At 65.3% G+C, this 57,671-nt stretch carries 49 protein-coding genes and 2 pseudogenes (1 of these 51 running past the window's edge); 23 read left to right on the forward strand and 28 right to left on the reverse strand.

Translation table 11 applies throughout. The features are described from left to right. On the reverse strand, positions 1-7,413 hold a 7,413-nt coding region (locus J7024_RS04195; RefSeq protein ID WP_234744813.1), incomplete at its 3' end, for a GH36-type glycosyl hydrolase domain-containing protein. 60 nt (positions 7,414-7,473) lie between these two features. After that, positions 7,474-7,962 (reverse strand): type II toxin-antitoxin system HicB family antitoxin, encoded by a 489-nt coding sequence (locus tag J7024_RS04200; RefSeq protein WP_233409997.1) that lies wholly within the window; start codon positions 7,960-7,962, stop codon positions 7,474-7,476. 291 nt (positions 7,963-8,253) lie between these two features. Between J7024_RS04200 and J7024_RS04205 the strand changes: the two genes are divergently transcribed. Next, positions 8,254-9,126: a slipin family protein gene (locus J7024_RS04205; protein WP_124830765.1), complete on the forward strand. Its 873-nt coding sequence runs from the start codon at positions 8,254-8,256 to the stop codon at positions 9,124-9,126. A 409-nt stretch (positions 9,127-9,535) separates the two neighbouring features. Continuing rightward, complete coding sequence (locus J7024_RS04210) at positions 9,536-9,823, forward strand: integrase core domain-containing protein (protein WP_124830764.1); 288 nt, start codon at positions 9,536-9,538, stop codon at positions 9,821-9,823. A 98-nt stretch (positions 9,824-9,921) separates the two neighbouring features. Here J7024_RS04210 and J7024_RS04215 read toward each other — a convergent pair whose 3' ends face one another. The 3 genes from J7024_RS04215 to J7024_RS04225 are packed head-to-tail and all read right to left on the reverse strand — an operon-like array spanning position 9,922 to position 12,331. Beyond that, positions 9,922-10,212, reverse strand: a complete 291-nt coding sequence (locus tag J7024_RS04215; RefSeq protein WP_124830763.1) for a DUF6587 family protein — start codon at positions 10,210-10,212, stop codon at positions 9,922-9,924. After that, the gene (gene feoB, locus J7024_RS04220; protein WP_124830762.1) at positions 10,209-12,083 is read right to left on the reverse strand and encodes a ferrous iron transporter B; all 1,875 of its coding nucleotides are present in this window, start codon (positions 12,081-12,083) and stop codon (positions 10,209-10,211) included. Before feoB ends, J7024_RS04215 begins: the two co-directional genes overlap by 4 nt. Then, positions 12,080-12,331 (reverse strand): FeoA family protein, encoded by a 252-nt coding sequence (locus J7024_RS04225; protein WP_124830761.1) that lies wholly within the window; start codon positions 12,329-12,331, stop codon positions 12,080-12,082. The genes feoB and J7024_RS04225 overlap by 4 nt, the downstream gene beginning before the upstream one ends. A 307-nt stretch (positions 12,332-12,638) precedes the next feature. Here J7024_RS04225 and J7024_RS37430 point away from each other — a divergent pair, with 307 nt between their 5' ends. From J7024_RS37430 to J7024_RS04245, 5 genes are all read left to right on the forward strand, one after another. Then, entirely contained in the window at positions 12,639-13,049 is a 411-nt protein-coding gene (locus J7024_RS37430; protein WP_409333482.1) for a DUF2182 domain-containing protein, read from the forward strand. A gap of 198 nt (positions 13,050-13,247) precedes the next feature. Then, entirely contained in the window at positions 13,248-13,613 is a 366-nt protein-coding gene (locus J7024_RS04230; protein ID WP_124830759.1) for a DUF2946 domain-containing protein, read from the forward strand. Positions 13,614-13,692: 79 nt separating this feature from the next. After that, a complete protein-coding gene (locus tag J7024_RS04235; RefSeq protein WP_233409998.1) occupies positions 13,693-16,122 on the forward strand; it encodes a TonB-dependent receptor in 2,430 nt (809 codons plus the stop codon). A gap of 13 nt (positions 16,123-16,135) precedes the next feature. Next, a complete protein-coding gene (locus J7024_RS04240; protein WP_124830758.1) occupies positions 16,136-16,837 on the forward strand; it encodes an SCO family protein in 702 nt (233 codons plus the stop codon). A gap of 67 nt (positions 16,838-16,904) precedes the next feature. Next, on the forward strand, positions 16,905-17,396 hold the full coding sequence (locus J7024_RS04245) for a copper chaperone PCu(A)C (protein ID WP_234744814.1): 492 nt from the start codon (positions 16,905-16,907) through the stop codon (positions 17,394-17,396). Positions 17,397-17,541: 145 nt separating this feature from the next. On the opposite strand, the pseudogene J7024_RS04250 reads toward J7024_RS04245, so the two are convergent. Further along, positions 17,542-17,967: pseudogene (locus tag J7024_RS04250) on the reverse strand (SNF2-related protein); the annotation flags it as partial. Positions 17,968-18,263: 296 nt separating this feature from the next. On the opposite strand from J7024_RS04250, the gene J7024_RS04260 reads away from it, so the two are divergent. The 3 genes and pseudogenes from J7024_RS04260 to J7024_RS04270 all read left to right on the forward strand — a co-directional run bounded on the left by J7024_RS04260 (position 18,264) and on the right by J7024_RS04270 (position 19,978). Continuing rightward, a complete protein-coding gene (locus J7024_RS04260; protein WP_124830757.1) occupies positions 18,264-18,749 on the forward strand; it encodes a hypothetical protein in 486 nt (161 codons plus the stop codon). A 313-nt stretch (positions 18,750-19,062) separates the two neighbouring features. Further along, positions 19,063-19,581, forward strand: a pseudogene (locus J7024_RS04265) (PepSY domain-containing protein); the annotation flags it as partial. Further along, positions 19,559-19,978, forward strand: a complete 420-nt coding sequence (locus J7024_RS04270) for a DUF2946 family protein (RefSeq protein ID WP_124830756.1) — start codon at positions 19,559-19,561, stop codon at positions 19,976-19,978. The pseudogene J7024_RS04265 and the gene J7024_RS04270, both read left to right, overlap by 23 nt. Positions 19,979-20,107: 129 nt before the next feature. Here the strand turns inward: J7024_RS04270 and J7024_RS04275 are convergent, their stop codons facing one another. Continuing rightward, complete coding sequence (locus tag J7024_RS04275; RefSeq protein ID WP_233410000.1) at positions 20,108-20,296, reverse strand: hypothetical protein; 189 nt, start codon at positions 20,294-20,296, stop codon at positions 20,108-20,110. Here J7024_RS04275 and J7024_RS04280 point away from each other — a divergent pair. The 4 genes from J7024_RS04280 (at position 20,295) to J7024_RS04295 (ending at position 25,703) form a co-directional block, all read left to right on the forward strand. Next, positions 20,295-22,247, forward strand: coding sequence for a TonB-dependent receptor family protein (locus J7024_RS04280; protein WP_233410001.1), 1,953 nt, complete (start codon positions 20,295-20,297; stop codon positions 22,245-22,247). The genes J7024_RS04275 and J7024_RS04280 overlap by 2 nt on opposite strands. 300 nt (positions 22,248-22,547) lie before the next feature. After that, the gene (locus tag J7024_RS04285) at positions 22,548-23,015 is read left to right on the forward strand and encodes a copper uptake system-associated protein (protein WP_124830754.1); all 468 of its coding nucleotides are present in this window, start codon (positions 22,548-22,550) and stop codon (positions 23,013-23,015) included. 76 nt (positions 23,016-23,091) lie between these two features. Continuing rightward, on the forward strand, positions 23,092-25,212 hold the full coding sequence (locus J7024_RS04290) for a TonB-dependent receptor (RefSeq protein WP_234744815.1): 2,121 nt from the start codon (positions 23,092-23,094) through the stop codon (positions 25,210-25,212). Between the two features lie 41 nt (positions 25,213-25,253). Further along, positions 25,254-25,703, forward strand: a complete 450-nt coding sequence (locus J7024_RS04295; RefSeq protein ID WP_124830752.1) for a hypothetical protein — start codon at positions 25,254-25,256, stop codon at positions 25,701-25,703. Between the two features lie 45 nt (positions 25,704-25,748). On the opposite strand, the gene J7024_RS04300 is transcribed toward J7024_RS04295, so the two are convergent. The 5 genes from J7024_RS04300 to J7024_RS04320 all read right to left on the reverse strand — a co-directional run bounded on the left by J7024_RS04300 (position 25,749) and on the right by J7024_RS04320 (position 29,129). Beyond that, positions 25,749-26,207, reverse strand: a complete 459-nt coding sequence (locus J7024_RS04300; RefSeq protein WP_124830751.1) for a copper chaperone PCu(A)C — start codon at positions 26,205-26,207, stop codon at positions 25,749-25,751. 76 nt (positions 26,208-26,283) lie between these two features. Beyond that, entirely contained in the window at positions 26,284-27,201 is a 918-nt protein-coding gene (locus J7024_RS37245; RefSeq protein ID WP_124830750.1) for a CopD family protein, read from the reverse strand. A gap of 2 nt (positions 27,202-27,203) precedes the next feature. After that, the gene (locus J7024_RS04310) at positions 27,204-27,569 is read right to left on the reverse strand and encodes a copper resistance CopC family protein (RefSeq protein ID WP_124830749.1); all 366 of its coding nucleotides are present in this window, start codon (positions 27,567-27,569) and stop codon (positions 27,204-27,206) included. Positions 27,570-27,585: 16 nt separating this feature from the next. After that, a complete protein-coding gene (locus J7024_RS04315) occupies positions 27,586-28,503 on the reverse strand; it encodes a hypothetical protein (RefSeq protein WP_124830748.1) in 918 nt (305 codons plus the stop codon). Between the two features lie 107 nt (positions 28,504-28,610). Beyond that, entirely contained in the window at positions 28,611-29,129 is a 519-nt protein-coding gene (locus tag J7024_RS04320) for a DUF2946 domain-containing protein (RefSeq protein ID WP_233410106.1), read from the reverse strand. Between the two features lie 209 nt (positions 29,130-29,338). Here J7024_RS04320 and J7024_RS04325 point away from each other — a divergent pair, with 209 nt between their 5' ends. Beyond that, entirely contained in the window at positions 29,339-30,400 is a 1,062-nt protein-coding gene (locus J7024_RS04325; RefSeq protein WP_124830746.1) for a HoxN/HupN/NixA family nickel/cobalt transporter, read from the forward strand. 414 nt (positions 30,401-30,814) lie between these two features. Next, positions 30,815-31,192, forward strand: coding sequence for a hypothetical protein (locus J7024_RS04330; RefSeq protein WP_175752122.1), 378 nt, complete (start codon positions 30,815-30,817; stop codon positions 31,190-31,192). Positions 31,193-31,359: 167 nt separating this feature from the next. Here the strand turns inward: J7024_RS04330 and J7024_RS04335 are convergent, their stop codons facing one another. The 3 genes from J7024_RS04335 to J7024_RS04345 are packed head-to-tail and all read right to left on the reverse strand — an operon-like array spanning position 31,360 to position 34,385. After that, positions 31,360-31,764: a BspC domain-containing protein gene (locus J7024_RS04335; protein ID WP_124830744.1), complete on the reverse strand. Its 405-nt coding sequence runs from the start codon at positions 31,762-31,764 to the stop codon at positions 31,360-31,362. 56 nt (positions 31,765-31,820) lie between these two features. Then, complete coding sequence (locus tag J7024_RS04340) at positions 31,821-33,140, reverse strand: chloride channel protein (RefSeq protein ID WP_124830743.1); 1,320 nt, start codon at positions 33,138-33,140, stop codon at positions 31,821-31,823. Between the two features lie 57 nt (positions 33,141-33,197). Next, positions 33,198-34,385 carry an MFS transporter gene (locus tag J7024_RS04345; RefSeq protein ID WP_320206220.1) on the reverse strand — a complete coding sequence of 396 codons (1,188 nt, stop codon included), beginning with the start codon at positions 34,383-34,385 and terminating at the stop codon, positions 33,198-33,200. 405 nt (positions 34,386-34,790) lie between these two features. Here J7024_RS04345 and J7024_RS04350 point away from each other — a divergent pair, with 405 nt between their 5' ends. Continuing rightward, entirely contained in the window at positions 34,791-35,027 is a 237-nt protein-coding gene (locus J7024_RS04350; protein WP_233410002.1) for a hypothetical protein, read from the forward strand. Here J7024_RS04350 and J7024_RS04355 read toward each other — a convergent pair. The 5 genes from J7024_RS04355 to J7024_RS04380 all read right to left on the reverse strand — a co-directional run bounded on the left by J7024_RS04355 (position 35,014) and on the right by J7024_RS04380 (position 40,990). After that, positions 35,014-35,268, reverse strand: coding sequence for a hypothetical protein (locus J7024_RS04355; RefSeq protein WP_124830948.1), 255 nt, complete (start codon positions 35,266-35,268; stop codon positions 35,014-35,016). The two genes, J7024_RS04350 and J7024_RS04355, sit on opposite strands and share 14 nt — an antisense overlap. Further along, complete coding sequence (locus tag J7024_RS04360) at positions 35,252-37,231, reverse strand: chloride channel protein (protein ID WP_175769947.1); 1,980 nt, start codon at positions 37,229-37,231, stop codon at positions 35,252-35,254. The genes J7024_RS04355 and J7024_RS04360 overlap by 17 nt, the downstream gene beginning before the upstream one ends. 24 nt (positions 37,232-37,255) lie before the next feature. After that, positions 37,256-38,857, reverse strand: a complete 1,602-nt coding sequence (locus J7024_RS04365) for an APC family permease (RefSeq protein ID WP_124830946.1) — start codon at positions 38,855-38,857, stop codon at positions 37,256-37,258. A 124-nt stretch (positions 38,858-38,981) separates the two neighbouring features. Beyond that, positions 38,982-39,407, reverse strand: coding sequence for a MarR family winged helix-turn-helix transcriptional regulator (locus J7024_RS04370; RefSeq protein WP_096506098.1), 426 nt, complete (start codon positions 39,405-39,407; stop codon positions 38,982-38,984). A gap of 632 nt (positions 39,408-40,039) precedes the next feature. After that, a complete protein-coding gene (locus J7024_RS04380; RefSeq protein ID WP_124830945.1) occupies positions 40,040-40,990 on the reverse strand; it encodes a LysR family transcriptional regulator in 951 nt (316 codons plus the stop codon). Between the two features lie 116 nt (positions 40,991-41,106). On the opposite strand from J7024_RS04380, the gene J7024_RS04385 reads away from it, so the two are divergent. Then, positions 41,107-42,627, forward strand: coding sequence for a CoA-acylating methylmalonate-semialdehyde dehydrogenase (locus J7024_RS04385; protein WP_234744816.1), 1,521 nt, complete (start codon positions 41,107-41,109; stop codon positions 42,625-42,627). A gap of 370 nt (positions 42,628-42,997) precedes the next feature. Here J7024_RS04385 and J7024_RS04390 read toward each other — a convergent pair whose 3' ends face one another. Next, on the reverse strand, positions 42,998-43,702 hold the full coding sequence (locus J7024_RS04390) for an SDR family oxidoreductase (RefSeq protein ID WP_124829772.1): 705 nt from the start codon (positions 43,700-43,702) through the stop codon (positions 42,998-43,000). Positions 43,703-43,832: 130 nt separating this feature from the next. Here J7024_RS04390 and gcvA point away from each other — a divergent pair, with 130 nt between their 5' ends. Continuing rightward, entirely contained in the window at positions 43,833-44,735 is a 903-nt protein-coding gene (gene gcvA / locus J7024_RS04395) for a transcriptional regulator GcvA (RefSeq protein ID WP_124829773.1), read from the forward strand. A 94-nt stretch (positions 44,736-44,829) separates the two neighbouring features. On the opposite strand, the gene J7024_RS04400 is transcribed toward gcvA, so the two are convergent. From J7024_RS04400 to hflK, 4 genes are all read right to left on the reverse strand, one after another. Continuing rightward, complete coding sequence (locus J7024_RS04400) at positions 44,830-46,815, reverse strand: heavy metal translocating P-type ATPase (protein WP_175786629.1); 1,986 nt, start codon at positions 46,813-46,815, stop codon at positions 44,830-44,832. Beyond that, positions 46,812-47,660: an SPFH domain-containing protein gene (locus J7024_RS04405; RefSeq protein WP_234744817.1), complete on the reverse strand. Its 849-nt coding sequence runs from the start codon at positions 47,658-47,660 to the stop codon at positions 46,812-46,814. Before J7024_RS04405 ends, J7024_RS04400 begins: the two co-directional genes overlap by 4 nt. Continuing rightward, positions 47,657-48,694 carry a protease modulator HflC gene (hflC, locus tag J7024_RS04410; RefSeq protein WP_234744818.1) on the reverse strand — a complete coding sequence of 346 codons (1,038 nt, stop codon included), beginning with the start codon at positions 48,692-48,694 and terminating at the stop codon, positions 47,657-47,659. The genes J7024_RS04405 and hflC overlap by 4 nt, the downstream gene beginning before the upstream one ends. A gap of 93 nt (positions 48,695-48,787) precedes the next feature. Further along, on the reverse strand, positions 48,788-50,683 hold the full coding sequence (gene hflK, locus J7024_RS04415; protein WP_175760035.1) for a protease modulator HflK: 1,896 nt from the start codon (positions 50,681-50,683) through the stop codon (positions 48,788-48,790). Between the two features lie 330 nt (positions 50,684-51,013). Here hflK and J7024_RS04420 point away from each other — a divergent pair, with 330 nt between their 5' ends. The 4 genes from J7024_RS04420 to pal all read left to right on the forward strand — a co-directional run bounded on the left by J7024_RS04420 (position 51,014) and on the right by pal (position 54,723). Beyond that, entirely contained in the window at positions 51,014-51,610 is a 597-nt protein-coding gene (locus tag J7024_RS04420; RefSeq protein WP_175750502.1) for a hypothetical protein, read from the forward strand. 204 nt (positions 51,611-51,814) lie between these two features. Further along, positions 51,815-53,068, forward strand: coding sequence for a porin (locus J7024_RS04425; RefSeq protein ID WP_199568785.1), 1,254 nt, complete (start codon positions 51,815-51,817; stop codon positions 53,066-53,068). A 232-nt stretch (positions 53,069-53,300) separates the two neighbouring features. Then, a complete protein-coding gene (gene petA, locus J7024_RS04430) occupies positions 53,301-53,927 on the forward strand; it encodes a ubiquinol-cytochrome c reductase iron-sulfur subunit (RefSeq protein ID WP_124829780.1) in 627 nt (208 codons plus the stop codon). A 304-nt stretch (positions 53,928-54,231) separates the two neighbouring features. After that, positions 54,232-54,723 (forward strand): peptidoglycan-associated lipoprotein Pal, encoded by a 492-nt coding sequence (gene pal, locus J7024_RS04435; RefSeq protein ID WP_124829781.1) that lies wholly within the window; start codon positions 54,232-54,234, stop codon positions 54,721-54,723. A gap of 321 nt (positions 54,724-55,044) precedes the next feature. On the opposite strand, the gene J7024_RS04440 is transcribed toward pal, so the two are convergent. From J7024_RS04440 to J7024_RS04450, 3 genes are all read right to left on the reverse strand, one after another. Further along, positions 55,045-55,557, reverse strand: a complete 513-nt coding sequence (locus J7024_RS04440) for a hypothetical protein (RefSeq protein WP_124829782.1) — start codon at positions 55,555-55,557, stop codon at positions 55,045-55,047. A 437-nt stretch (positions 55,558-55,994) separates the two neighbouring features. Beyond that, on the reverse strand, positions 55,995-57,254 hold the full coding sequence (locus tag J7024_RS04445) for a cytochrome c (RefSeq protein WP_124829783.1): 1,260 nt from the start codon (positions 57,252-57,254) through the stop codon (positions 55,995-55,997). After that, positions 57,251-57,671: the 3' portion of a (2Fe-2S)-binding protein gene (locus tag J7024_RS04450; RefSeq protein ID WP_175750500.1), read on the reverse strand. The gene runs 266 nt beyond the window's last position; the window shows 421 of its 687 coding nt (coding positions 267-687); the start codon falls outside the window, past its right edge; its stop codon occupies positions 57,251-57,253. The genes J7024_RS04445 and J7024_RS04450 overlap by 4 nt, the downstream gene beginning before the upstream one ends.

The following is a 57,671-nucleotide window of genomic DNA, read 5'->3' on the forward strand; positions in this document are numbered from 1 at the left end:
GGCAAGCCAGACGCGGTCGTCGGAGATCCGCGTGCGTACGCCGCTGCCGCTTTCGGGCAGCCACCAGTGCTGCATGTCGCCCTCGGGAAACTGGCGCGCCGCCGCCCGCAGCAGATGCTCGCGCGTCAGGGCCGGGCGAGCGACCGCGAGCGCCATGCCATCCTGCAGCTGGTCGCGAAAACCGTACGCGCCGCTCGCCTGATAGAAGCCCGCACGCGCCCAGATCCGGCACGACAGCGTCTGGTACAGCAGCCAGCGATTCAGCATCAGATCCATCGCGCGATCAGGTGTTTCGACCTGAACAGCGCCGAGCGTCTCGTCCCAGAACGCCGTCACGGCGGCGAATATCGCGTCGAGATCCGCCTGACGGTATTGCGCGATCAACTGTCGCGCCGTTGCCGCATCGGCGCCTTCGCCGAGCAGCAAGACGATTTCGACGCTGCCGCCGGGTTCGAGATCGACCGTGGTCTGCAACGCGGCACACGGGTCGAGCCCGGCGCCGACGCGGCCCGACAACGGCGACGCGCCGGCCCTGCCCGGAAAACCGGCGGGATCGCTCAGGACGCCATTGCGGCCGATGAACTCGCGCCGGTCCGCGCTCCACGAGGTTTGCAGGCCGCATAAATCGGCGAACGCAACTCTGCCGCGATACGCCTGACTCCAGTCGTTGCGGGCAAACAGCGCGCCGGTCGGGGGATCAATCTCGCTCGCGGTGTGTGGCGCCGCGACGCTGCGCGACGCCCCCAGCGCCCACTCCGCATAGGTGGCGACGGACAGCCGGCGGCGCCGACTCGACAGGTTGCGCAACGTCAGGCGGGAAATCTTGACAGGATCGGCCAGCGGCACGAACTGCAGCAACTCGACGGCGACGTCGGCGGCGGAATGCGCAAACCGGCTGTAGCCCTGGCCATGACTCGCCACGAAAGCGCTCGCGCCCGGCGCCTCGTCGCCGATCGAACCCGCCTGCGGTCCCCAGCGCACGCCAGTCTCGTCGTCGCGGATGTAGAACACTTCGCTCGGCGGATCGGTGACCGGGTCGTTCGACCACTGCGTCAGCGGATGCTCGCGGCTGTTCGTCACCCAGGTATAGCCGCCCCCCTCCGCAGATGTCAGGAAGCCGCACGACGGATTCGCGACGACATTGACCCACGGCATCGGCGTGCATTGCCCGGGCTGCAGGATCACGACGTATTCGCGGCCGCCGCGCGCGAAACCGCCGATGCCGTTGAAGTACTCGAGACCGACGCCGGCCTGTGCGCCCTTCGGTGGCAGAATCGCAGGCGGTAGCAGCGGCGGGCTCGCGGCATCCGGGCGCGCGGGCAGCGGCGAAGCCCCGAGGCGCCGCAATTGATCCACCAGCCGGCCGTTGCGCGCGGCGAGCACGGCCCGCGCAGCGGCCGGAAACAGGGCGCGCGCCGCCACCGTCATCAGGTCTTCACGCAGCACGAAAATACTGCCACGTCCGGCTTCGCCCGGCGGCTGCCGGGGTCGCACCAGCCCCTCGAGCGCCGCCTGCAAATCCTGCACATACGACGCCGCGCGCTCGTTGATAACGACCAGATCGACCTCGAGCCGCTTCATCCGCCAGTACTCGTGCGCGCGAATCAACTGTCGCACCATGGCGATGTGCTCGATGTCGTCGATCCGGACAAGCAGTATCGGCAGATCCCCCGATACGCCATGCGTCCATAACGGCGACGCGCCCACGCCGCCCGACGCCGATACCGCCGCCGCATGGCGCAGCAGCGTGGCGGAGCCCGGCCGCATCGACGCATCGCTGTAGAGCATGTATCCAGCCAGTTGCTGGAACAACGCGGCCTCGTCGAGGCTCACCGCGCTGTGCCGCAGTTGCACCTGCGCCTGGGTCCACGCGAGCATCGCCGCACGCGCGAACGATTCACCGTCGCGATGCTTGTCGACCAGATCGAGCAACTGCGCGCGCGAATCCGCGACGATGGTCCAGTAGACGATGCTCGCCTTCGCGCCCGGCTCGATGCGCATCTGCCGCCGCAACGTGAACGCAGCGTCCAGCACCGCGCCTTCGGAAGCACTCAGCGCACGCCGTTCGGTCAGCACAAGCGGCAAGTGAACGCTGCGCCCGCGTCCGATGACACGCAATCGATCGGTATCGAATTCTTCCGCGCCGACGGTTTCGCCGGCAGTCACCGCCAGATGAGCGGCCCAAACCTCCGCCTCGTTCGGCGCGCGCTTGCGGCGTGTCGCCAGAATTGCGCCGGACGCCGGCATGTACTCGGTCTCGATGAACAGCTTCGAGAATGCGGGATGCGCGTGATCGGCGGCGGCTGGCGCCAGCACGATTTCCGCGTACGACGTAAATTCGATCACCCGCGGCCGGGCGCCCGTGTTGGCCACCGACACCCGACGCACCTCTGCGTCGTCCTCGGCGGATACCACCACCTCGAGCGACGTTGTCAAGGTGCCGTCGCGACGCACGAACTCGGCGCGATCCTCGGTGAACGTCACGTCGTAGCTGTCCGGTGCCACGCCAGTGGGCTGCCACGTGGCCGACCAGACGTCGCCGTTCTCGGCGTCTCGCAGATACAGATAGCTGCCCCAATCGTCGCGCGTCGCGTCCTCCCGCCAGCGCGTAACGGCCAGATCGTCGCGACGGCTGTAGCCGGACCCTGCGGCCGTGAGCATCACGGCATAGCGGCCGTTGGACAGCAGATGCGTGACCGGGGCGGGATCGTTCGCGGACAGCAGGCGTCGCGCGACGCCTGCATCGATTCCATGCATCCTGCCGGCGGGGCGCGTGTCGACCCGCGGCCGCCCTGCCGCGACCCGGCCCGGCACCCGCTCCTGCAACAGCAGCTCGGTGGCTCGAACGGCCGGTTCCGCATGGAAGAAGGTGCGAATGCGCCCGCCCAGCAACGCATTGGCGATCGACACAATCGACATGCCCTGGTGATGCGCCATGAACGCCTGCACGATGGCAACCGGCACGCCTTCCGGCACGCGCGCGGGCGTATAGTCGAGCGCTTCGTAGAAGCCGAAGCGCCCGCACGCGCCGGCCGTGCGCAGCCGTTCGAAGTTGCACGCGGCGGCATGCGGCGCGACCATCGCCGCAAGCGCGGTCGCATAGGGCGCGACCACCAGATTCTGGTCGAGATCGCGCTTGAGCCCCAGCTCCGGCACGCCGAAGCTCGAATACTGATAGGTCAGCTCGATGTCGCGCGTGTTGTATGCCGACTCGGACATGCCCCACGGTAGCCGCAGCCCGTCGCCATAGGCGATCTGCCGACGCACCACCAGATGGTTGGTCCGCGCGAGCAGGCTGCTGTCCGGCGCGCGCATCACGAGCGACGGCATCAGGTATTCGAACATCGATCCCGACCACGAGACCAGCGCAGCGCCGTGCCCGATCGGCGTTGCCAGGCGGCCTAGCCGGAACCAGTGGCGCGTCGGGACATCCCCTTTCGCGATCGCGACGAAACTCGCCAGGCGAGCCTCCGACGCCAGCAGGTCGTAGTTGCCCGGATCGCGCTGCCCGTCGGCCACGGCGTAGCCGATCGAAAGCAGGTTCCGCACCGGGTCGAGCAGAAAGCCGAACTCCATCGCATAGGCCATCTGCAACGCGGAATCGGCCAGCATCTGAAGGCGCTTGTTCAGCACGTCCGCTTCGTCCGGCGTGCGCGTCGCGTCACGACAATGCCCTTGCACCACGTGCTCCAGCGCCTGCGCCCAGAACAGCACGTCGTCGACGTCGCCACCCCGCACCCGGCCGACTTCGTCCATCAGCGCGCGCGCGACGTCGGCGACTGTCGCAGCGAGGATCGTGATCGCGTTCCATTCCGTCGCGGCGCGGCCATCCGTCGCGGCGAGCGTGTCCTCCAGTTCAGTCGCGGCCCGCTCGAATTCGCAGTGCAAGGTCGTCCGGGCGTCGCCATTTCGGCACACAGCCTTGCGCAACAGCGCCAGCGTATCGCCGATCCCTTCATGCGCGGCCTGCCGTCCCACCCCAGTGGGCTGATTCGCCCACGCCCGGCAACCGTTGCCGAGCGCGATCAGGTGCCCGGCGAGATTGCCGCTGTCGACCGACGACACATACCGCGGTTCGAGAGGCCGCAGGTCGCGAGTGTCGTACCAGTTGTAGAAATGGCCACGATAGCGCGACATCAGCCGCATCGTCGCGAGAGTCGCCTCCAGCCGCGACACCGCGTCCAGCGTGCCAAGCCAGCCGAACTCGCGGGCGCTGACGACGGACAACAGGTACAGCCCGATGTTGGTGGGCGAAGTGCGGTGCGCGCAAACGGGCTTCGGGTCCTCCTGGAAATTGTCCAGCGGCAGCATCTGATCGTCCGTCGTCACGAACGTCTCGAAATAACGCCAGGTCCGGCGCGCGTCGCGCCGCAGTTGACGCGCATCGTGCGGAGTCACCGCCAACTCGCCCGCCGGCCGCGGTGCACGGCTCAACCAGTAGGCGATCGCGGGCGCCGCGAGCCAGACGAGTGCAAACGGCACGGCCAGCCAGCCCGTATGACGATCGAAGCGCCACCCCGCCGTCAGGCTGGCAGCCGTGGCAAGCAGCGCTAGCGTCACGCCGCCGCGCATTTGCAGATAGGTGGACGCGAGGGTTCGCCGGTCGCGCGCGCCCGCTGCGGCCGCTGTCGTCCATTCGAGCAGATGGCGACGGCTGATCGCCACGCGAAACAGCGTGCGCGCGATCGCGTCACCCATCGACCACGCCTGCTGCGGCAGCATGACGATCGACAGGCCAAACCGTGTCAAAGCAAAGCGCAGCTCCATCGACCACGCATGGAGCATGCTGCGCGTCGTCATCCTGACATGCGTGCGCCGCCAGCGCGGCACCAGCCCGCTCAATACGGGCAACAGGAACGGCAGCGCGATCGTTACCAGCACAAAGGCGATCCAGCCGAGCGACACGGGGAGCGGCTGCATCCATCCGACCAGTAGCGCAATGAGCATGGCGGGCGCCGTGAGCGTGCGGCGCAGATTGTCCAGCATCTTCCAGCGGCCGACCGCCGTCAGCGGTTCGTGGCCGAAAATCAACCATGGCAGAAGCTGCCAGTCCCCGCGCGCCCATCGGTGCAGGCGTCCCGCCGCGACGTCGTAGCGGGACGGCGACGCTTCGACGACCTCGACATCCGATGCCAGCCCGGCCCGCGCGAAAATGCCTTCGAACAGATCGTGACTGAGCACCGTGTTCTCCGGCACGCGGCCGGCGAGCACTGCCTCGAACGCATCGACGTCGTAGATGCCCTTACCCGCATAGGAGCCTTCGTCGAACAGATCCTGATAGACATCCGATACGGCCGATACGTATGGATCGATGCCGTGCGCGCTCGACGACACACGCTGGAACAGCGACCCCTCGTCGCCGCTCGCGAGTGACGACGTGACACGCGGCTGAAGGACGCCGTAGCCTTCGACGATGCGCCGGCTCGCCGAATCGAATATCGGCCGGTTGAGCGGGTGCGCCATCTTGCCGATCAGACGGCGCACGGTATCGCGCAGCAGCCGCGTATCGGCATCGAGCGTAATCACGTAGCGCACGTCAGACGGCACGCTCGGCGGCCTGCCTGCCTGCGAGATGAACGTCGTGTCCGATGCGCCGCGCAACAACCGGTTCAGTTCGTGCAGCTTGCCGCGCTTGCGCTCCCAGCCCATCCAGCATCGTTCGCCGTCGTTCCACACGCGCTTGCGGTGCAGCAGCAGGAAGCGCCTGCCTTCGCCCGGCGCCGCCGGATAAAGGCGATTCAACCGGTCGATGCCCGACGTCGCGGATGCCAGCAGTTCGTCATCGCTGTCCGCGTGCGGCGTGGGCGCGTCCACCCAGTCGGAGAGCAATGCGAAGTAAAGCGCGCCGTTGGGGCTCGCCAGATGATGAATTTCCAGTTGCTCGATCTGCTCGCCGAGCGCCGCTTCCGTCGTCAGCAGCACCGGCACGGCGACCATCGTGCGCAGGCCCGGTGGAATGCCGTCGAGCAATGCAAGGCCGGGCAGGATCTTCGCGCCGACATCGCGCATCACGCTGCGATTGACGAGCGCGACCGCGGCGTCGAGCGCGGGCAGCAGGCCAGCGAGGCCGAGCCAGATCATCCAGTGGCCGGGCGGTTCGACATGCATGAGCGATGCCAGCATGCCCGTCAGCAGCAGTGCGACAATCAACCCGATGCGGCCGAGATAACCGCCAAGACCAGCTTGGCGAGTCAGGCGCCGCAACCACAACGCAACGGGTGGCCGATAGCCGATTTCCGCTTCGAATGCGGCGCGGCCGTCTGCCAGCAGGTAGTAACCGGGATCCGTCTCGCGGCCCGGCATCGCACCGGCGGCCGGCGCGCGGCTCGCCCCCTGCGCCGCGGCATCGGCGACGACACGGCGGGCAATCTCGATCTCGCTGACGGGCGCCCCACGGGCAAGCGCTTCCACCGCGTCGCGATACAGGTTGCGCGTGGGGAAATCCATCTCCGCGAAGCCCGGGTGGCTGCGCAGCACCTGATCGACCAGGCTGATGCGCTCAAACAGATCGGTCCAGTCCACCTCCGAAATCAGCCGCATGCTGGTGATCACATTGCGCACGGTCAGGCTGGCGGCACCTTGCTGGTGGTTGACGGAGGCGACGATCTGGTCCGGCGTCGTGCCGCGCGCTGCCAGGTGCCGGTGCAGCCACGCCAGTGCCGGCGCGACGGCCGGATCGGGATCGTGTAGCCGCTGGATCAGTTGCACCGCGAACGCATCGTGCGATACGGCCTGCTCGTAACGGGCGACGAGCGGCCCCGTCTCCACCCGTGCCTGGCCGCGTTCGCCGAGCAGGCGATCCGCGAGCGCGTCGGCGTCGAGCCGCGCGCACCGGTCGTCGATGATCTGATCCGCGAGCCGCCGCAGGTTTTCGATCAGCACAATCCGCAGCGTGATCGCCACCGCCCACAGTTCGCCGATCGTCAGCGGCTCTACTGCCTGGTAAGCCAGCATGAAACGGCACAGCGCATCGGGATCGAAACGGCTGTCGGTATGGGCGACGAACGACCAGTTGATTCCGAACACGCGCGGATAACCGACGAACGGGCCGTTGCCGAGCTTGGGCAGTTGCCGGTAATAGCGCGGGGAAAGGTCGTCGCGGATCTGCCGCACCTGCTCCGCGACGAGATAGTAGTTGTCGAGCAGCCACTCCGCTGCCGGCGTGATTTCCTCGCCGCGCGCGTCTGCGGCCACCGTGTTTCGGTACGCCTTCAGCAGATGATCCGCGTTGTCCTTCAGCCGCGTCGCCAGAGACGGGCCAGAGGCCGCCCCGGGAAATACCTTCTGCGCACGCGCCAGACTGCCCGCATGCTGAGCAAGCCGTTCATCGCCGAAGAACTCCTCGCGAATCGGCCGTGCATTGCTCCATGGCGACGTCCGGCGTCGCGAAACACGCGCAACGTGAATCTTCAAGGCACCTTCTCCCCAATGATCGCACCATCCGTCCGGCTTCGCACCCGGTGCGCCGCACCGTTACCCCACTTCCGACAGCGATTTCGCGATTGGTTCGAGACGCACGCTGCCCTGCTGCGCGAATCGGTCGGCGGCGTTCGCGCACGCCATTGACACGAACGCATCGCGAGTCGTGCGCTGCGCGCTCGCCGTCATGTCGATGTCGCGCACGATGCGCTTCGGCAGGCACAGCTCGATCCGCACGGAACTCGAGGTCACTCCGGTCAGGTCGATATCGAAGAACCGCCAGATTCCGTCACCCAGGTCGACATCCGACGCCTGCAATATCGCCATGTCCGTGGTCGCCGGCGGCACGAGACGCGCGGAGCGGTCATAGCAGTCCATGACCTGTCGCGCCGCAGCCGCCTGCAACTCGCCATATGAGTCACCCTCCACCTCGATTTCCGGAAAATCCGGAAGCGCGCCGCGATAGCGGGGATTCCCTTGATGCGTGATATAGACCGGATATTTCATGAACCGCTCCCGACAGAAAATGGCGACGAACGTCATCGTGTGTCGAGGCGGCCCGACGAGTCGGTACGCTGAAGAACAGTCTGCGGGTCACGTTTCGTGGTGACTTGCCCGCCGTTCACGCACCGGATCGCCCGATGCCTCGCTATCCGGTCAGTCAAGCACGACGCGCTCGATCGAGGTACGGCACCGTACCGATTGGCACTGCAATGGAGCGCACGCTCACGTCAGGGGCCTCTGTCTCTGTTGCCAGAATACCCAAGACGACCTGGATGCGGCGTGCTTCATCGCTCATTCGGCAGGTCGTTGTCACCAAATCGGAACCTCGCCATGAATCCCATCACACTCGTTTTATCTGCTGCGTTCGTCCTCGCGGCATTCGTCATCGGCGCGTTGGGCTACCTGTATCTCGCGGTCCCCATTTTCATCGTCGCGGTCCTGATCGCGTTATCCGTGCGGGTCGCCAACGTCTGGGAAAAGTTCGTTATCCTTCGGATTGGCAAGTTGCAAAGCGTCAAGGGTGCAGGTTTCTTCATGATAATTCCAATCCTGGACAATGTTGTCGCGATCATCGACGAACGTATTCAAACCACCGCCTTCAACGCCGAACAAGCGCTGACCAAAGATACCGTTCCTGTCAATGTCGACGCCGTGATTTTCTGGCATGTCCATGACGCGCAGAAAGCCGCGCTCGCCATCACCGACTATCGCCAAGCAATTGACCGCGTTGCGCAAACCTCACTGCGGGAAATGATCGGGGCATCGATGCTGGCTGCATTGTTGTCGGATCGCAAGGCGGCCGACATGCACTTGCGCGACGAGATTGGCAGAAAGACCGTGGATTGGGGCGTGACCGTCCGCTCGGTCGAGACCCGCGATGTCGCGATCCCGGTCGCGCTGCAGGATTCGATGTCGCGCCAGGCGCAAGCCGAGCGCGAAAAGCAGGCACGGGTGATCCTCGGCTCCGCGGAGGCCGAAATCGCGACCAAGTTCGTCGAAGCGGCGCAGGTCTACGAAAATCATCCTGGTGCGCTTCAGTTGCGGGCGATGAACATCATCTACGAAACGACGAAGGAACGCGGAGCGACGATCCTGATTCCCAGTGCGATGGTGGACAGCCTGAATCCGGTGCTCGCGCTTGCGATTGCCGGATATGACGCGGCGGGCGCCGCGCCCGTGCCTGCGCTCAAGACAGCAGCGTAATCGCTAGCTGGTATTCACTCTCCGGCGACGCCTTGCGCAGATCGCCCGGACATGTCCGGAACGGGGGCACACCCACAATTTGATGACGAGACTGTTGCGAATACGCCTACATGGGCAGGAGGCGGAAATCGCTTCACCGCGTTGCAGCGCGGGGATGGTCGCGGCGAAGGTGGGGGTTACTCGCATTCCGGGGCGGTCGTCGATCCTGATACAGCGCCGATCGATGAACCAGCGTGACCGTGTCATTGCATGAAGATAGTGGCCGCGTTCGTGTCACAACGGCTGATCCTCGAATTGCATCTGGTTCGTCACCGAGACGATGCGGCCGACGCGCCACGCGACGGCTACTACTACGAGGTTCGCATGATTCGCGTCGGCAACGGGCCGGAGTTCGCTGGCAAGGTGTTGGATGCTGGGCCTAGAAGCCGGTGTCGCGCTGTCGTTTATTCGGCCTGGCAAGCCGGTGGAAAATGCCTATATCGAGAGCTTCAACGGGCGGTTCCGAGATGAATGCCTGAACGAGCGCTCGTTCGTCTCAATGCGCCACGCCAAACGGCTCATTGAGGAATGGCGTATCGAGTACAACACCGAGCGACCTCATAGTTCGCTCGGTTATCTGACACCCGTGCAGTTCGCCCGGGCGCACGATGCAAAGCAGCAGTTTTTAACCTCGGACTCTAACTGCAGTCCGGACTAAAACCGGGGGCAGGTCAAAAGCTCTACCGCACGTCGCGACGAACCGCTCATCTGCGTCGACGCGGCGAGCGGATCGCGGAGTCGTCGTCACGTGCAGGTTTACTTGCGCGGCGGATGGAACGTGATGGTTTGCTCGACGTTCGGGTCCGAAGGCCCGCAGGTGCCGCACGTTCCGCAGCCGTCTCCGCAGTCGCCAGTCGCGCCCTTCGGCTGCAGCCAGCGGCCCACGCGTTGCACCAAGGCTCCCCGCTGCGGGCGCAGCAACGACGCTGCCGCGCTCGCCTGCAACCGCGCAGTTGTTACGGGTGCGAGCTTGCGCAGCGCGGTCCACACGCTCGCCGCAACGAGCAGCGCAATCACGGCGTATTGCAGCAGCAGACCGGTGCTCATGCGAAGTGCGTGGCAATCTGGTACGTGACGAATGAAGCCGCATACGCCACGACGAACATATATCCGAATGAGATCACCACCGTACCCCACGAACGCGTTTCGCGGCGGATCACGGCGAGTGTCGACATGCATTGCGGCGCGAACGCAAACCACACCATCAGCGAGAGCGCACTCGCCACGGAGAAGTTCTGTGCGAGCGTGTGACCGAGTGCAGCCACATCGCTGTCCCCGCCTGCCACAGCGTAGACAGTGGCCAGTGCCGCTACGGCGGTTTCGCGCGCGGCGAAAGCGGGAATAAGCGCAAGACTCATTTGCCAGTTAAATCCGAGCGGTGCGAACGGCCATTGCAGCGCGCGGCCCAGGTAGCCTGCGATCGTGTAGTCGATGGCCGGCCCTGTTGCGCCCGCAGGGGGCGAAGGAAAGGTGGAGACGAACCACATGATGACCGTGAGCGCGAGGATGATGCCAGTCAGGCGCTTGAGGAAGATCGTGCAGCGCTCCCACAGACCGATTGCCACGTCGCGCGCACGTGGCATGCGATACGAAGGCAACTCCATCAGCAGCGCGTGCTCGCCACTGTCGCGGCGCAGATGCTTCATCACCCAGCCCACGGCCATCGCACCCGCGATGCCCGCCACGTAGAGCGTAAACAGCACGAGCCCCTGCAGGTTGAGGAAGCCGAGCACCGTGCGGTGCGGAATGAAGGCGCTGATCAACAGCGCGTACACCGGCAGGCGCGCCGAGCATGTCATGAGCGGTGCGACCAGAATCGTCGCAAGCCGGTCGCGTGGATCGGAGATGCTACGCGCCCCCATCACCCCCGGAATCGCGCAGGCAAAGCTCGATAGCAGCGGGATGAATGAGCGGCCCGTAAGGCCAACCGAAACCATCATGCGGTCCAAGAGGAACGCCGCGCGCGGCAGGTAACCTGACTCCTCCAGCACGAGGATGAAGAAGAACAGAACGAGAATTTCTGGCAGGAAACCCAGCACGGTGCCGAGTCCGCTGAGCAGACCGTCGGTGAGCAGGCTGCGCAGCGGCCCTTGCGGCAGCCACGCACCCGCGATGCCGCCGAGCCAGTCGAAGCCGTCGCCGATCGAGTCGGTAAGCGGTTTGCCGAGCGAATACACCGCCTGGAATACGAGGAACATTACCGCCGCGAGAATCAGCGGGCCAAGCACGGGATGCAGCACGACGTTGTCAATGGCGTCGTCGCGCGCGTCAGTGGCGCGCGGCATGGTCACGGCGTCAGCAAGGATCCGGCGTACGGCGCCGTGCAGATCGGCGGACCGTTCCGGCGTGGCGTCGAGTCCTGCGGCGTACGAGCCATCCGTGCTCACGCGGTCGAGCAGCGCGACGAGGGACTGTGCGCCGTTGCGCCGTACGGCAACTGTTTCGACCACGCGCATGCCGAGCGCAAGCTCGAGCTTTGGCACATCGACCACCACCCCGCGCCGCTTCGCGGCGTCCATCATGTTGAGCGCGAGCACGACGGGGCGGCCCATGCGCTTGAGTTCCAGCACGAAACGCAGATGCAGGCGCAGATTCGTCGCATCGGCCACGCAGACGACCAGATCGGGCGGCGCTTCGCCCGGGTAGCGGCCCATCAGTACGTCATGGGTGACGCGTTCGTCGGGGCTGGTCGAGTCGAAGCTGTACGCGCCGGGCAGATCGAGTAGCTGGACCTTGCGTCCGGCCGGCGTAACAAAGCGGCCTTCCTTGCGCTCGACCGTCACGCCAGCGTAGTTCGCCACTTTCTGGCGCGCGCCGGTGAGGAGGTTGAACAGCGCTGTCTTGCCGCAGTTGGGATTGCCGACGAGCGCGATACGCAGCGGCGCGGTCGTCGCAGGCGTTGCGGGCGCGGTACTCATGCGACAGCCTCAGCATTGATCCGAACCCTCACCCGAAGTGCTTCGGCGCGCCGAAGCGCGAAGCGCGTCGAGCCTATCTGCACGAGTAACGGGTCGGCGCTCCAGGGCGCACGCGCGACAACGCGTACGGGTTCGCCTGGCACGAAGCCGAGATCGCGCAAGCGCTGAGCGATCGGATCTCGCGCCAGAGTGTTTTCGACGCACTCGACAAAGGCGCTTGTGCCCTTTGAAAGCTCGTGGAGACGCATGGGGAACGATTGGAAATTGAAATGAGAATTGTTTTTATTATATCAGCGATATGCGTGCGCATCGCTGAATGCGACGCCACAGGACGGGACGGTTGATGGCATGCAGTCGGCCAGGAGCCAGCCGACCTCCCTCTGATTTCCCCGCTACTCGTCCGACGCACGCGCAAAGTATCGCCGTGATCTCGCGAAGCATTGCCCCATCCGCTGCGAGATCACACCACAGATGGAGCCTTTTACATGATGAACATGATGAGTTGGCCGATCGCGTGCTCCATTGCAAGCGGCATGGTTGTCGATTCATGCATGGGTGCCGGGTGCCGCGATTCTTGCGACCGCGGGCGCCTGGCCGCTATCGTCGCTCAAGGGCCGCTGCCGCGACCGGTGCCGCCCGCCAATGATGTTCATCTCGCAGCATTGGCATGGTGCTCACGAGCGGCGCGCGAGTTTCATGCCCGGCTTCCATGACGGCCTCTTCTGTATCGGCTGCTGCTGGGCGCTCATGCTCCTCATGTTTGCGGTTGGCACCGCGAGCATTGCGTGGATGCTCGCCCTTGCCGCCACGATGGGGGCGGAGAAGACGCTTTCGTTGGGGAAAGAAGATCAGCGTGCCGATTGGTGTCGGCCTGTTGTCCTGGGCGGCCCTGATCGTCGCCGAGAATCTGTGATACGGCGCACTCGCGCCCCTGTGTCAGATTGCCGCGGCGCCCCCCCGTCATAAAACGGATCCCGATTATCGTTTGTGGCAGCAACGCTCGCGCAGGTTTGCTGCTCGTTTGTCGCACCACCGGCGAACGGCAGCGATAAGAAGCCGATCACTGCCCTTGCTTGCGTGACTATGGCGCCACGCGAGGCGCGGTGGCCTGACACGGCACTTTCTTCAAGTGGTAAACTCCGCCGCAATCTTTTGTCCGCGACCATGACCTACCGACCCCGCAAGTACCTGACCGCATGGCTTGGCCTCGTCGCCATGTGGCTCATCGTGCTTGCGCCGCTCGTCAGTCAACTGGTCATCGCGGCACATCGCGACGACATCACAGCCGTGCGCTGCTCGGCGATGCAGCCCTCGGCCGACACCGGCCAACTGGGCCGGCACGATTCGCTTGCCGCCTGCGGCTATTGCGACCTGCTCGCCGATCAGGCAGTGATGCCCACAATACCGCCGTCACCGCTCGTGCTGATGCTGCTCGTCGTGATCGCTGCCGCGCCGGTGTTGTCCATCCGTCACACCCCGTTTGGTGCGTTCCCTTCCGGGCGACCACGCGCCCCGCCTGCCTTTTCCTGAAATCCGCTATTGACTGTTGCTGCGACGCGCCCGCTGCCGGCGCGCGCAGTCGTTCGTTCCACGATTCCAGGAAATTTTCATGCTGCACTTCGCATCGCGAAGGCTGGGCGCCCATGCGCGCAGCCGGACGCGTTTCGTCACGCTCGGGCTGCTGCCCCTCACACTGATTGCCCAGGCTGCGCATGCCGCAGCCGGGAGCAGCCCGGACTCAACCGCCTCTAACGCAACCCTCTTCAACGCGACGACAGGCGAGGCTGCAACGCCCACCGCGACGGCACCGAACACCACGGTGCTGCCGACCGTGACGGTCAACGCCAGCGCCGCTGGCGGCGCCGGCAACAGCAGTGCCAGGTCCTCCATCGACCCGAACATGCCGGCGTCGGTCGAGACCGTCACGCCCGACCAGTTCCGGAACTGGAACGTGGTCAACACCGAGGACGTGCTGAAGTACATGCCCAACCTCGCAGTCCGCAAACGCTTCATCGGCGACCTGAACTCGATCATCGCGGTGCGCGGGACGAGCAACACGCAAAGCGCGCGCGGGCTCGTCTATGCGGATGGACTGCTGCTGTCGAACCTGCTCGGCAACAGCTATTCCTTTCCGCCGCGCTGGTCGATGGTGTTCCCCGAGGAAATCCAGCAGGTCGATGTGATTTACGGGCCGTATTCGGCGCTGTATCCGGGCAATTCGCTCGGCGCGACGGTATCGATCACCACGCAGATGCCCACGAAGTTCGAGGCGGACGCAGACGTCAAGGCGTTCACACAGCACTTCAGCCTCTATGGCGTCAACCAGAATTTCAACGGCAGCGAGGCAAGCGCCTCGATCGGCAACCGCATTGGCAAGTTCTCGTTCTTCGTCGGCGCGAATCACTTCGAAAACACGAGCCAGCCCCTGCAGTTCGCAACACTCGCGAAGTCGACGACGCCCGCCAAACCCGGCGACACACAGGTCAGCGGCGCCTACTTCTACAACAATCAGACCAATGCACCGACCGCCGTGATCGGTGTGAACGGCGAAGGCATCGAGCACACGATCCAGGATCAGCTCAAGCTGAAAATGCAGTACGACTTCACGCCCACCGTGCAGGGGGCGTTTACGCTCGGCTACTGGCATCAGCAGTACAACAGCTCGACCTCCACATTCCTGTATGACGCCAACGGCAACCCGGTGTATGGCGGCCGGGTGAACATCGGCGGCTACGAGTACAACATCCCGGCATCGGCACTTGCGCCAAGCCAGGGGTGGAGCGAAAACTGGCTCTATGGGCTCTCGCTCAAGACGCATAACGCAACGGGATGGAACGGCGAGGCCATCGCTTCGTACTACGACATTACGAACAGCGTGGCACGCACAGCGAATGCGGGCGGCCCTGGCAACGGTCCAGGCGTCGTCACGTTCGGCGACGGCACCGGCTGGAAAACACTCGACCTCAAGGCAAGCTGGACGCCGCCCTCGCCGCAGGCCGGGCTCGCCAACCATGCCGTGACGTTCGGTTACCACTACGACAACTATTTCCTCGACAACGAAACGTACAACACGGCGGTCTGGATCGACGGTGGCGCGGGCAGCTTTGCGAATGCCTTCAAGGGCCGCACGCAAACCCAGGCGGCCTACGTACAGGATGCGTGGCGCTTCCTGCCGCGCTGGAAATTCGTATATGGCGTACGCTACGAGGACTGGCAAGCCTACGACGGCGCCCAGGCACTCGGCGGCGCGTACGTCTCCCTCCCCGATGTCAACCAGCATCACTTCTCGCCCAAGGCCTCGCTGTCGTTCGACGTGACGGACGACCTGACGCTGCGCGCGTCGATTGCACGCGCCTACCGCTTTCCCACCGTGAGCGAACTGTTCCAGGGGCAGGTCAACGGGTCGTCGATCGTCAACAACAATCCGAACCTGCAGCCCGAGGACGACCTCTCGAAAGAGCTGAGCGCCGAGTGGGCCCACTGGAACGGCGTATTCCGCCTGTCGCTCTTTCAGGATGACGTAAAGAATACGATCTTCAGCCAGACAGACACGACTGTGATCCCGAACGTGACGAACTTCCAGAACATCGGCAAGGTTCGTTCGCGCGGTGTCGAACTGAGCTATCAGGGCCAGGATGTGTTTGTACACGGGCTCGACCTGATCAGCAGCGTAGCCTATACGCAGTCGAAGATTCTCGAGAACGCGCAGAACCCGGCAACGGTCGGCAAATACTTCTACCGTATCCCCCTCTGGCGCGTCGATGTCGCGGCGACGTATCACATCGGGGAGCGCTATGCACTCATGCTCGCCGCGCGTTACTCGGGCCGCGAGTACAACACGCTGACCAATACCGATACGAACCCGAACGTGTTCGGCGGCACCAGTACCTACACGGTAGCGGATGCAAAGTTCACGTTCCACCCCACGAAGCTCAGCGATCTGAGCGTGGGCGTCGACAACATCTTCGACGCCCGCTATTTCGTGTACCACCCCTACCCCGGCCGCACCTTCTATGTCGAAGGCCGGTTGCGGATGTAATGGAGGCCAGCCCATGTCGACTGCAGAAACCGCTGCTCGCACGGTGCCAGCCGCCACCAGTCACCAGCGGGGATACCGCACGCTATTTTCGCGCGGGACCTCTCGCACGCCATTCGTCTTTCCGGCTCTGATTGTCGGCGCGCTCCTTGGCACGACATTGCTCGCCGGCTGCGACCAAAAGCCCGTGCTGTCGTTCCAGAACCTCGACATCACGGGCAACCGGCAGTTTGCCGGCCATTTCTCGCTTCCGGATACGAATGGACAGGTTCGCACCCTTGCCGACTATCGCGGCAAGATCGTTGTGCTGGTCTTCGGCTATACGCACTGCCCGGACGTGTGCCCGACCACGCTTGCCGAATTGTCGCAGGCGGTTCGGCAGCTCGGGCCGAAAGACGCTCAGCGCGTGCAGGTGCTGTTCGTCTCGCTCGATCCGGAGCGCGATACGCCCTCCGTGCTCGCGCAGTACGCCGAGGCTTTCAATCCGTCGTTCCGCGCGCTACGTCCCGCCGACGCGGCACAGATCAGACAGATGGCCACGGATTTCAATCTGGACTACGAAAAGGTGCCCGGCTCGACGCCCGATAACTACACGATGAACCATACCGCCGCGAGTCTCGTTTTCGACACGACCGGCAAGCTGCGGCTCTACGCACGCGACGGACAAGGCACTACGCCCTGGGTTCACGATCTTCGCGAACTGCTGGGCACGACGTGAAGCGCCACCCGTTACCGCTTTCCGTACCGAATCAGGTACGGCAAACCGTCTGGCGGCATTCGAACGAATGGACGCCAAACGCTATCTTCGTCAACGCAAAACAGGAGATCCTCTGATGCATCGTACCCTCTGCCGCCTTGCCATCGCGCTGCCCCTCGCTGCGCCCGCACTGCCCGCCTTCGCCGCCTCCAGCTCGATGATGGTATCCGACTGCTGGATTCGCTCGATGCCCGGCGACACCCCTTCTGGCGGCTACTTCAAGCTCATGAACATGAGCGACAAGCCCGTCGATCTCGTGGGCGTGAGCACGGACGCATTCGGCATGTCGATGCTGCACGAGACGCAAAGCAGCGGCAGCACCTCGAAGATGGTCATGGTGGACAAGGCGAGCGTGCCTGCGAACGGCACGCTCGCCTTCGCGCCCGGCGGCTATCACGTGATGTTTGAAAAGGCAAAGAAGCCGCTCACGGTTGGCTCGTCGATTCCCGTCACGTTCAGGTTCAGCGACGGTGAAAGCGTCAAGGCGCAGTGCGCGGTGAAGAACGCAGCCGGCAAATAAGGGCCGCCTGCAACGGCTACCCGGCGTTGCACTGCCGGACAGGTTCGCTCGCGCCGCTTCGGTGCGAGCGATGCCGCTGCGCGCAGCGTACGGACTTCGCGGCAGCGCACGAGCAATCCCGCTACGGAGCCGGCCGCAGGCTGCGCGCCCGGATGCGATCGAGCATGCTGGTGAACTGGGAGAACAACAGGATGCGTTGTCCCTCATCGATCATTTCGGGCAACATTTCAAGCAGCAGCGTGAGCTTGGCCGATCCCTTCACGCGCGTGGCTTGCGTGCTCTTCAGCAATCGTCGATCGCATCGTGCAGGTCGCGTTGAGCGCCTTCGAGTTCGACCATTCGCTCGATGGTTGTTTTGGGTGGCAACTCGATTGCGACCTCGTCCTTCCGCCGACGCAGCATGAACGGGCGAATGCGGCGGGCGCGCAATTCACGTCGTACGGTGTCGTGTTTTTTTCCATCGGCGTACGCCAGTGTCGAGTGAAATCCTGGCGCGCAGCGCGCGAACGGTTGCCGCCGCTTTGGTGGCCGCATTCTTGACGTATTGCACTTCACCGAGAATCAACATGTAGCAGCCATATCCCGATGTCGCATCTAGGCGTGCAGCGGAACGACTCGAGCTGACGACACGGCAGGTTCGCCGGCTGGTTGCCCGGCTGCGTGAGCACCGGCCGGCGGGATTGGTGTCGGGAGACCGAGCGAAGCCTGGCCGACTGCGACGGTGTGATTCCAGCCGTCTCCGAAGAACGGACGAGCACCGCCTCCCCCTTGACCTTGTCGCCGTCTGGCCCAATCGAATAACGACTGATACTTCCCATTGGGGCGCTGCAGTCTTTCCCTCCGGAAACCCATGTACAATCGCGCGCCATGAACGCACTTCGCCGCTTCCTGCTCCGGCAAGCCGTCGCGCGACAGCTCCTGTGGGGGTTCCTCCTTGTAACGCTGCTGTCCCGCGCGTTGATGTCGGGCGCCGTAATGCTCGATCCGGACGGTCCGGATGCGGGCTCGGTGGTGCTGTGTTCAGGGCGAGGCCCGTTGATCGTCGACGTGTCAGCACTCGCCGCCCGATTCGATGCGGGTGCGCCGGTCACCCCGGCCAACGATGCGTTCGCGCTCGCCAGCGCGCTGAAGCATGATGCACACGCCGGCAACGCAGCGTCGTCCGCCGGCGGCGACGGCCTCTGCGCATTCGGTGCGGCGCTTTTCACGGCGCTGGCGTCGGTTGTGCTACTGGCTCTGGTGTTTCCCCTCGCGGCACCTCAACGGTTCCCGATTCATTTCGTCATCCCTCGCGTCGTGCGGTCGGTATTCGACAATCGCCCGCCCTGCCGCGCCCCTCCTCTGTCCTGCTGATCGATTTGCCTGATGGCGGGCGCACGTCGACGTGCGCCGGCCGTCAGGCCGCTCGCTTTACACCATCCGATTCAAGTGATTCCCCGACCGCGCCCGCCGCTCGGGCGACGCCGCCATGCGTGCCATGACTGTCCACGCATGACGTGTCGTCGTCCGTTCGGCCGCCGCACGTTGACGTCCGCCGGCGCGCGCCGGTGTGGTTGCTCAACGAACACGAGGAGCTGACACCATGTCGACCACCGTCGAGCGGGCCCTCTCGCTCGCTCAATCCGCCAGCGCCGGTTACCGGACGCTCTGGCGCCGGCACTTCTGTGCCGGCCTGTCGCTGGCCCGCGCGATCGCGATCGTCGCAAGCCTCGGCGTGACGAGCGGCTACACGCTCGCGCTGCCGTCCGGCGCGGACGGCGTATTCACCGCGTCGTACTTCCCGGCCGACCCGAAGGCGGAGCGAACGATCTCCATCGACCAGTACGGCGGTGCGGTGCTGAAGGACCTCCGCTACGACGACTACGGCCCGGCGTCGCGGGCCGTGTCGTACGGCACGTCGCTGCACATGGGCTGCTACTTCGGGCTCGCGAACCGGATCGTCTGCGCGGCGCTGTCGCTCGGGCTGGCCGCGATGGCCGTCACGGGCGCGGTGATGTGGTGGAAGCGTCGTCCGGCGGGAACGCTGGGCGCACCGTCGCGCGAACGCGGCGCGCCGCCGATGCGCGGCTGGATCGCGGGGCTCGTGCTGCTCGGCATCGTGTTCCCGCTGACGGGGTTGACGATCGTCGCGGTGTGGTCGATCGACCGCCTGCTGTTCGGCCGTGCGGCACGCTCGGCGGTCTGATTCAGCGCGCGCCGGCGTACGCGGCGCGCCGACGCGACAAGCCCGGGCCACCGCGTGGCTCGGGCTGCTCGCGCTTGTGCTTGCGCTTGTTGCTCCGCTGATCTCGCAACTGCGCGCAAGCGTGATCGCCACCGACGCGCCGTTCGCGGCGATCTGCTCGGCGAGCGGCAACACGTTTTCCACGCAACCCAAACCGCATACGCCGTCGGGCACGCATTTCGATCGCTGCGGCTATTGCGGCCTGCTCGCCGGCCATCCGCCACTGCCGTACGCGGTGTCCTTCTCCGCCCCTACGGCCCTGCGGCAAGCGCTGCCCGAACTGCCGACCCCTTCAACCTCCCGCCAGTCGAAGCGCTACGCGCTCGCCGCGCGCGGGCCGCCGTCCGCTCGAGCCTGACGTGCGTTTCGAACGCGTCGACACACGACCGTGCCGACGTCGTTCGCACAGATTGCCTACCACGCCGATGCCTGGTGCAGAGCCCGTGCGCAAGCGCGCGCTGCGCGCCGGCCGCGGTGTGTGCCGTATTCACCATAACCATACACACAACGACATGTTTCCCTTGACTCGTATTGCCATCGCGCTGTCCGGTGCGATCTCCGTTATGTCCGCCTCGACAGCATGTGCACAAAGCGCCGTCGCGCCGACCGAAGCGCCGGCCGCGTCGACGCTACCCGCGATCAACGTCAGCGCGACCCGCGCGGCGGACTCACTCATGTCGAAATCGACCGACGATCTGAAGCGCACGCTCGAACAGACGGTCGGCTCGGTCGGCTTCGTCGATGCCGACAGCTACCGGAACACCTACGCATTTACGCTGCGCGACGTGCTGAAGGACGTGCCCGGCGTGTTCGTCGAGAACCGCTACGGCCAGGAACTGCGATTGTCGATCCGCGGCTCGGGGATTGCCCGCGCGTATCACACGCGCGGCCTCGAGATCCTGCAGGACGGCATCCCGACCAATCTCGCGGACGGCAGCGGCGACTACTACCAGATCGATCCGCTCGCGCTGCAGGCGGTGCAGGTCTACAAGGGCGGCAACGGCCTCGCATACGGTTCGTCGACGCTCGGCGGCGCGATCGACTTCATCACGCCGACGGCCTATACGGCCGACGCGCCGAACATCGTGCGCGTGGAAGGCGGCAGCTACGGCACGGTGCGCACGAGCGCGCAGGTCTCGCGCGTGCTCGGCCCGCTCGATTTCCTCGCGAACTTCAGCGTGAACCACGCGGACGGCTATCGCGATCACGAGAAAGGCCAGTACGAGCAGTTCAACGCGAACGTCGGCTACCGGTTCAGCCCGACGGTCGAGACGCGCTTCTACGTGGGCCTGTACGTCGTCGACCAGTTGCTGCCCGGCACGCTGTCGCTGTCCGACGCGCTGAACAATCCGACCAAGGCCGCGCCCAGCGCGATATCGGGCGATCAGGCGCGCAACACACGCACCGAGCGGATCGCGAACCGCACGACGGTGAAGCTCGATTCGGGCGAACTGCAGTTCGACACGTGGGCGATCCACAAGAGCCTCTATCACCCGATCTTCCAGGCGCTCGACCAGGACGGCTGGACTTACGGCTTCGCGCCGCGCTACACGGGCCACCTGAACGTCGGCGGGATGCGCAACGACCTGATCGTCGGCGCGCGCTTCTTCGGCGGCCGCACGCAGGCGAACCAGTACGTCAACGTCAACGGCGACAAGGGCGCGCAGACGCTCGACTCGACGCAGACGGCGTTCAACTACGAAGCCTACGTCGAGAACCGGCTGTTCTTCCTGCCGACCGTCGCGCTGATGACCGGCGTGAAGGCGCTGCATTCGGTGCGCGAATACATCGACTACGGCGGCCTGCCAGGCGATGCGGCCTACAAGTCGACGAACGCGAGCTACAGCGGCGTCAACCCGAAGCTCGGCCTGCTGTGGCAGCCGGATGCGAACACCCAGGCGTATGTCGACATCACCCGCAGCCAGGACGTGCCAGACTTCACCGACCTCACGCAGACCTTCTCGGGCACGACGCGCTTCACGCCGCTCGCGGCGCAGCACGCGTGGACGCTCGAGTTCGGCACGCGCGGTTCCCGCGAGCGCGTGAGCTGGGACGTGACCGCCTATCGCTCGCTCGTGCGCGACCAGTTGCTGCAGTACACGACGAACCCGGACGTCCCGGCGTCGACGTTCAACGCGAACAAGACGGTGCTGCAGGGGATCGAGGCCGGCGCGTCGGTCGAGTTGCTGCGCAACGTCACGGGGCGCGGCGTCGGCGACAAGATCACGCTGTCGGGCATCTGGAACCTGAACGACTTCCGCTTCAAGAACGATCCGCAGTACGGCAACAACCGGATCGCGGGCGTGCCGCTCAACGTGCTGCGCGCGACGCTCGGCTATGCACGGCCGAGCGGCTTCCACATCGCGGCGACGCTCGACTGGGTGCCGTCGGGCGCATGGGCCGACGATGCGAACACGCTGCGCGTGCCGAGCTACACGCTACTCGGGTTGCAGGCCGGCTACGACTTCCGCAACGGGCTGTCCGTGTTCGTCGACGCGCGCAACCTGACCAACAAGCGTTACGTCAGCGACATCAGCACGGTCGCGGATGCGCGCACCGCGAACACCGCGATCTTCTACCCGGGCGAAGGGCGCAGCGTGTTCGCCGGCATGCGGTACGCGTTCTGATGAAGCACGCGAATTCCACCACGTCGAACCATGGAGGTTGGTATGAATGCTCGCCTTTCCCTGCTTGAACGCATCGTGCGGCACCGGCGGTCGTTGAACATCGCGACCCTCGTCGTGGTCGGGTTGTGGGCAGGTTGGGTTGCGTGGATCACGCGGCCCGCTGCACTCGACGCACTGCCCCGAAATGCCGCGTGGTGCACACGAGCGACGGAGTGAGCGGCTTCGTCGCATGGCACTCGATCCCCTGACCGCCCCGCGCCGCATCGCGGGGCGCAATTCAACACATTGCCCACTTCCATCATGAAGCGATTTTTTTCGATCCACTCGCTCGCCGGGCGGATCGCATGCGGCGTCGCGCTCGCAGTGGCCACCGCGAATGCATGTGCTGCCGACGCCCCACCCTCGGCCGCCATGCAGATCGCGCAACTGCTCTCCCGCACCTACGACAGCCCCGACAGGCATGTCGTGACCGAGGCCGTCGCCCTTGCCGGCAAGTTCGCGATCGCCGACTGGACGCAGCGCGACATGGCCGGCCGTGCGCTGCTGCGCGTCGTGAACGACCACTGGACGATCGTCACCTGCGGTGGCGCTGCGTTGAAGGATCCCGCGTGGCTGAAGGATGCCGGCGTGCCGCCATCGGATGTGCACGTGCTGCTGTCCCGTCTCGCGGATGCCGAGCGGCCGATGCGCGCGATCACGGTCGCGCGTTTCGACCGATTCCGCATGCCCTCCGACGTGTCTTCCGCATCGGGTGCCGCTCCGCATTGACGTCACGACCTGGCGTGCCGTGGCCGCGGCACGACGGGATTCGTCCCGACTCCAATCAACCGAATCAGAGATTTTGATGAGCATTCGACACAACCGGAAAGCGTGGCTTGCTCCCGCATGCATCGCGATCGCGATGACCGCGCAGGCCGAGCCCGCCGCACAACCTGACGCCGAGCGCGACGATGGCGAGTCTGCCGATACGCGCGGCGGCCACACCCGAGCCGCACCGAAAACCGATCCGACCGCAGCCGGGACCGGCGACTCTACCTTCGTACTCGGCACCATCGACGTCAGCGGCGCGCGTACCGGCGCATTGACGTCCAGGAATATCCTGACCTCGGTCGACCGCGTCGACGCCGAGCATATCGAGAACCGGAACGCGCGCAGTCCATGGGAACTGTTCGGCCAGTTACCGGGCGTGCTGCTGACCGACTTCAACCAGGGCACCACTTCAGGCAAGCTGTCTTTTCGCGGCTTCAACGGCGAGGGCGAGATCAATGCGGTCAAGCTGCTGATCGACGGCCTGCCGTCGAACAGCAACGACGGCAACATGCCGTTCATGGATGCCGTGTTTCCACTCGAAATCGACTCGCTCGAGACGGTGCGCGGCACCAACGACCCGCGCTATGGGCTGCACGCGATCGCCGGCAACGCGTCGATCGCGACACTCACGGGTGGCACCTACGCACGCGGCCGGATCGGCTACGGCAGCTACGACACGTTCGATGCGGAAACGGTCGCCGGCCATGAAACCGACACGTTCTCGCAGAACTACGCGTTCGGCTACCGCAAGTCGGACGGCTATCGCGATCACTCGGGATCGGACAAGGCTGGCGTGGCCGGCAAGTGGTTCTACAGCCCGACAGCCGACGTACGCGTCGGTTTCTCCGCACGATACGCGCGCGTGTCGGCCGACGAGGCCGGCTACCTGAGCGGCGCGGACGCCCACACGAATCCGCGCGCCTCGTACACATTCAACTCGACCGATCAGGCAACCCGAGAAACGGGACAGTACGCGCTGTACGCCGATGTGGATCTCACGAACCGGCTGTCGTGGTCGACGATCGCGTACCTGAACACGTTTCGCGAGCGCCGCTGGGTCACGTTCTCTTCGGCGACCAGCCAGCAGGAGCGTTTCTCCGACGAGCGACATCTCGGCTTTCTGAGCACCCTGACGTTCCGTCCGCGTGTGAACTGGCTGCGCGATTTTGCGCTGGAGGCCGGCGTGAGCGGCGAGTGGCAGGACAATGTCAGCCGCCGCTGGCTCACCGACCGCCACGTGCGCACATCGCAAACCCGCGATCAGGCGTTCTCGTACGACACCTGGGGCGCATACGTGCAGGCCGTCGTGAAGCCGGTCGAAGCGCTGAAGATCGTGCCTGCCTATCGCGTCGACGTGTTGAGCGGGCAACTCACCAACAACCTGAGCGGCGCGCGCTACGACATGAACGGCTACGGCGTGATTGGCCAGCCGAAAATCAGTGCGGTCTATACGCCGTGGCACGGCTACAGCGTGTATGGCAACTACGGCCGTTCATTTCAGGTCGGCGTCGGTGCCGGCGCGTACAAGATCCCGCCGCGCACCGGGGATCTCGCGCCGTCGATCAACGACGGCTGGGAGCTGGGCGTGAAATTCCAGCCGGCGGACTGGCTTGACGGCCGCGTTGCTTACTGGGAACAGCTCGCGACCAACGAGGTACGCCGCAAGCTGAACGACCCGACCGGCGACTACGACAATCTCGGCAAGACGAAGCGCCACGGGATCGATCTGCAGGCCAACCTGCGTGTGGCGCGGGATGTCGGGCTGTGGTTCGGGTACACGTACCAGATGGCGCGCATTGTCGATCCGGGGCCTGCGAGCCCGGCGAGCGCCGGCAAGCAGGTCGATCACGTGCCGAACCATCTGTTGTCGGCCGGGATCGACTGGCGGGCAACGCCCGAACTCGACGTGTCGGCATGGGGCAATGCACAGAGCGCGTACTACCTCGAGCAAACCAACTCGACCGGCCGCTTCGGCGCGGCGGTGACCGTCAACTCGCGAGCCGCCTATCGCGTATCGAAACGGGCAACCGTCGAGCTGCAGGTGACGAACCTGTTCAACCGGTTCAACGAATACGTCTGGTACGACGGCTCGCAGACACTGCATTCGCCAGCGCCCGGCCGGGCCGCGTTCGCGTCGCTGACCATGCGCTACTGAAACATCACGGCATACGTTCAATCGAAAAAGGAAATGTCCGCATGGTTACGATGGCATGGCACTACACGGTCATGTTGCACTTCGAGTCCATCATCATGAGCGAAGTCATCATGCCGAAAACGCTCGACATGGCACCGGAAGCGAAGCCTGTCGCGTGGTTCTCGCGCAATCCGTACTGGGAGAAAACGGCCAACAGACGGGCGATCGACCCGGGCACCGGCGATCGCGTGACATTGACGATGTGGCAAACGCGCCAAGCTGGCGGTGGACTCGTACGCTTCGGGATCGACGCGACGAAGCTGCTTCACGATCAGGCACTCTGGCGACGGGCGCGGATCGAGGACACGGCACGCGACGCGCTGGTCGCAGCAGGCGTGCGTCAAGGCGCGGATCCGCTCGAATGGTACGGATCGGTCAAACCCGTTCCGGTCGAGCGGCTCGTCATCGAGTCGCTCGACGACACGTACCGGTGGCAGACGTTCAAATGGTAGAAGCATGCCGGTGCGTATCGGCACCGGCATGCTCGTTTGCCGCGTCTACTTCGCCATCGTTCCCGGTGCCTTCACCATGCACTGCGCGGTGACTTTCTCGCCGTCGCCGAACGTGAAGGTGAGCGGCAGCGTCGTACCGACCTTCAGCGGATGCGTCGGCTGCTCAAGCATCAGGTGATAGCCGCCCGGCGCGAACGACAGCGTGCCGCCGGCCGGTACCGTCGCCTTGTCGACCATCACCATGGTCGACGTGCTTCCGTTCGATTGTGTCTGGTGCAGCATCGCCATGCCGAAAGCATTGCTGTCGACGCCGGTCAGGTCGATCGGGTTGCCGCTGCGGTTCTTCACGTTGAAGAAGCCGCCCGACGGCAAATTGCCGGGCATCCCGCGAATCCAGCAGTCGGAGACGGCGACCGATTGTGCCGGCGCCGCATGCACGACCGGCGACAATGCGGCGGCGGACAGGAACGCGAGCGCAGCACGCGTTGTTTTCGTGATATTCATTGCCGATCCTCTGTCATGAATGGTTGGATAACGAAGGGGCCCATACCCCTGCCTTGTTCCGTGAGCAAACGTGTCGTCAGGACGCGCCCGCCGTCGGCGCCGTATGGCCCAGCAACGCTGCAAGCGCCAGGACCGCGACCATGACGACGGCCTCGACGGCAAGCGCCATGTCGAAGCGGCGTTGCGCGGCCGGATAACCGGTATCGTGCCGTTCGGCACGCAAGCGCAGATCGGGCAATACGACCAGGCGGTTCCAGCCGCCGAGCAACGCCGCAAATGCGACGCACGTGAGCTTTGCCGCGAGCACCCGGCCCCAGGCTATGCCAAACAGCGCCGCGCTGGTTTGCGCCGTATCCTGCAGCACGTTGTAGAGCCCCGTGACGAGCACGATAGCGAATGCACCGGTCGCGAGATGGGAGAGCGCCGAGCAGAACGCAGCCGTCTGTTGCGCCGGAACGCTCGCGGTCCCGGTACGCCCGAGGCACCGCAACAGGCCCGTGGCAGCGATCACGCCACCGGCCCACATCGCTGTCGCGAGTACGTGCGTCAGGTGCACCGCTTCACGCCACGAAAAGTCGCCGCCATCGGCCGCGTGACCCATGGCCGCCTTGCCGGCGGCCCAGAGCAGGATGCCCGCGGCGCACGGCACGGCGTCGCGGCCGCGCGCGAGGATGCCCGCCGCGACGAGCAGCGCGCCTGAACATCCGATCGACCAGGCGATACCGAAATGCGATTCCGTGAGCACGGCCACGACAGCAGGTCCGGCGTCGGCGAGCGGCGAGCCGCTCATCACGGCGGCTTGCAGCCACAGATAGCCGAACGCCGTCAGTGCAAGCGCGAGGCCGAGCGCAGCGCGCACGACGCGCAGCGCCCGTTGGTCAAACAATCCGATGCGCCGGTCGATCGAGCCGCACGCGAGCAAGCCCGCCGTCGTGGCGAACAGCAGGTCCTGAACGGCGGCCAACGCGATCTGCGCGTCGACGAGCACGTCCACGGCTACTTCACCGTAAACGTATAGTGCCCCTGCGTCCGGTGGCCGTCGACCGCGACGGCCACCCACGCGACCGCGTAAACGCCCGGCGACAGCGAATTCAGCGCGACGGACATGTGCTTCTTGTTCGCCGCGTCGACTTCGGGCTTGCCGTTCGTGACGGCGTGCCCCTGCGCATCGGTGACGGCGATCGAGCTAAATGCGGGTTCGAGCGCGTCGTCGAAATCGATCGCGACGGTTTTCGGCGACGCGGTAACGGTTTCGCCCGCGGACGGCTGCTGATGCGTCGGATACGCATGCGCGTGAGCAAGTTGCGCGGCGGCGAGCAGCAGCGCGGCCGCCGCCGCGCGCATCGTGGTCGAAAGATTCATGCGGTTTCTCCGTGGATCAGAACAGCGGCTTGCCAAGCGAGCCGGGGAACAGGTCGTCGAAATACAGATGCGCGTCGAAGATCACGCCGACATGGTTGCCCGATGCCCGATTAACGGGAATCTGCGCCTCGACGCCGAATTGTCCGTAGCGGTTGAGCCACAGTACGCCCGGGTTGATCGTCCCGGTCGTCTGGCCTGAACACGCACCCGCCGTGCATGTGCTCATCGGCGCCTCGACGACGAACACCATGTTGCTGAGCGGCTGCGGCAGGCCGAGGTTCTTCACCTGCTGCTGCAGGTACGGGATGCTGTATTGCAGCGTCAAGCCCCAGCCGAACGAGTTCGGCCCCTGGTCGGACGACGCTGTGGTCAGGTTCGGCCCGAGTTCGGCCGTCAGCGCGAGCGGGCGCAGATAGCCGAGCGACGCGGGCAGATCGCCGAAGCCCTTGCCGAGGTAGACGGTCGGCGTAAATGTCGAGTACGCGTTCGCGATCGATTTCGCGCCGGTGCCGCCGATCTCGGTTTCCAGGCCGACGGACGCCATGAATTCGTGCGCGGCGTTCGTGTAGACGAGGTACTTCACGCCGAGCGTGACGTTATCCCAGCCCTTCGCGGAACCGCCGTTCGGATCGTTCTGCGACACGTACTGGCTGGCGACGCTGAACGCGAGGTTCTTGGTGATCAGCTTGTCCCACTCGTACGACACGGTATTGACGTTCATGTTGTCGCCGTTGTCGTCCGGCGACTTGATATGGCCGAACTGCATGTCGAACTCGTCGCCGACACCGGGGTCGTCCACTGTCATCGTGGCAGGAAAGACGCGGTCGCCGACCACGGCGTGCGCATTGGCGAAAGAAGCATGGGAAAGGCCGGCGCAGGTGGCCAGCAGCGCGGCGCATGCGCGAAGCGCGCGCCGTTCGGTATTACGAGGCATGTCGTGTGTTCTCCGGTTGTCGTTCGATATCGTCGCGCGTACGCGCGACGACTCGCCGCCTCGCGCTTCGCGGGCGGCAATTTTTCAGGCAGAAAAATCAGACGAAATCAGGAGAATGCGGGCGGCGCACGGGATTGCGCGACCGTGTGGACGAGGCTGATGCGAGCCGGATTCGAGGCCGATACGACCGGCCTCTGCGAACCGGGACGCAGAGTGGCAAGCACGACGGCGTGCCCCGGCAACGCAGTCGCGTGAGCGAAGAAACTGCAATAGGGGCAAGCCTGCCAGTGCGTCTTTGCCGCGTGCGACGGCTTGCCGTCATGTGCGGCCGACACTTCGTCGACGCTTGCGGTGCAATAGACGGTCAGTGCGTCGACGAGCTGGTGACGCGACATCATCATCTGCGAAACCGCAGGGGCGAGCGCCATCATCAGGATTGCAATCAATCCGATCAGGCTGCCGGGTTTGCGGAAACGGGCGACGTACATGACGCGCAGAGACGATGACATGGGACGTGACGGACGGCGATTATGCCATGCTGGAAAAGGATCAAGCTCCCGAAATATTTCAGTAAACGAATGCGATATTTCCGAATGTAATGTGAAAGAAATCGGCTCGAGCACCATCACGAACGGAATCGACTTTTCGGTTTCCGCGCGGTATAAGCGGAGTTGATTTCTCTTGACGCAGACACAACGGGAAACCGGTGAGATTCCGGTACGGTCGCGCCACTGTATCGGGACGGCGTTTGCAATCGCAGTCGATCCCGAAGCCAGACCTCGTTGTGCACCTGCCCTTTCACCATTCGGAACGCGTGCTTTCCGGGAGATTCTCGATGCTTGACCGATTCACTCAGATTTTCAACGACTCGAACGCCAGCGTACGGCGGAAGTTGCTGGGCATTTATGGCGTGCTGATCGCCATCAACGTGTTTGCATGGGTATGGGCCCTGGTGGCGTTCCATGCCTATCCGGTCCTGCTCGGCACCGCGATGCTCGCATACGGCTTTGGACTCCGACATGCGGTCGACGCCGACCATATCGCCGCGATCGACAACGTCACGCGCAAGCTGATGCAGGAAAAAAAACGGCCGGTCGCGGTAGGGTTCTTCTTCTCGCTTGGCCATTCGACCGTCGTCGTACTTGCATCGATCGCGGTCGCACTCGCGACCACGGCGATCCAGAGCCGGTTCGACAACTTCAAGGCGATCGGCGGCATCATCGGCACGGCCGTTTCAGCGTTTTTCCTGTTCGCGCTCGCGCTGATGAACCTCATGATCCTGCGCGGCATCTACCGCGCCTGGCGTCACATCCGCAGTGGCGGCGCATACGTCGACGACGATTTCGACATGCTCCTCGCCGATCGTGGCTTTCTCGCGCGGTTGTTCCGCCCGCTGTTCCGGCTGGTGACGCGGAGCTGGCACATGTACCCGATCGGCTTCCTGTTCGGCCTCGGTTTCGACACGGCGACCGAAATCAGCCTGCTTGGCATCGCCGCGACACAGGCGGCGAAGGGCCTGTCTCCGTGGGCCATCATGGTCTTTCCCGTCCTGTTCAGCGCAGGCATGTCGCTCGTCGACACGCTCGACGGCCACCTGATGCTCGGCGCTTACGGCTGGGCTTACCAGAAGCCGCTGCGCAAGATCTACTACAACATGACGATCACGCTGGTGTCGATCGTGGTCGCGCTTGTGATCGGCGGCATCGAGGCGCTCGGCCTGCTCGCCGATCAGCTTGACCTGAAGGGTACGCCGTGGGACGCGATCGGCACGCTCAACGACAACTTCGGCATGCTCGGCTACATCATCATCGCTATCTTTGCAGTCAGCTGGATCGCGTCCATCGTGATCTATCGAGTCAAGCGTTTCGACGAGGAATGGTTGAAGACGCGCACGTGATTGGCCGACAACAGCGGGCGGATATTTTCCGCCCCGACTCGACAAGGTCCTTGTAGCCATCCGGCAAGTAGACCAACATCCATCATCCGACAACGGTGCATCAGACGACGAAACAGCGCAGTCAGGCCTGTGTATTTCGATCCACTTACGTCAACTGCTTGCGCAGCGTTTGACAAATCCCGCCGTTGCCTCGTTGCTGCTGCTGGTCGTCGCGTTCCGCCTGCTACTACCGCACGGTCTGATGCATTTCCCGCCTGGTGCGCCCGAAGCGTCAAGCGCTTCTTGACATGCGAGATATCCAGTCATCAAATCACCGCTGCCACTCATCTTTCATGTCACACTGTGACGCAACTTGACCGATGGATTCGACTTCTGCCGCATGGAATCGTGAGGACACCGTTGAACATTTGGCACATGACAATTGCCGCGGGAATCTGCGTGCTCCTCATAGCGTGTTCTCGTCGCGAGGGTGTATTGGGGCAGTCGCCCGTGTTCTCTGCAAACTCCAATATATCTGCGACGGAAGTCGCGAATTGCGTCGCTCGCCGGTGGAAACAGAGCACGCGGCAACTGCATCTCGGCGAGCGCGCCGGAACGATTACGCTGCGCGCCGAATCGTTCTTTCGAGGCGTGCCGGTCGGTCTGCGTATCATGCCGGACGGGCATCATTCACACGTCGAGTATTTCCGTCAGCGCCGTGCCGACGGGCTCTATTTATCGATGGTACGCGGCTGTCTCCATCTCCACGTGATCCATGGTGCGGCAGGCACGCCGACCGTCCCGCAATCATGAGCGCGCGAAACTTGGCCGCACAGATCCGCCGATATGGGCGAGGGTCACCCGCCAACGCAGAGATCACAACACGCGACCATCATCGTCATCCCGCCGGATAGTGGCGCCGATACATCACTGCTCGCGAATACCCGGGTAGCGGTTGCAGTTCAGGATCGATGAACCCGTCACCGCAAATCCGACGGCTTCAGCATGACGCTCACCACGTGTGCACGCCAGATTTTGCACTTCGCAGTCACGGGGAGCCACGCACCACGAGGCCGCAGGCGCGCTGAAGCGCGAACAGTCACCGTTGAATCGACCAGCGGCTCGCTGTTGGAATGATCCTCCATCCCGCGAAAAGCTCGAACCTTGGCCCTCAGCAACCGGACGTCAGGCGCGAGAAACATGTCGTACTTCGCCGACGTTCGAATCCATCGGTCGATTTCCGCGACACAATCGATGACGATCGGACGAACGTTCATACGTGCCAGGTAGCGGTAATCCTCGGGAATCGTATCTTCGGCGCGCAAGCGTGCGACAGACACAAACAGCAGCAGCAACGTGGCGAGAATAAACAGCAGGCCCTTCATGAGTCGAGACGAACGCAGTTAATGATCTTCGATGCCCGGAGCAATGCCCCGCAAGGTCATCGGTGGTCAGCGGGAAAATAGCGTGTCGACAACGCTTCGTACAGCGGCGGAGCAAAGAATCGCGAGACGCGGCTGGCGATCAGCGCCGTGGCCATCAACGAGATGACGAGTGCGTGGCCGTTGATCATCTCGATGACGATCACGAACGCGGTGATCGGGCTCTGCGTGACCGCGGCCAGATAGCCGACCATCCCGAGCGCGATCAGCATCTGAAGTTGCATGCCCGAGAACAGAATATGTAGCGTATTGCCGATCCCTGCACCGATCGCGAGCGATGGAGCAAACAAGCCGCCCGGCGCACCGGGCAGGTACGAGCCAATCATCGAAACCATCTTGAACACCGGGTACAGGACGCTGACGTTCGTATGGCTTTCGAGCATGCCGCGGGCTTCCGCGTATCCGCTGCCGAACGTATGGCCGTGTGTCGCCACACCGACGACTGCGACGACCAGCCCGCACGCCGCGCCGAACAGCACGGGCTGACCTGCACGAAAATCCTGAAGCCCTTGCGGCATCCAGCGTCGCGTGTTGAGTAACAGCCAGCAGAAGATTCCGCCCATGACGCCCGCGATCACACCGATGAGGACGACCGCAAGCGCCAGCGACTGAGGCAGGTGCGCGCCTACGTCGATCGTGCCGAAATAAACGTAGTTACCCTGAAGGCCAAGCGATACGATACCGGCGAAGATGATCGCCGTGATCAGCACGCCACTCGTCCGTTGCTCGAAACTGCGTGTGAGTTCCTCGATCGCGAACACGACGCCGGCGAGCGGTGCATTGAACGCGGCGGAAAGGCCTGCCGCCGCGCCCGCGAGGGCCAGCCGGTGCTCGAGCACGCCCGGGCGAATCGCACGAAAGCGCTGAGGATAAAACTTCCGCAGGTTGAACATGAGTGCGGCACCGACGTGAATCGTCGGGCCTTCACGACCGATCGTGAACCCGCCGAGAATGGCCAGGAACGAGACGAGTATCTTCCCGATCAGGATCCGGAACTTGAGCAACCGCGCCGCCGTGTTGCCTGGAGCATGCAGCATGGCAATCACCTGTGGAATGCCGCTCCCCTCCGCACCATCGAAGAATCTCCGCGTCAGCCAGACCGTAACCGCCCCGATCGTCGGCGTGACGATCAGCGGCAACCATGCATGTTGGGCCGCATAGCCCAGAAACACCGCGTAGCCGAAATCGATCAGCTTCGCGTAAAGCACCGCTACGAGGCCGACGGCCACCGCACCCAGCCAGAACACGCCATAGTGAAGCCAAAGACGCCGCGCATGCAGCAACGCGCGTCGATCTGCGAGCGCGGAAATGCGGATCATCGGTCTCCCCCTACCCACTCGTCAGTCTTGTTCATTTTCAAACGGTGCCCTGATCGTTCAGGTTCGCGGCGGCGGCGGCTTCATGCTGAATGCGATCGCCAGCCATATTGAAACCGCGCCGGCGCACATCAGAAACACCATGTTCGGGCCGCCTTGCTTCAGCAGCCAGCCGCCCGCGATGCCGCCGAGCGCGAGCCCGATCGACTGCGTGGTGTTGTAGACGCCCGTGGCCGCGCCCTTGCGCGAACCGGGCGCTAGCTTCGATACGAGCGACGGCTGCGACGCTTCCAGGATGTTGAAACCCAGGAAGTAGATGAAAAGAATCGCCGCCACAATCAGGATGGTATGCGGCGCGCTGCCCAGCAGCAATTGGCCGATCAGGATAGCCAGGATGCCGCCGAGCAGCACCGGCTTCATCTTGCCCCGTTTTTCCGCGACGATGATCGCGGGGACCATCATCACGAACGCGAGCCCCATTACCGGCAGGTAGACCTTCCAGTGCGACGCGACCGGCAGCCCGCCGTCGACCAGCAGGCGCGGCACGACGAGGAACAGCGCCGTCTGCGTCGCGTGCAGCACCAGCACGCCGAAGTTCAGGCGCAGCAGCTCGACGTTGTGCAGTACCTCGGCGAACGGCGCGGGCACGTGCACTGGCTTCGCCGCGTCAGGCACGATCCACAGCACAACGCCGATCGCGAGGATCGACAGCACGCCGACGATCGCGAACAGGCCGCTCATCCCGACCCAGTGAAACACGATCGGCGCGCCGACGATCGCGACCGCGAACGACACGCCGATCGAGCCGCCGACCATCGCCATCGCCTTGGTGCGGTTCTGCTCGGAGGTCAGGTCGGCGATGAACGCGAGCACCGCGGACGACACGGCGCCCATCCCCTGGATCACGCGGCCGACGATGATCCACGTGATGTCGTGCGCAGACGCGGCGACGAAGCTGCCGAGTGCAAAGATCAGCAGGCCGGTGGCAATCACGGGCTTGCGGCCGAACTTGTCGGACGCCCAGCCGTAGAAGATGTAGAACAGCGACTGCGTAACGCCGTAGGCTCCGAGCGCGAGGCCGACGAGCAACACGTTGTCGCCGCCCGGGATGGTTTTCGCGTAGACCGAGAACACCGGCATGATCATGAACAGGCCGAGCATGCGCAGTGCGAAGATTGCCGCGAGCGACGCGGTCGCGCGCAATTCGGGCGCAGTCATGCGGGAAGACACGGTGGACGACTGGGACATCGTTGACGCGATTTACCGAACAGATCCAACAACAGACAAAAAAAACCCAGCTGGGCAGCCGGGTTCAAGAAGCTCGCCCCGGCCTTTCGTATTGGGACGACCAGACGTCGAGCGACGTGAGCTGAGGGAGCACATCTGAATTCACGATTTCGCAGAATTTCCGTATCGTAACATGGCAACTAGTCACGATGTGACATTTTTCCAGCTCCAGTAAAGGCGAGCATTTTCCAGATCCGTGTGAACCGGAAAATCTTTCGATTCGCCCTTCAGTTCATTTACAAAATTCCGTCACCCGCCAAAAAGGAGCGGCTCAGTTCACTGTGCTTCCCGCAGTGAGGCCGCGAGCCGTTCCGCTGATCAGCGCCCCATTCCGCTCGATCGAACGCCCTCTTCGGGAGATCCGTGATGAAAGGCTTGATGCGATATGCGGTGGTGTTGGCCCTTGTGCTGTTCGGTGGGTGCCATTCCGCGACAAAGACGTCCAGCACTGCCGGCATGATGAATCAGGCGGCCGCAACGGGTCAGGCAACCGGGACGCCGTCGACCATGGCAGACGAATTGAACAACCCCAACAGCCCGCTCGCGAAACGCATCGACCGACAGAAGCGGTTCGGCACCGAGGTCGCGGTCACAAGCCCATGAAGTACGTCCGCACATCCCTCTCGGCGGACCAGGTCTGCACGTCGGAGAGCTCATCGAACTCGACCGGCTTCCCCCGGTAAAGGCAACAATATCCACTCGCCGTTCTGTAGACGATGACCCACTCGCGATCGTCACTCGCCTCGTCTTCCTGGTTGCCAGCGAACACTTCCCTCCATGCATCGAGATGCAGGGCCACCGCAAGGCGCTGACGCAGAACGGCCAACTCAACGCTGAGTTTCATTCTGCCCCTCCTTGCCGGCATGCACTTCGGCCCGAGTCGACGCGTGGCTGTCACGATGCTGTGTCCCTGACCGCCGGCTGCGCTCCGTTCCATGCCGGCTCTCGGGAAAAATCCTGATGCTGCTCGCCACTGCGTCTGCGATGTGTTCCTTGGCAATGACCCCGACCACTTCCATTGCGCCCTGTTCTTCGGGCCGCGTCACGACCACCGCCATGGTCGCGTGCTTCTGACGCAGCTTGCTAATCACGTCGAACGCCGCTTCGCCCGGCGCGACCACGATGAAATTGCGTTGAGCGAGTGCACCGAGCGTCACCGACGGATGGTCGTGCGAGATGGCCCGGCGCAATCCGGTGTTGATGCGAAGCACACCATCGATCCGGCCCGATCGCGTGACAACCACGTGGCGGAACGGGGGGCCATCCAGATTACCCAGAATGTCACGGAACAGTGTGTCGGCGTCCTGCACGAGCACGTCCGTCTCCATCACTTGCGCCGCGTTCTGGACGAGGAACATGTTGGCATGCAAAGCGTTCGGAATCACGTGACCGCGACGCACGAGCTTGAGCGTATAGATGCTTTCGCGGCAAAGCAGGCGCCGGGTCGCAAGGCTGACCGCAACGGCGATGATCATGGGCAGCACGATGTCGTAGTCGCGGGTCATCTCGAAGATCATCGCGACCGCCGTCATCGCCGCACCGGTTCCCCCGCCGACCATCGCCCCCATCCCGACCATCGCGAACGCTGGCGCGCTGACGGGCGCTGCGGGCAGTACGTCCTGGACGAATGCGGCAAACGCCGCTCCCAATGACGCGCCGATGAATAGCGACGGCGAGAAGACACCGCCAGAAGAGCCCGAGCCCAGGCTGATCGACGTAGCGAGGGTCTTGCAGAGCGCAAGCGCGATCAGGAACAGGCAGCCGCCGAGTTGTCCGTAAAGCAGCGCCTGAATCGTGGCATATCCCACACCTTCGACGTAGTAATGTCCGGCGAAGCGCATCAACAGATAGATCGTCACACCGACGAGCACCATCCCCGACGCGTGACGCGTATAGCGGCCCGGAATGCGCTCGAAGACATCCTCCGCAAAATGAAGGCCGTGGGTCAGCATTGCGGCGCCGGTACCCGTAACGATGCCGAGCGCAGCATACAGCAGGAGAGTCACCACGCTGCCCGGACGATCGGGAATCGCCCCCAGTTGGGCCGGCACCAGAAACGCCGGCGCACTGCCGAAGAACAACCGTCCGACGAAGGTTGCCGTGCCGGTTGCCAGCGCGACGGGAAGGAACGTGTTCACGCTGATTTCGGGCGTCATCAGCTCGGTCGCGAACAGGACACCGCCGATCGGCGTATTGAACGTCGCGGCGATCCCCGCACCCGCGCCCGCTGCCACGAGCGTGATGCGCTGGCCGGCGGTCATCCTGACCACCTGCCCCAGCGTCGAGCCGAGCGCCGAACCTATCTGGATGATCGGCCCCTCTCGACCGACCGCCGCGCCGGTGCCGATTGCGAACGCGGACGCCAGCGACTTCACGATCGCGACCACCGGGCGAATCACGCCGCGCTTGAAGTAGATCGCGTCCATTACCTCGGGCACGCCGTGCCCCTTCGCCTCCGGCGCAAAGGTACAGACGAGCCAGGTCACAACCAGGCCACCGATAACCGGCACGAGTATGACGAACGCCCCCCATACGGAAGTCGGCGTGAACTCGCTCGCGTTGTACGAGGCCGAAAACCGGCCGAGGAAAAAGGCGTTGTGCACGAAGCCAATCAAGCCGCGAAATGCCACGGCGCCGATTCCAGTGACGACGCCGACCACGATCCCCAGGCAGCTCAGGCGATACATGTCGATCGGCGGCGCGTCGTCTTCCGTTTGTGACGACCGTTGAATGCGACCGGTTTCCACGCGATGCGATGCGAGTTCTTCGGCCGCCCCGTCCTCTCGTCCTGCTGGTCCCGATGTCATGACGCCCGCCTGTGTGTCGATCCGTCAACTGGTCTCGTTCATGCGCCCCATCATCTCCGACGTCTCGCCGGCATCGAGCGCACTGCGCATGGCCAACGCAAGCACCACTACGCTCCAGGCGGCGACCAGCAGAATGTCCCAGCCGAATCCGATGACACCCAGGCCGCCGCCGATACCGCCCAGCCACGACAACAGCCACAACCCGCCGAACCACGGAAGCAACCATGCGATGTGCTTCCAGCCGAAGTCTCGCGCGCTACGGCGTAACACGACATGATGGTGAAGCGCGTAGAGGACGAAGCCGATCGCCACCAGCGAGAACAGGAAGTTGTTGGTCTTGAAGCCGGTCCAGTAGATGACGAGGTTGCTGCACACGAATGCGAGCGGCGCGATCAACCCGGCCCCGCTCATGCGGAACGGCCGCTGCAGTTCCGGCATGTTGCGTCGCAGGACGAGCAGCGCGATCGGCCCCAGCCCGTACGTGAGCACGGTGATCGACGTGATATAGCTCACCATCTGCTGCCACGCCGGGAACGGCATCAGGAACAGCACGCCGACAGCCCACATGATCAGTACGGCAACCCAGGGAATCCTGTTGGCATTCAACCGCGTCAGCATGCGCGGACCTGCGTCCAGCTCTCCTGACGCGAAGAGGATTCGCGAGCCGCCGGTGACGTACATCAAGCCGGTTCCCCCTGGCGAGATGTAGGCGTCGATGTAAAGCAGCGTGGCCATCCATCCCATGCCGAGGGTCGTTGCAAGCCCGGCGAACGGTCCCATTTCGCCCTTGAAGCTGAGGTTGTTCCAACCGGCGGCAAGATCGGCCGGCGCAAGCGCGTAGATGAACGCGACCTGCAGCAGGATGTAGATGACGGCGGCCAAGAGTACCGCGCCGATCACGGCCAGCGGGATATTTCGATGCGGATTGGCGCTTTCGCCGCCCAGGTCGATCGCCGTTCGAAAGCCCAGATAGCTGAAGACGATGCCAGCGGCCGGCAGCGCGGTGAACATGCCGGACAAATGGTAGCTGCCAGGTGCCGCCTGCATGACGCCCCAATGCGTACTCGCACCCAGCAAGCCGGCAATCGTCAGAAGCGGCACGAGTATCTTCCACCACGTAATGGTCGAGTTCACGCCCAACAGCCAGCGGATCACCATCAGGTTCAGCAATGCCATGACGCCGAGCAGGCCGGCGCATGCGATGAAGCCGGCAGCCGTCAGCAAGCCTGCGCTTCCAGGCTGGATGAACCACGGAAGATAGTTGTTCGCGTACGTGACGATCGCCTCCGCCTCGACCGCCGGAACCGGCACGTACGCAAGGAACAGGAGGCCACACCAGATGCGGCCCAGTCCAACGCCATGACTCGCATGGCTCATGTGCACCAGCGCTCCGCTGCGCGGAAACATCGCCGCGAGCTCGGCGAAACACAGTGCGATCAGCATGATGATGATCGCGCCGAGTACCCAGCTGCCGATGCTCAGCGGGCCGGCGATGCGCGATGCGTGATAGGCACCGAACAACCAGCCGGAACCGACCATGCTGGTCGTGCTGGCGAACAACAGCCCGATGATTCCGGCGTCACGCCGGAGCTTGCCTTCCAGATTGAGGCTCGAGGTCGTGCTCATATGCCGCTCCTTGCAAACGACCTCCCCCTGCTGCGTGTATGTTCGTTCTCCCGCCCTGCCCGTAATCGCGACGACGACAGGTATCGTCCGTTCCTGCGAATCCGCGCACGTTGCTGTCGCGCGTTCAGTTGATATCGGTGACGTCCTGGAAAGCCCAGCCGAACGACTGAATTTCCGATTTGTGCAAGGCCGCAACCTTGCGCAAGCAATCCGCCCCTTTTTCTGTCAGATGGATCTCCACTTGCCTTCGATCCTGTTCGCTCGTCTGGCGCCGGACGAGCCCGGCCGCTTCACAGCGTGTGACGAGCGCCACCGTGCCATGCGAGGACGCCTGCAGCCGCTCGGCAATCTCGCCTACTGTCGCCCACGAGCGGTCCGGAAACGCACAGGTGTGCAACATCAGCATGTATTGCAACGGCGTCAGCCCCTCGGCACGCAGGATTTCCTCCGAGAAACGCAGAAAACGCCGCAGCCGGTAGCGAAATTCGGATAGCTGCTCGAGGTCGTGTTTCGTGGCGCTTGCGCCAGCTTTTCGATTGCTTGCCGCCATCACGAACTCCGGGAACACCGGGAGTTTTCTGGAATCATGTCATCACGTGACCTAAAATATAGGCGCCCGTGACAGGTAGTGCAAAGTGCTTTCATCGGTCGCTGCCCTCGTCGCTGCGTGGATTGACCCCATCAACCTGAATCGGTGAGGAGAAGTGGACGGCATTTCGATACCGCTGCTGGTTGCCCTGGTCGCCGTACAGCCAGGTCATTCGATAAGCTCACATGCGGGAACGGCCAGCCACGTCGTTGTCCCCGCGCGGAATATACTGCATGCCGGCGATTCGCGGGCGTGGCCAAGTTTCATGCCGACCATCCACCGCCCGGCAGGAAGCCATTCGACGTCTACCCCGGTCTACATCCCCAGCGTGACGTATCACCCCGACGGTTGGGGCTCACGCTCCCGGCTGGCGGGCGAACGGTTCAAGTGGTAATCGATCGGCGCTATTTGGCCGGGCCATGTGTGCACTGAACATCGATACGTTCTGCAGCGCTGTGGTCGACGCCAACGCTTACGCGCCCTCCTTCATCGCCATGTATGACGCCCGCTTCGCGAAGCCACCGAAAGGCGGCTTCAATGCGCACCGGCCGCTACGAGACGACGCGGATCTGAATCAGGTTGATGACCCGGCGTTAGCGAGCCGCTGCCACGGCAGGCGAGAACCCGCCGCTCAACTCGCCCCGTAGATACTCCACCAGCGCGCGCACTGCGCTAGGCACGACCGGGCTGTAAGGGCGGATTGCGAAGATATGATCTCCGAACGCGCCTGACGGACGCCACGCGCCGAGCAGCGGCACGAGATGGCCCGCGTCGATGTCGCGCTGTGCGCTGAAATCCGGCAGCAACGCGATGCCGAGGCCACCGAGCGCCGCCTCCCGCATCGCTTCGCTGTTGTTCGCCGCGAAACAGCCGCGCACGGGCACGCTCACGCGTGCGCGCCGCCGGTCGCGCGGCTCGAAGCTCCATGCGGTCGGTTCGTTGCCGCGCAAATAGCACAGGCAGTCGTGTTCGGCGAGCGCATTCGGATGCTCGGGCGTGCCGCGTCGCGTCAGATACTCGCGGCTCGCGACGAGCAGCGAGCGCGTCTCGCAAAGCTTCCAGGCGACGTGCGTCTGCGGCGCGGTGGTCGTATGACGAATCGCGAGGTCGAAGCCTTCCTGCGACAGTGAAAACAGCCGGTCCGACAACTCCAGTTCGATGCGCACCCCAGGATATTGCTCGATGAAGGCCGGAAACAGCGGCACGATCCGCTGCCGGCCGAGCGCGACCGGCATTGTCACGCGCACGAGGCCGCGCGGCTCGCCGGCCAGATCCTTCACGCGAGCGAAGTTCATCTCGATGGTTTCGTATGCCTCGCGCGTGCTGTCGACGAGCGTCTGCCCTGCCTCCGTGAGCCGCACGCTGCGCGTTGTCCGCCGCACGAGCGGCACGCCCGCCGCCCCCTCGAGATCGGCGATGCGCTGGCTCATGGCCGCCTTGCTGATGCCGAGCCGCTGGGCCGCAGCAGTAAAGCTTCCGGTCACGGCGAGCACCGTCAGGGAATGAATGTGCGGCAAAAGGGTTTGGCTATTTTGAGAATTCATCGTTTGATTATTCAGAATTCTGAACAGTGAATCAATTGTAGCGGCCTTCTCCAGCCGCCGTCATTTGCCTAGACTGGAGCCTTCTCAATCAGGATCACGGATCAGGAGACGACTTGATGACCACCGTTCCCGCCTTCACCTCGTCCGACGACGTCGGCCACTACATCGACGGCGCCCGGGTGTCGGGAGCCAGCGGCCGCTTCCAGGACGTATTCAATCCGGCAGCCGGCAAGGCCGCCCGCCGTGTCGCGCTCGCCGACGACAACGAGGTCGCTCAGGCGGTCGCCGCCGCACAAGCCGCCTTCCCGGCGTGGTCCGAGACGCCGCCGATCCGCCGCGCGCGCGTGATGCACCGCTTCCTGCAACTGATTAACGAGCATCGCGACACGCTTGCCGCAATCATTACCGCCGAACACGGCAAGGTGTTCTCCGACGCGCAGGGCGAAGTCGCGCGCGGCATCGACATCATCGAATTCGCCGCCGGCGTGCCGCAACTGCTCAAGGGCAACTTCACCGATCAGGTCAGCACCGGCATCGACAACTGGACGATGCGCCAGCCGCTGGGCGTCGTCGCAGGCATCACGCCGTTCAACTTCCCGTGCATGGTGCCGTGCTGGATGTTTCCGGTGGCACTCGCAACGGGCAATACGTTCGTGCTGAAGCCGAGCGAGCGCGATCCGTCGGCGGCACTGTTCATCGCCGATTTGCTGACCGAGGCGGGCCTGCCCAAGGGTGTCTTCAACGTCGTTCAAGGCGGCAAGAACGCGGTCGACGCGCTCATCGATCATCCGGACGTGCAAGCGGTCAGCTTCGTTGGCTCGACGCCGATCGCGCACTACGTACACCAGCGCGCATCGCAAAACGGCAAGCGCGCGCAAGCGCTCGGCGGTGCGAAGAACCATATGGTCGTGATGCCCGACGCGAACCTCGATCAAGCGGTCGACGGACTGATCGGCGCCGCCTATGGCTCGGCCGGCGAGCGCTGCATGGCGATCAGCGTCGCAGTGCTGGTCGGCGACATCGGCGACCGCATCGTCGAGAAGCTCGCACAGCGCGCGAAAACGCTCGTCATCGGCGATGGCATGTCGCCGGAAGTCGAAATGGGCCCGATCGTCACGGGTGAGGCGCTGAAGCGGATCGAAGGCTATATCGACATCGGTGTGCAGGAAGGCGCGAAGCTCGTCGTCGACGGCCGCGGCCTGAAGGTGCCTGGCCGCGAGGAAGGCTTCTTCACCGGCGGCACGCTGTTCGACAACGTGACGACCGATATGCGCATCTACAAGGAAGAAATCTTCGGGCCGGTGCTCGCATGCGTGCGCGTGAAGGATTTCGCCGAAGCCGTGAATCTGATCAATGCGCACGAGTTTGGCAACGGCGTCGCGTGCTACACGAGCGACGGCGGCATCGCGCGAGAATTTGCGCGCCGCATCCAGGTCGGCATGGTCGGCATCAACGTGCCGATCCCCGTGCCGATGGCATGGCATGGATTCGGCGGCTGGAAGAAGAGCCTGTTCGGCGACATGCATGCATACGGCGAAGAAGGCGTGCGCTTCTACACGAAGCAAAAGTCGATCATGCAGCGCTGGTCGTCGAGCATCGGCAAGGGTGCTGAATTCGCAATGCCGACCGCAAAATAAGCGCGGTGGATTGGCGGGTTCCTCGATCCGGCAATACCCGTGAGGAGGGCCTACTCGTCGTCCCGAGCGGGCTCCGTCGCGAGAGTTCGGGTTGGGTGCGGCGTCCGGATGGATGTCGCATTTTTTTGCGTATCGTCCGTCGCGGTAGAACGCGATGGACTGCTGCAAACTATCGTCGAGCACGGTCTGAGGGGGGCAAGAGCCCAAGCATGCCAGCACGCGAACGGTGCGTAGCTGGCCGCAGGCTTCGAGGCGACGTGCAGCACGAAGCCGCGTGCCTTCAGGCACCCTTCGATATCTCTTTGCATCTTCACCGCGAACGGATGCGGCGCGGGCGTTCGCACGCACGCCGCCCCGATCCTGGCTCGACTTACAGCGCCCGCACGATGCCGCCGTCGACGCGAATGTTCTGCCCGGTGATGTAGCCGGCGCCTTCGGACAGCAGGAACGTCACCGTTTGCGCGATCTCCTGCGTCTTGCCGAAACGGCCGACCGGAATGCGGGCAACGATTTCGGGCGTTTCCGGCCAGCTGTCGATGAAGCCCGGCAGCACCGAGTTGATCCGGATGTTGTCCTTCGCATAACGATCCGCGTACAGGCGCGTGAAGGAACTGAGCGCCGAGCGCAGCGCGGACGACACCGGCATGGCCTGCTCGGGCGCATCGGCCGCGAAACTCGAAATGTTGACCACCGCACCGCCGCCCTGCTTCAGGAAGACCGGCGTCACGCGGCGCAGCACGCGCACGACGTTGAGCACGATCAGATCGAGCCCTTCGTGCCACTTGTTGTCTTCGAGGGAGAGCAAGTCGCCCTTCGGCGGATGCCCGGTGTTGTTGACGACCGCGTCGATGCGGCCATACTTCGCGAGCGTCTCGTTGACGAAGCGCTCGATGTCGGCATCTTCGGTGACCGACCCCGCGATGCCGAAACCGCCGAGTTCCTTCGCCAGTTCGGCGGCACTGCCGGACGGCGACATCAGCGCGACGCGATAGCCGTTGCTGGCGAGATCCCGAGCGATCGCAGCACCCATGCCCTTGCCCGCCGCCGTCACTAAAGCCACTTTCTCTACAGTCATGCTGTTCTCCAGGATAGGTCGGCGGAACGCCGTATTCGATCTCGACATCAATCTATACGAGCACTCTAGGACTCTATAATGCAATTGTCGAACGATGATTTCTTCAGTCACCCTGTAGAATTTCTACTGCATGAAGGCTCTTTTGCGTACCCGCCGGTTTCCTCCGCTCAATGCGCTTCGCGCGTTCGAAGCGTCGGCGCGCCACCTCAATTTCCGGCTGGCCGCCGATGAACTCGGCGTGACCCAGGGTGCTGTCGCGCAGCAGGTCAGGCATCTTGAAAACGCTGTGGACGTTCAGCTCTTTCGGCGCTTGCCGCGAGGGCTCGCGCTGACACGCGACGGGCTCGAGTATTTCTCGTCGGTTCAGCGCGCGCTGCAGATCATCGCCGACGCAACGGAAGCGCTGGGCCAGCGCGCGACGATTCTCACCGTCAGCACGACGCCGTCGTTCGCGTCGAAGTGGCTGATTCCCCGATTGTCGGACTTCAGCAGACTGCATCCCGACATCGAGGTTCGCGTCATCGCCGACGAACGGCTCGCGACGTTCAAGGCCGATGGCGTCGACATCGCGATTCGACTGTGCAAGCCGCCGTTCCCGCCCGGTTTGACCGGCGAGTTGCTGTTTCCGCTCGATATCTTCGCCGTCGGCAGCCCGAAATTGCTCGATGGCAACCCGCCGATCCGGAAGCCCGCCGACCTGTCGAAACACGTGCTGCTGCACGACGCTCACGATCTGTGGCCCGAATTCATCCACAAGCTCGACGGAAAAGTTCGGGCCGATCCGACCAAAGGGCCGCGGTTCAGTCAGACCCTGCTCGCCATCGACGCCGCAGCCGCGGGGCAAGGCATCGCGCTGACCAGCGAGCCGCTGGTCGAGCGCGATATCGCGGATGGCCGGCTACGGCGCGCCTTCGACTTTTCCTTCCCGATGACGCTCGGGTTCCACGTTGTCTTTCCGCAAGCGAACGCACATTCGGAAGCGCTCGAGGCCATGCGCGACTGGTTGTTTGCGCAGTACGGAAACGCACGCTGATACGGCGATTCAACGCGCGTAAGGCGCTGCCGCGCCCAGATTCCCCGCCCTGGCTCCGATCGCCACTCGTTCGGCGATACCTGCGGAGACGGCCTCAGGCGGGTTTTTCGACGCCGTCGCCATCACCGCCAACGGCCCTGCCCGCCCCCGTCACCGTGCCGTCGGCCTCGTCGATCCGCAGCAACCGGCCCGCGTTGGCAATCACGATGAACGTGCCAATGTTGTGCAGGATCGCGGCCCAGACCGCACCGAGCACGCCGGTCGCGGCCAGCGCGATCACCGCGAGCGTCCATGCGAGCCCGATCGCCGCATTGGTCGTCGCCGTGTGCCGGCAGTGCCGGCCGAGGCGGATGCAGGTCGCAATCCGCTTCAGATCGTCGCCGAGCAGCACGACGTCGGCCGACGCGATCGCGATGTCGACGCCGCGCTCGCCCATCGCGATGCTGGTCGAGCCTGCCTTGATCGCCAGCACGTCGTTCAGCCCGTCGCCGACGACGAGCGGATGCCGGCCGGCGCCAATCTGGTGCATCACGTAATCGAGCTTGTCGTGCGGCAGCGCCTGCGCGACCACGGTCTCGATGCCGGTCTCGGCCGCGACCTTGCGCGCCACCGGCTCGCGGTCGCCGGTGAGCAACGTCTGCCGCGCGAGGCCCAGCGTCCGCAGCTCGGCAAGCGCCTCGTGCGCGTCGGGCCGCAGCGTGTCGGAGAACCCGAACCACGCGAGCAGCCGTCCGTCGAGCATGAGGCCGACAAGCGGCCCGTCGAAGCCGTCGGGAGGTGGCGGCAACGCGCCGGCATGGTCCGCGAGCAGCGCGGGCCGGCCGAGTACTGCGGTGCCGTCGGGTGTCTCGGCGACGACACCGAGTCCGCGCAATTCCCGCGTGCGTTCGAACGGCGCAACGGCGGCACTGGCAAGGCCGGACGCGACGGCATCGCGCACCAGCGCGCGGCTGGCCGGGTGCGCGCTGCCTTCGCCGAGCCGGGCGGCCAGCGCGCGGGCATGCGCTCCGTCGATGCCGGGTTGCAGCCACACCTGCCGGACCTGCAATTCTCCGCGCGTGAGCGTGCCGGTTTTGTCGATCACGAGCGAGTCGACCTCGGCGATCTTGTCGAGGAACGCCGCATTGCGAAACAGGATGCCGTGCCGCGCGCCCACCGCAATCCCGGCGATGGCCGTGGACGGCGCGGCGAGCACCAGCGCGCACGGACACGCGGCCACGATGACCGCGAGCATCGCCGACGCATTCGCGGACGTGAACCAGACGATCGCGGCGATCAGCAGCACGAGCGCGAGATAGGCGCCCATGTGCCGCTCGAGCACCTGCGTGACGGGCGGTTTCGCCCGTTCCGCCTGCTGCATCAGTGCGATGATCTTGCCGAGCGCCGAATCCTTGCCGGTGTGCGTGACCTCGATGCGCAGCACGCCGTTCAGATTCAGCGCACCGCCATACACGGCGCTGCCTTCGTCGACGTCGTGCGGCACGGATTCGCCGGTGATCGGGGCATTGTCGACGCTCGATGCGCCCGCTACCACGATGCCGTCGACCGGAATGCGCGCGCCCGCCACCACTTCGATCCGGTCGCCGGCATGAAGCGCGTCATACGCGACTTCGGTGACGCTGCCGTCCGTTCCGATGCGGCGTACGCGACCGGCCGTCAGTTGGCCGAGCGCGCGGATGGCTTCCTGCGAGCCCAGCACGCTGCGCTCTTCGAGCGCATGCCCGAACGTCATCACGATCGGCAGCAGCGCGGCCGTGGTCATATCGCCGATCGCCCACGCGGCCAGCATCGCGAGCGCGATCAGCCGGTCGGTCACGCCGTGCAGGCTCGGCGCACGCAGGCTGTGCCACGCGCTCGCAAAGACGGGCCCCGCGACGATCAGCGATGCGAGCGCGGCCAGCATCTGCGCGAGGGTGTCGTCGCCGGATGCCAGCGTGCGCCACGCGAACGACAGCACGAGCAGCCCGCCCGCGAGCAGCGCCAGCGCGATCTGTCGCGTGATCGTGCGGCGTTCGTCGGTGGACAGCGCGTATACCGTCGGGGCGTCCGGCTTCCCGGCCGGTTCGGCGAGCATCTTCATCGGGCATTCCCGGGCAGGATCAGGTTAGAGGTGTCGCGCGGATCGATCGTCGTCACGCGCCCTGCCTTTGCCAGCACGCGCTGCACGCGATCGCGATAGAGCCGTGCCAGCAGCCCCGGATCGCCGTTCTCGCGCAGCGTTGCGTCGAGTTGCCGGATTTCCAGCGTGTCGGTCTGTGCGGTCGCGACGCGCTCGGTGGCGCGCGCCTGCGCTTCCTGGACGATCCGATCGGCATCCTGCTGCGCGTCCTGCCGCCGCTGCTCGGCGGCGGTGCGTGCTTCGGCGATGGTCCGCTCGGCGATCTGCTCGGGCCGTGCGACCAGGATCGCATCGAGATCGCGGGCCGCCGCGACCTCGACGGCCGACGCGGACACGATCCGCTCGAGGGCCGCGTCGAGGCGGTCCTGCTGCAATACATACGCGTACGGATCGCTGACCCGGTAATAGAGAACCGCGCTCAACGCGACGGCGCCGCCGTCGCCCGTCAGCACATAGCCGGAGCCGGCGAGCGCGTCGGGCAGCCGCGCGACACCCGCCGCGGACGAGGCGAGCGCCCGCGGATCGCGGTCGAGCGAACGGATCTTCTGTTCGAGCACGCGCGCGGCGCCCGGCACGAGCCGCACCGACTCGAACGGCCGCGGCCATGCGATCACGAGCCCGGCGTCCTGGGTGCGCACGAGCGCGCCAAAGCGCATCACGACCGCGCGGCTGTCGGCCGGAATCCGCCGGATGTTCGAACTGGCCCACGCGCACGCGGCCAGCACCGCGAGTGCGGCAATGAACCAGAACGACAGGCGCACGGCCTGGGCGCCGGGCCCGAGCGGCGGTGCAGGCTGCGCGCTCATCGTGCGGCCTTGTGCGGCTTCGGCTCGGGCGTGTTTTGCCCGCCCGCGTCGGTCGGCCCTTGCACGAGCACGCGGAACGGCGCGGCATCGGTGCGCAGGATCAGGTTGGTATTGGTGCCGACCACCGCGTTCAGCGTGTCTAGCGAACGCAGCATCGTGTACAGATGCGGATTGCCCGCATAGCTCTTGCCGTAGATGTCGGCCGCATCCTTGCGTGATTGCGCCTCGATGTCGGCCGCCTTGACGTTCGCGTCGGCGATCGCGATGCGAGCGTCGCGCTCGGCGTCCGAGCGGATCTGCGCAGCTTCGCGATTGCCGTCCGCGGTGCGCTGCGCCGCCACGGTCTCGCGCTCCGCGCTCATCCGGTCGACGGTCGCGGCGAGCGTGACCGCCGGCAGCGTGAGCCGTTCGAGCCCGACCTGCGCGACGCGCACGCCATAGGTCGCATAGAGCTGCGCGTCGATTTGCCGGCGCAGCGTGTCCTCGAATTCGCCGATCTTCACCTGCGCCGGATCGGTATTCACGAGCGATGCGAGGTCGTACCCGGCGGACGTCGTCTGCAATGCGGACCCGACGAGCGAGCGAATCTGCCGGGCTGCTTCATCGGGCTCGTTGCCGACCGCGCGCATGAAGCGCCCGATGTCGCGTGAATCGGCCGGCACGCGCCATGCGACGTAGGCCTCGACGATGATGCGCAGTCCATCACGGGTGCCGACGTCCTGCAGGCCGCTCGACGTCGTGTGCAGCCGCAGGTCGACGGGCGTCACCGCGTCGATCGGCGCAGGCAGGCGCCACGCCAGCCCCGGTTCGAGCAGCACGCGCACGGGACGCCCGAAACGCGTGACGACCGATGCCTCGCCGGCACGCACCTGCACGAAGCTCGCGACCGCGAGCGCGACGAGCACGCACAGCACCGCGACGGCGACGCGCAGCCGGAATGCGCCGGGCGGCTGCGGTGCGCCGTGATGCGCGTGGTGGTCGTGGCCATGGCCGTGGTGCGCATGATCATGCGCGTGCGAATGAAACAGACTCACGATGTCGTCCCGGGTGCGGCGTCGTCCGCGTGCGGTGCGGCGGCATGTGCTGCCGCCGTGTTGCGCCGCCCGCGCGGACCTTGCCGCGACATGTCAATGGATGCCGGCCAGATCGCCGGCGGGAGTGTTGCGCAGGTCGACGGTGGCCCGCGTGCCGTCGGCCAGCCGGTCGTCGATGATCGTCATGCGCGCATTGCGCAGGCCGTGCTGCAGTTTGTTCAGGTAATACTCGAACGGAAACGCGGGACCGCCGAGCCGGTACGCCACCAGGTCGGCATCGAAATCGATCCGCTGCACGCGCGCCGACGACAGCGTGTCGCCCGCCTGCGCTTCGGCTTGCGCGATCCGCACGAGCGCCTGCTGCTGCGCGTTGCCGAGCAGGCCGGCCGCGAAGCCGCGTGCCTGAGCGACGCTGCCCTGCGCGCGGATCTGCGCGGCCTGGACGTCGTGGAACGCGGCGGCCGCACCGGTCGGCGGATGCACGCTTTCGATCACGACCGCGACCACGTCGACGCCGCTTTGCAGCCGGTCGAGCTGCTGCTGGATCGCCCACTTCAATTGTTCGGCCATGGCGGCCTGATTCGTTTCGAGCAGCGATTCGAGCGTATGCGAAGCGAGGTAATGAACCAGCTCGCGATTGGCGCTCACGCGCACCGTGCTTTCCGGGTCGCTCGTCCGGTAGAGCGCCGCACGGGCATCGGCATCGGTCGGGCCGAGACGGTAGTCGACCCGCACGTCGGCGTTGACGATCTGGAAATTCTGCCGGTCGCCGTTCGCGCCGGCGATCACCTGGGTGGTTTCCCATGGGTGCGCCACGTCCCAGAGGCGGTCGAGCCGCTCGGGAGTCGGGCCGTCGGCGGGCGCGGCACGCGTGTCGGCCGTATCGTCGCTCGCACTGCCGGCGATCGCGACCTGATGCACGGCGCCATTGTCGACAATGCGCGCGCGCCCGAACGGCCAGGGCAAGCCGACGTGCAGGCCGGGCTGCCAGACCGCGACCGGCGCGCCGAACCGTTCATATACCGCGCGCTGCTCCGGGTTCAGCACGACGACCGCGGTGAGCAGCCACGCGCACGCCACGGTCGCGCCGAGCGCGCCGGGCAGCAGCCTCACGAAGCTGCGCCAGCCCCAGCTTTGCCGCAGGTCGATGCCGTAGCGGTCGCGCAATTCGGCGTCGAGCGACGCCAGCGGCGACGGGCGACGGCTCAGCAGGCCCGCGATCGCGCTGGTCGGGACGGCGGCGCCGCGCGGCACGTCGAACCAGGACAGCACGCCGCGCACGGCCAGTTCTGCCCCGACGAGCGCGTTGAGCAGCGCGACGGCATGGACGAGGCCGTCCGCCGCGCGGTGCAGGAACACGAACCATGCGGCGGCCAGCGCGCCCGCGAGCGCAGTGACAAGCGCCATGCGCAGCATCGGGGTGAGCGACGCGGAAACCGTGGATGTGCCGGCTGTCGCCGCATGATGGCGTTCGGCGACGAGCGTGAGAAAGGCAAGGACAATGCATGCGGCACCAGCCGCGACCGTGGGTTCGGGCGCGGCCATCGCGCGGACCAGCACGACCGGCGCCGGCGGCAGCCACGCGAGCGCGGCAATCGCGGCGGACAGCACGGCGCCCGCGGTGACAGCCACCGGCCGCCAGTCGATCGCCGCGGCGATCGCCGGCCACGGGTTGTCGTATTGCTCGGGCTCCTGCTTGCGGCGGAACGCGCTGCGAAGCCAGTCGGCGAGCAGGCCGGCGGCCAGCCCCTGCGGCGGGTGGCGACGCGCGCGCTCGGCGAGTAGCACGCCAAGCGCGACGACGAGCACGTTGCACCATGCGCTCGCAAGCGGTGCGCACCAGCGCAGGTCGACCGGCAGCAGATCGACGACGCTCAGCGTCGCGAGCGCAGCGCCCAGCAATGCGGCGGCCCCTGCAACCGGTGCGAGTGCATCGCGGCCGGCCCGGCTGTCGGGAATGTCGTCGTTGCCGTGCGCCTGTTGCCCCATCGGGGTTCCTTACGTATTCATTACAGGATGCGCGGCAGCCCGCGCGGAATTCTGCGAGCGGCAATGTATCGCGGTGGACGATGAAACTCAAGGCGACCGGCGCGATTGCGGACAATTTGCGGGTAATCGCAGCCGGACGGACAAACCGTGCGCGCGTCATCCGTTGAAACGGAGCGCACCCTGTCCGGCTGAAACGATGGAATCCGCGGTCGCAACAACAGCGTGGCACGCAGGCCGCATTCCCGCCGCGCCGGACGGAAAACCGTGCCGGTTGCCACAACGCACGTCACGAATCCATACTGCGTCCACCGGCAACACACGCCCTTCCCGATGCACCACCGCCCCGACGATATCCGCCGCCTGCTCCTGAACGTACCGGCGCTCAGCCTGAATCGCCCGGGCCCGGCGGAATCGTTCCTGCGCGGCGTCGTCGACACGGGCGCCGAACTCGCTCACGTGTTGCGCGACTATCCGCAGGTCCGCTACCAGCCGCTCGACTTTCACTACGTTTGCCGGCAAAGCCTGTCCGCGCTGAGCGACGCGCTGCTGATCGACCTGACGCACGACCTGCAGCATGGATGGCCCGGTGCGCAATGGGCCGCGCTGTTGATCGCGCTGTCCGGCGACGCGCGCTATCTGCCGCATCTCGACGCCGTTCGATCCGATCGCGGCGTCGCCTGGACCGCCGAGCTCGCGGAAGCGGCCGTGAGCCCCGACGCGCGAGCGTCGACATGCCACTGCTGCCGCTTGATCGTCGAACTTCGCGAGCAGCTCGCGTCGATGCCGCGCGTCGGCGTACGGTTGCGACTGCAACCTTCGGCGGACGTCCTCTTCGCCCGGGCGGCGGCCGTGCGTGTCGCGTATCGCAGCGGGAATGTCGACATGGCGATCGAGATCGCCCGTCGCGCAGCCGACGCGGATCGCTGAGCGCAATCCCCCGGCACGAAAGCGCACGCCGTGCCTGCGCCGCTGCGACGCGCGCCGATTCCGCGCGATTTTGCACAGGACCTTTCCTGTGCGGCGCCTTAATCGCCCGTCGCACGATCTCCAATAATGGCTGCTCGATCCGCCGGCCGAGCGCGCCGACGCGCCCCATCGGCGATCGACGCCAGACCAACGATAAAAAATCCTATGCATTCCTACAAAACTAACCGACCCGCCAACACCGCCGCGACGCACTCCGCCCGCCGCGGCCGGCTCGCATCGGGCAAGACCGCGGGGACGGTCATTGCCGCCTGCATCGCCCCGTTCATGCCCGGCATCGCACAGGCACAAAGCAGCGTCACGCTGTACGGCCTGCTCGACACGTCGATCACCTATGCGACCAACCAGCGCACGCAAGGCGCCGGTTCGCCCGGCAGCGGCAGCGTCGCGATGACGAGCGGCGCATTGAACGCATCGCGCTGGGGTGTGCGCGGCCGCGAGGATCTCGGTGGCGGCACGGCCGCGGTCTTCGCGCTCGAAAGCGGTTTCTCGGGGACGACCGGCAAGCTGTCGCAGAAAGGCGTCGACCTGTTCGGTCGTCAGGCGTGGATCGGCGTCAGCTCGCGCACGGCCGGCACGCTGACGTTCGGCCGCCAGTACGACGAGATCCTCGAGTTCGTGACGCCGCTCGGCGCGGCGGGACCCGGCTGGGGCGGCAATCTCGCGGTGCACCCGTACGACAATGACGACTCGAACCGCAACCTGCGCATTAACAACGCGGTGAAGTACACGAGTCCGACCTATCGCGGGCTGACGTTCGGCGCGATGTTCGGGTTCTCGAACAAGGCCGGCGAGTTTTCGAACAACGCCGTCTGGAGTGCCGGGCTCGGCTATGCCAACGGGCCGGTGAAGTTCGGCGCCGGCTACCTGAAGATCAGCCGCGATCGCAACGCGCCGAACCCGGACGGCGCGCTCAGCACGGTCGACGGGTCGGCGACGATCACGGGCGGCAACCAGCAGATCTGGTCGGTTGCCGGACGCTACGTGTTCGGCCTGCACTCGGTTGGCGCCGCCTGGTCGCGCTCGACGACCGACGGCGTGACCGGCGTGCTGCAGGGCGCCGGCATCACACCGCTGAAGGGCGAATCGCTCGTCTTCGACAACTTCACGGTCGACGGCCGCTTCGTCGTCACGCCGGCGTTCAGCCTGGCCGCCGCGTACACGTACACGATGGGGCGTTTCGACAGCCGCACGGGCCAGACGCGTCCGAAATGGAACCATGTCGTCGCGCAGGCCGACTACGCATTCTCGAAACGCACGGATGCGTATCTGGAAGGCGTCTATCAAAGCGTGAGCGGCGGCAACGGCAATCCGGCGTTCAACGCGACCGTCTGGACGATGACGCCTTCCGCCAACAGCAACCAGCTCGTCGTCGCGCTGGGGTTGCGCCACAAGTTCTGAAGGCTGCGTCGCTTCGCGCGCGGGCCCGCGTTTTAAGCCTCGCTTAATCGTCGCTGCCTACGCTGAAAGAGCCGCGCGCAGGCGCGGCCGTTTCGCTGCGATGCGCGTTCGCCCCCCGCGCGAAACCGGCAAGCCGGCGTGACACGCCCGCGATGCGGGCGCGGCGGCGCATGCTTGCCGCGCGCCGCGCGCACCCCGTGCGCGGCGCCTTTCGACGATGGCGGAGCCTGTCATGAACACGCCTTCCCTGCCGCTTGAACCCATCGACACGCACCGGCGCACGTTGCTCATCGCGACGACCGTCACCGGCGGTATCGGCTGCATCGCGACCGCGATTCCGTTCGTCGATTCGCTGTCGCCGCCGGCAAGCGCACTGGCGGCCGGCGCGCCGGTCACCGTCGATATCGGCGGGCTCGCCGAAGGCGCGATGATGACGGTCGGCTGGCGCGGCAAACCGGTCTTCATCGTCAACCGGACGGCGGCGATGCTCGACGCCGTTACGAAAGCCACGCCGATGGTCGCGGATCCGGACTCGCTGCATCCGTTCTCGATGCCGTTGCCCGACTACTGCCGCAACCCGTTCCGCGCGCGGGCCGACCGCCGCAATCTGCTGGTGGTCGTCGGCGTCTGCACGCATCTGGGCTGCACGCCGATTCCGCGCTTCCAGCCGGGCGCGCAGCCGAACCTGCCCGACGACTGGCCCGGCGGGTTCCTGTGCCCGTGTCACGGTTCGACCTACGATCTCGCGGGACGCGTGTTCCGCGACAAGCCCGCACCGCAGAACCTCGACGTACCGCGTTATCTGTTCACGTCGCACACCGGACTCGTGATCGGCCGGGACGAACACGGCGACGCGTAACCCGTCACGAGCCCGAGCGCGCATTCCGTGCCGCTCGCGCGAGCAAGAACGCGTCCTGCGCTTCCCTGCCCCGAATAAACGGAGAAACTAGTCACGCTGTGACATTTTTCCTAAGCTAATTGCAGCGGCGCCATATTCCGGTGTTCCGGCCACGACAATCTTTCATATGGCGCATCGCCGGCTTACGAAAACACTCGCATCGCTGACGGAAAGCCGGCACTTTCGCGCCAGTCGCGACCGGATACGTGACGTGGCCGTTTGCACGCACGACGCTTTCCACGCAGTCAACCGCAGGAGACACACAATGAGCAAAATGAACCGATTTGCGGTCGTGGCAACCTTCGCGCTGCTGGCGGGTTGCCACCATGCGGCGAAAACGCCCGAGAACGCGGGAATGACGCCGCCGCCCTCGAGCCAGGCAGTGGCCACGGTCACGGCCGACGATCTCGACAATCCGAACAGCCCGCTCGCGAAGCGCAGCGTCTATTTCGATTTCGACAGCTACTCGGTGAAGCCGGAATACGAATCGCTGCTGCAGGCACACGCGAACTACCTGCGCAGTCATCCGGCGCGCCATGTGCTGATCCAGGGCAACACCGACGAACGCGGTACGTCCGAATACAACCTCGCGCTTGGCGAACGCCGTTCGCAAGCCGTGATGAGCGCGCTCGAAACGCTGGGCGTGCCGGGCTCGCAGCTGGAGGCCGTCAGCCTCGGCAAGGAAAAGCCGGTCGCGCTCGGTCACGACGAAGCATCGTGGGCGCAGAACCGCCGCGCCGATCTCGTCTATCGTTGATCGGATGCCGCCGCAACGGCGGCATCGTCTTCACGCATTACCCGCAGTGCAGCGACATCGCCGGGGCGAACCGCCCGCCCCGGCCGTCTGCCGCTGCGCGATCCGGATGCCTGCGGGATCGGTGCGGAACACGGCGGGAAGTGCCGCGGCCGGCGGCGAGATGCGACGATAGATCCAGAACGGAGGTGTCGCGCGGGCTTGTGCATTGCGGGGCGTCGGTCGCCGCAAGTCGGGTAGGACGGGCTGCGATCCGCTGGAGACGGGTCATCTCGTGACAGGACTATCGACCCGCGCCGCGCCGACTGCAAACGATGCGGATCGCTATGCGGGGCCGTCGCGCGCCGGCTCGCCGTTATCCGCCCGCTTCGCGCGTTCGAGCCGCCGATGCAGCCAGTGCGACATTACCGCCGACGTGACGAACGAATCGAGTATGGCGACGCCGTCGATGCCGCCGATCTCGTCCATGCCCAGCAGGAAGGCCTTCAGCAGCGCATAGCCGGTCATCGCGCTCGCGCCGACGATCACCCCGAGCAGCAAGAACCCGCGTCGCCGGATGCGCGTGCCGATCGCCCCCATGATGCCGCCCGCAACGATCGCCGGCAGGACATAGCCGAACAGGAACGACGCGACGAAGATCAGCGGCACCATGCCTGCGCAAAGCTTCAGCGTGTCCCATTGCGGGCCGTTGATCACGGACCACGCAACCAGCATCACGAGCGGCCATACGAGCGCGGCCACCAGCGGAGCACCGACGGCGAACGACACGCAGCCGAACACGACAGGCGCGGATAGACGTGACGATTTGCGCGGCGGGCGCTCGAGCGTGGCACTCATGGTTTCTGTCGTCGGAATCGGAATGGCGGCGTGCCGGAGTGTACCAAGCCGGCGCAGCACGCATCCGATCCGGCCCCGCGCGACGATAGGCAAAAAGCATGGAATAAACCGCCCGCCCGGATCGTCATCGCGCGGTCGCACGGCTCGAGCGAATCCGCTCGCCATGCGGCGCGTGCACTGCACGGAGATTGAAATGAAATCGGCGAGATTGGCCGCGGTGGCGATTGCGGCGCTGACGCTGCTGCGGTCGGCGGGATGTACATCGCCGGACTGCGGCACTTCGCGGGGTCCGGCATGAGCCGGTACGGCGGCGGCAGTTCGAGCGGCGGAGGCGGCGGCTACCGAAACGCCACCGGACAATCGCAGACGGAGCGCCCCGCGCAGGCACGGCCGGAAACCGGCCGCATCGCGCGCGACGCCCCGCCCTTCGTGACGGCTTAACGCATGGCCTTCACGTCCGCCGGCGTGACGCTGGCGGGCTGGCCGCCCCACGTCGCGCGCAGGTAATTCGCGAGCTGCGCGAGTTCGTCGTCGCTTAGCGTGTGCGCGAAACCCGGCATCGGCTGCAGGTTTTCAAGACCGGCGAACTTCTGCTCGTCGATGCCGTCGAGCATCGCGACCAGCAGGTTGCGCGAGTCGGCCTGACGCAGCGTCGAATTGCCGTTCATCGGCACCGCGACGTGCGGCTTGCCTTCGCCGTTGAAGCCGTGGCAGCCCGCGCACACCGCGAGATACACCGAGCGGCCGGCCGCGAGCTGCTGCGCGTCGGCCGACACCGGCTTCACCGGCTGCGGCGCCGGTGGCGTATCGCCGAGCAGGTACACGGACAGCGCACGCAAGTCGCCCTGCGTCATGTATTGCGTGCTCAGGTGCACGACCGGATACATTTCGCCGAACGCCGAGCCTTGCGGCGCGATGCCGACGCCGAAGAACGTCTGCAGGTCGGTGCCCGTCCAGCCGCGCGCGGCGAGGCCGGCCGGCGTGATGTCGGGCGCGGCCACGCGGCCGAGCGCGGCGCCCGCGAACGGTTTCGCGCCGTCGAGCTGGCCGGTGAACGCGCGCGGCGTGTGGCATTCCGCGCAGTGGCCGAGCGCACCCGCGAGATAGCGGCCGCGCTGCCAGTCGGCGGATTGCCCGCTCGACGCGTCGGGCAGGCTGTCTTTCAGGAACACCATGTCCCAGAACACCATGCCGAAGCGCAGGTTGTACGGGAACTTCAGATCGTGCTTGCGGTTTTCCTGCGCAACCGGCTTCACCGTCTGCAGGTACGCGTACATCGCGTCGGTATCGGCGCGCGTGAGCTGCCGGTACGACGTGTACGGCATCGACGGATACAGCCGCTTGCCCGGCGCCTTGCCGTCGTGCAGCGCGGCGTAGAACTCGTCCGCGCTCCAGTTGCCGATTCCATGATCCTTGTCAGGCGTGATGTTCGAGCCGTAGAACGTGCCGAACGGCGATTCGAGCGGTGCGCCGCCGGCGAACGGCGCGCCGTCCCTGGCGGTGTGGCACGCCGCGCAGTCGGCGGCTTTCACGAGATAGCGGCCTCGCGCGACCTGGTCGGCGCCCGGCGCGCCGGACGCCGCGCTCGATACCGGCGCGTCATGGCCGCCGCAGGCGGCGAGCAGCAGCGCGCAGGCGGCCGCGATCGCGGGCAAGCCCGCGGCCCGTGCGACACGATGGGCGAATGTGCGTTTCATGCGGCGTCCTTCACGAGTCCCGGCGTCGTCAAAATCACGTCCTTCACGGCTTCGTAATAGCGGACGTAACCCGTGCAGCGGCAGATGTGCGCGTTCAGCGCATCGGTAATCGTGTACTCGACATCGGCCTTCGCGATCGGCTCGCGCTTCAGACGCTCGATCAGCACGGTCGCCGCGTTGACGAAGCCCGGCGTGCAGTAGCCGCACTGGAAGCTGAAATGCTCGAGGAACTTCTGCTGGATCGGCGACAGCTCGACCACTTCACCGGCGTCGTTGCGCTTCGCGTGGCCTTCGATCGTGCGGATCGAGCGGCCGTGGAAGAAGTGCGCGCCGGTGATGCAGGTGCGCATTTCCTCGCTGGTGCCGTCCGGCTTGTCGACGATCACGACGCACGCGTGACAGATGCCCTGCCCGCAG

Origin of the sequence: Burkholderia sp. WTPI3 (assembly GCF_021483755.1) — a bacterium.
GTDB lineage: Bacteria > Pseudomonadota > Gammaproteobacteria > Burkholderiales > Burkholderiaceae > Burkholderia.

What these genes read in the sequence shown, in the direction of transcription:
- J7024_RS04370 (WP_096506098.1), bottom strand. Translation starts at nt 39,407, where the DNA reads ATGGCGGCAAGCAATCGAAAAGCTGGCGCAAGCGCCACGAAACACGAC.
- J7024_RS04260 (WP_124830757.1), top strand. Translation starts at nt 18,264, where the DNA reads ATGAACGCACTTCGCCGCTTCCTGCTCCGGCAAGCCGTCGCGCGACAG.
- J7024_RS04400 (WP_175786629.1), bottom strand. Translation starts at nt 46,815, where the DNA reads ATGAAGATGCTCGCCGAACCGGCCGGGAAGCCGGACGCCCCGACGGTA.
- J7024_RS04390 (WP_124829772.1), bottom strand. Translation starts at nt 43,702, where the DNA reads ATGACTGTAGAGAAAGTGGCTTTAGTGACGGCGGCGGGCAAGGGCATG.
- J7024_RS04300 (WP_124830751.1), bottom strand. Translation starts at nt 26,207, where the DNA reads ATGAATATCACGAAAACAACGCGTGCTGCGCTCGCGTTCCTGTCCGCC.
- J7024_RS04350 (WP_233410002.1), top strand. Translation starts at nt 34,791, where the DNA reads ATGAAAGGCTTGATGCGATATGCGGTGGTGTTGGCCCTTGTGCTGTTC.
- J7024_RS04285 (WP_124830754.1), top strand. Translation starts at nt 22,548, where the DNA reads ATGAAGCGATTTTTTTCGATCCACTCGCTCGCCGGGCGGATCGCATGC.
- J7024_RS04380 (WP_124830945.1), bottom strand. Translation starts at nt 40,990, where the DNA reads ATGAATTCTCAAAATAGCCAAACCCTTTTGCCGCACATTCATTCCCTG.
- gcvA (WP_124829773.1), top strand. Translation starts at nt 43,833, where the DNA reads ATGAAGGCTCTTTTGCGTACCCGCCGGTTTCCTCCGCTCAATGCGCTT.
- J7024_RS04325 (WP_124830746.1), top strand. Translation starts at nt 29,339, where the DNA reads ATGCTTGACCGATTCACTCAGATTTTCAACGACTCGAACGCCAGCGTA.
- J7024_RS04440 (WP_124829782.1), bottom strand. Translation starts at nt 55,557, where the DNA reads ATGAGTGCCACGCTCGAGCGCCCGCCGCGCAAATCGTCACGTCTATCC.
- J7024_RS04205 (WP_124830765.1), top strand. Translation starts at nt 8,254, where the DNA reads ATGAATCCCATCACACTCGTTTTATCTGCTGCGTTCGTCCTCGCGGCA.
- J7024_RS04295 (WP_124830752.1), top strand. Translation starts at nt 25,254, where the DNA reads ATGGTTACGATGGCATGGCACTACACGGTCATGTTGCACTTCGAGTCC.
- J7024_RS04360 (WP_175769947.1), bottom strand. Translation starts at nt 37,231, where the DNA reads ATGACATCGGGACCAGCAGGACGAGAGGACGGGGCGGCCGAAGAACTC.
- J7024_RS04335 (WP_124830744.1), bottom strand. Translation starts at nt 31,764, where the DNA reads ATGAAGGGCCTGCTGTTTATTCTCGCCACGTTGCTGCTGCTGTTTGTG.
- J7024_RS04230 (WP_124830759.1), top strand. Translation starts at nt 13,248, where the DNA reads ATGACCTACCGACCCCGCAAGTACCTGACCGCATGGCTTGGCCTCGTC.
- J7024_RS04345 (WP_320206220.1), bottom strand. Translation starts at nt 34,385, where the DNA reads ATGTCCCAGTCGTCCACCGTGTCTTCCCGCATGACTGCGCCCGAATTG.
- feoB (WP_124830762.1), bottom strand. Translation starts at nt 12,083, where the DNA reads ATGAGTACCGCGCCCGCAACGCCTGCGACGACCGCGCCGCTGCGTATC.
- hflK (WP_175760035.1), bottom strand. Translation starts at nt 50,683, where the DNA reads ATGGGGCAACAGGCGCACGGCAACGACGACATTCCCGACAGCCGGGCC.
- J7024_RS04355 (WP_124830948.1), bottom strand. Translation starts at nt 35,268, where the DNA reads ATGAAACTCAGCGTTGAGTTGGCCGTTCTGCGTCAGCGCCTTGCGGTG.
- J7024_RS04215 (WP_124830763.1), bottom strand. Translation starts at nt 10,212, where the DNA reads ATGAGCACCGGTCTGCTGCTGCAATACGCCGTGATTGCGCTGCTCGTT.
- J7024_RS04420 (WP_175750502.1), top strand. Translation starts at nt 51,014, where the DNA reads ATGCACCACCGCCCCGACGATATCCGCCGCCTGCTCCTGAACGTACCG.
- pal (WP_124829781.1), top strand. Translation starts at nt 54,232, where the DNA reads ATGAGCAAAATGAACCGATTTGCGGTCGTGGCAACCTTCGCGCTGCTG.
- J7024_RS04405 (WP_234744817.1), bottom strand. Translation starts at nt 47,660, where the DNA reads ATGAGCGCGCAGCCTGCACCGCCGCTCGGGCCCGGCGCCCAGGCCGTG.
- J7024_RS04315 (WP_124830748.1), bottom strand. Translation starts at nt 28,503, where the DNA reads ATGCCTCGTAATACCGAACGGCGCGCGCTTCGCGCATGCGCCGCGCTG.
- J7024_RS04210 (WP_124830764.1), top strand. Translation starts at nt 9,536, where the DNA reads ATGCTGGGCCTAGAAGCCGGTGTCGCGCTGTCGTTTATTCGGCCTGGC.
- J7024_RS04225 (WP_124830761.1), bottom strand. Translation starts at nt 12,331, where the DNA reads ATGCGTCTCCACGAGCTTTCAAAGGGCACAAGCGCCTTTGTCGAGTGC.
- J7024_RS04235 (WP_233409998.1), top strand. Translation starts at nt 13,693, where the DNA reads ATGCTGCACTTCGCATCGCGAAGGCTGGGCGCCCATGCGCGCAGCCGG.
- J7024_RS04320 (WP_233410106.1), bottom strand. Translation starts at nt 29,129, where the DNA reads ATGGTGCTCGAGCCGATTTCTTTCACATTACATTCGGAAATATCGCAT.
- J7024_RS04385 (WP_234744816.1), top strand. Translation starts at nt 41,107, where the DNA reads ATGACCACCGTTCCCGCCTTCACCTCGTCCGACGACGTCGGCCACTAC.
- J7024_RS04340 (WP_124830743.1), bottom strand. Translation starts at nt 33,140, where the DNA reads ATGATCCGCATTTCCGCGCTCGCAGATCGACGCGCGTTGCTGCATGCG.
- J7024_RS04240 (WP_124830758.1), top strand. Translation starts at nt 16,136, where the DNA reads ATGTCGACTGCAGAAACCGCTGCTCGCACGGTGCCAGCCGCCACCAGT.
- J7024_RS04290 (WP_234744815.1), top strand. Translation starts at nt 23,092, where the DNA reads ATGAGCATTCGACACAACCGGAAAGCGTGGCTTGCTCCCGCATGCATC.
- J7024_RS04245 (WP_234744814.1), top strand. Translation starts at nt 16,905, where the DNA reads ATGGACGCCAAACGCTATCTTCGTCAACGCAAAACAGGAGATCCTCTG.
- J7024_RS04445 (WP_124829783.1), bottom strand. Translation starts at nt 57,254, where the DNA reads ATGAAACGCACATTCGCCCATCGTGTCGCACGGGCCGCGGGCTTGCCC.
- J7024_RS04275 (WP_233410000.1), bottom strand. Translation starts at nt 20,296, where the DNA reads ATGAGTGAGTCCGCCGCGCGGGTCGCGCTGACGTTGATCGCGGGTAGC.
- J7024_RS04330 (WP_175752122.1), top strand. Translation starts at nt 30,815, where the DNA reads ATGACAATTGCCGCGGGAATCTGCGTGCTCCTCATAGCGTGTTCTCGT.
- petA (WP_124829780.1), top strand. Translation starts at nt 53,301, where the DNA reads ATGAACACGCCTTCCCTGCCGCTTGAACCCATCGACACGCACCGGCGC.
- J7024_RS04280 (WP_233410001.1), top strand. Translation starts at nt 20,295, where the DNA reads ATGTCGAAATCGACCGACGATCTGAAGCGCACGCTCGAACAGACGGTC.
- J7024_RS04310 (WP_124830749.1), bottom strand. Translation starts at nt 27,569, where the DNA reads ATGAATCTTTCGACCACGATGCGCGCGGCGGCGGCCGCGCTGCTGCTC.
- J7024_RS04200 (WP_233409997.1), bottom strand. Translation starts at nt 7,962, where the DNA reads ATGACGTTCGTCGCCATTTTCTGTCGGGAGCGGTTCATGAAATATCCG.
- J7024_RS04365 (WP_124830946.1), bottom strand. Translation starts at nt 38,857, where the DNA reads ATGAGCACGACCTCGAGCCTCAATCTGGAAGGCAAGCTCCGGCGTGAC.
- J7024_RS04425 (WP_199568785.1), top strand. Translation starts at nt 51,815, where the DNA reads ATGCATTCCTACAAAACTAACCGACCCGCCAACACCGCCGCGACGCAC.